The sequence below is a fragment of the uncultured Spongiibacter sp. genome, from assembly GCF_964011655.1.
GTDB classification, from domain to species: domain Bacteria; phylum Pseudomonadota; class Gammaproteobacteria; order Pseudomonadales; family Spongiibacteraceae; genus Spongiibacter; species Spongiibacter marinus.
In genome coordinates, this window is sequence record NZ_CAXGPO010000003.1 from 1 (window position 1) to 56,306 (window position 56,306).

Sequence of the window (56,306 nt, forward strand, 5' to 3'; positions counted from 1 at the left end):
CCCTACACGACGCTCTTCCGATCTCGTCTTCGACGCGTTTTACGGTCGGCGATCCCATGTCAGCGGAAAATTCTGCATCCCGGAAAACGGTGAAGCCTTCCTTCAAACTAAGCTGAAACCAATCCCGGCACGTCACGCGATTCCCGGACCAATTGTGGAAATACTCGTGGGCAACAACCCCTTCCACACGCTGAAAGCCTGCGTCGGTCGTCGTTTCCGGCTTTGCCAACACGCAGGAGGTATTGAAGATATTCAGGCTCTTGTTTTCCATCGCGCCCATATTGAAGTCATCAACGGCGACGATATTAAACAGCTCGAGATCGTACTCCCGACCATAGACCTCCTCGTCCCAACGCATCGCATTTTTCAGCGACTGCATGGCGTGATCGCACTTATCGAGGTCTTTCTCTTCTACATAAATGTGCAGGGCAACATCACGACCACTCATGGTGGTGAAACTGTCGCTGATACGCGACAGCTTTCCAGCCACCAGGGCAAATAAATAGGCGGGTTTCGGAAACGGGTCGTGCCACACACTGCGGTGAAGGCCGTTGTCGAGTGTTTCGGTAGCGGTGCAGTTGCCGTTGGACAGCAGCACCGGGTAGGCATCCGCGTCAGCAATAATTTCTACATCGAACACCGACATCACATCGGGTCGATCCAGATAATAGGTAATTTTGCGAAAGCCCTCTGCCTCGCACTGTGTGCAAAACATACCGCTGGATTTATACAGCCCCTCCAGCGAGGTATTTTTTTGGGGATATATTCGCGTTTTGCACTCCAGCTCAAAGGCCTCGGGCACACGATGGATACAAAGCAGCTCGCCCTGTTGCTCCCAGTCGCCCTCGGGTAAAACATCCCCATTAATCACCAGCGACAATAACTCCAGCTCAGCACCGTGCAACTCCAGGCTCTGCGAAGCCGTCTGCGCGGCGGGGTTGCGCCGCATTGTCAGGCGCGATGTTACCTCGGTAGAGCGCTCACCCAGGTGAAAACTGAGGGACGTTTTGTCGATCAGATAGTCGGGAACGCGATAGTCTTTCAGGTAAATCGTACTGGGCTGCGCGTCGCGCATACTGCTCTCCTCAAAGGCGGATGATCTACAGAGCCGGACTGCTCAACTCCAGCTGGTAACCGCCGTATTTACGAATATTAATCACACCGGTATCGAAGATCAGATACTGACCTTTAATTCCCATTAAGGTGCCTTCTGCAAGGGGGACTTTGTCGAGATTAAATGACTTCACCTTGGTGGGATATTCCACCACGGGATAGCGAATATGCTGAACGTCCGCATCATCGATAGTTTGGATAGCCTGCAGACCGAAGCGCTTCTGCAGTGCGTCGATCTCGTCGCCACAGACTTCCGCGAGCTGGTCGCGGCGCGCGTACAGATCCTGTTCAGGAGGCGTGCCCTTCAGCATCGCCTGCCAGCTGGTTTTATCGGCCACATGCGCCTTGTAAGCGCTTTCGACCAGGCCGGACTGCAATCGATTGCTCACCCGAAAAATCGGCAGCGCCGCCACTGCACCTTGATCGATCCAGCGCGTCGGTAGCTGAGTACCGCGGGTAATTCCCACCTTCACCCCCGACGAATTCGCCAAGTACACGATGTGGTCGATCATGCAGTGCGCCTCGCCCCACTCAGGCTCTCGGCAACTGCCTTCAAAATAGTGGCACTTTTCGGGGCTGACAATACAGCTGTCGCACTGCGCCAGGCGCTGAAAGCAGGGATAACAGTACCCCTGGCTGAAACTTTTCTTGGACAAGCGGCCGCAGTGCACACAGTGAATTTGCTGTTGGTAGGCCAGCGTCACACGACTGCCAATAAGCGGATTCATTGGCACCGACTGCTGCCCCAGCGTCAGTGTGTATTGGGCTTCGTTATCTTCCAGAGCGGTACGCATTTTCGATGCGGCCCCGGCTACATTCGATAAAGCCATCAGGAGTCGGCCCACTTTATCGGCTTTTCAGCGCCGTTATCGCCGTGTCCGTCGCAGCTATCCCCCTCGGATTTACTGCCTTTATCAATGTACCCCACCCGCTGCTCTTCGGGCTTGCGGCGGTGGTCGTAGGCGATAACCGCATCCATACAATGCGCTCGCTGCTCGTCGGTTAACACGCGGCCATCCGGCCATTTGCCAATTTCCAGCGCGCGCTTAAGCGAGGCATAAATCGCCGGATCCAAGTTATCGATGAGTTTTTCAAAATCCATAGCGCCCTCCACAGGCCGCTCGTGAAAGACGAGAATTATAACAGAGTGAGTAGTGCTGGCTTATACGCTTTTGCGCCGCAAAAACGATGCGCCAATGCCGAGCAATACGCCCATAATCAGGCCGGAAAGGTGGGCAGTGTTGGCGATCTCCCCCAGCCCGAGCAGGCGGGTAAAGCCTGCCATACACACCACAAGCCACACCAACATGACCACGGCAACGCCCTTTACCAGTGGCAGTGACTCGGCTGGCCGCAGTCGATTCCAAACAATGATATAGCCAAGCAAGCCGTAGATAACGCCCGACATACCGCCAAATAGCGACACCGACATCATCGCCTGCGCCATGTTTGAAGCCGCTGCAATAAGTATCACTATCGCCAGCAGCGTCACACTGCCCTGCCGCTGCTCAATCATCCCGCCCAATTCCCATAACCACAGGCCATTAAAGGCAATATGCAGCAGGCCGAAATGAAGAAACATCGGGGTTAACAGCCGCCACCACTGCCCAACTGGCCAGTCGGCGACAATCTTACCCGCGCCGAGATCCAAGGGGTAAAAGCTCAGCGAAGACACCGCACGAAAGCTGCTATCCACAACCGGTAACAGCGCCCCCAGAATACTGAGTAACAACAACACCGCCACCGCAGGCCGCTGGCGAAGTGAGCGCGACTGCACTGGCTGAGGCGCTGCCACTGAGTGGCGAGTAATGTGCAGCTCACCACTGCGCAACTTTTGGTAGAGCTCTGCCACAACGGCAACCTGTTCCTCATCACCGACGCGAAGAATTTGACTCCCTCCCTCTTCAGCAATGTGGTGAGCAACACCCTGTTGCCACAGCAAAGCAGAAAAGTCGGCTAAATTCTCATCGAGAGGAAGGCGTAGCGCGATATAGTACTCAGTCATCGTCATCCCCGGCAGGCAGATGCGCCCCCCAGCCCAATTTATCGCGACAACTGGCATAAAAGCTGTGATCAAGGGGGTGGATGAGCTTCATACGGTGCGGCTTTTTACGCACCGTAATCACATCGCCCGGCTGGCTGGTCATGCGCAACTGGCCGTCGCACGTCACCGGTGGCTGCGCGGTGTTGCAGTCGCACACCACCATGCTTATTTCGCTTTTGCCATCAATGACGATAGGGCGACTGCTCAGGGTGTGCGGGAACATTGGCACGATGACGATAGCATCCAAACGCGGGTGCATAATGGGGCCGCCGGCAGACAGCGAGTACGCGGTAGAACCCGTGGGTGTTGAGATAATTAAACCATCGGATCGCTGGCGGTAGACAAACTCGCCGTCGACAAATAGCTCGAACTCCATCATATGGCCGCTGGTGCCCGAGTTGAGCACCACATCGTTGAGGGCGTCGCCTTTACCTACGCGCTCACCACCGCGCATCAGTTCCACGTCCAACAGGAAGCGCTTTTCCAGGCGGTAATGGCCATCCAATACCGCGCCAACTTGGCTCTCTATTTCATCGGGTGAAATGTCGGTGAGAAACCCCAAGCGGCCGCGGTTCACGCCAAGCACCGGGGCATTGTGTCGCGCCAAGGTCCGCGCGGCGCCCAACAAGCTACCGTCGCCGCCCACCACAATGATCAAGTCGCAAATTTCACCGATCATCCGGCGACTGCAAACCCGGAGGCCATGACCAGACATTAAACCGGCGATTTGCTCGTCGAGTACGGCGCTGAGCTCTCTCTGCTGGAGATAGTCCAACAGGCGTTTAAGCGTGACGGCGACACCGTTGCCTTCTCGGCCGATGACCCCTATATTGCGGAACTGTTCCATAATTACTGCTGCCATGCGCGGGGCCGCCATTATAACCAGCCCACGTGAATACAATGCAAACCTTGTGTGCGTCTGAGCAAACCAGGATACCGATCTATCAAGCCATTAGACCTACAGCACTTCGTCTCGCCCTATACTCGCGCCCTGGCATGGGCTTGTTTTTCAGCGCCGCTGGTCAACATCGGCGACCACCCAGCGCTTGCGCTCACCCCCGAGCGAATGGCATGGCTGCAGTCGCTGGACAACGACGACCAACCACTGCGAAAACACCTACAAGAGCGCTGCAAAAGCCCACGCTTAGGGCTGGTCTTCGAGTCCTTGTGGCACTTTTTTCTCGAACAGGATCGCAGCACCGAACTGATCGCTCACAACTTACCCGTCCGAAATGCCCGCGGCCGAACCCTGGGCGAGTTCGATATCCTCTATCACGACCACACCCTGCAGCAGAGCCTCCACCTGGAGCTGGCGGTTAAGTTCTTTCTCGCCACGCGCCCGGGTGACATTCCGCTATCGGCGTGGCTGGGGCCCAATAGCGCAGATCGCCTCGACCGCAAGCTCGAGAGACTGCAAACTCACCAGCTACCGCTAGCTAACAGCCCGGAGGGGGCGTTAGCCATGTCAAATGTCGGTATCGAGCACTGCAAAGCGCAACTGAGGGTGGCTGGCGTCCTGTTTTATCCACAAGGGAAACGCGCTACAAGCGCCTGTCTCAATAACGACCACCCCAAGGGAACGTGGTTTTCGGTTCAGCAATTCACCACGCAGAAAACCGAAAAAGAGCAGGCAACATGGCGCCTATTAGAAAAGCCTCACTGGCTATCGGCAGACTACCAGCAAACCCAGGGCATCGAGAAAGCGCTCGCGCTGGCGACCAAGCGCCCGCAAATGTTGATAAATCAAAAGTTAGAGCGCTGCTTCGTTGTCCCCGAGCATTGGCCGCTAATCCCCAACACAGATTGATTAAAGAGTGCTGGGTGGCCACTTCTCCCCTGCAAGCCCCCCGAGTGAATAACCAGCACCCGGGACTCCCCCGCTAACTCACCGCGCTTATGCATCGCGTCGACGGCAAAGCAAAGCTTTGCGGTATAAACCGGATCAAGGGGCACGCGCTGCTGTGCTTCAAAGCGCAGAATAAACTCGCTCAGCTCATCACTGACACGACCAAAGCCCTTACCCGCAAAACGATGGTCCAGATGCCAGTTTTTTCGCGGCGAACCCAAGTCGTCAAGTATTTGCGCAATATCGCGCGCCATAAAAGCCTCGGCCTTGAGAACGGGTATACCCAATATACGTGTCGAGCCCGCAACCGCCGACGCCAATCCCGCAAGCGTTGCGCCTGTTCCACAGGCCGTAACAATCAATGAATAGTCAGCACCACAGTCTGGCAGCAGCGCCGCGATATCCGCGCAACCCGATGCGCCGGGCGCATTGGCACCGCCCTCGGGAATAAAATACGGACGATCAAAGCCGCGCAGGAGACTGGCGATATATTCAGGATCATGCCGTCGACGGTAGTCACTGCGGCTCAGATGAACCAGGCGCATACCCCAGCGCCGAAGGTCTGCCATGCAGGGCGTCACTTGAGCCTCATCCGCGCGAATGAATGCCGCCGTCGGCCAGCGATTGTGGTGCCCCCATGCCGCCAAGGCATGCAAATGATTGGAATACGCACCACCCAGGCTCACCAAACACCGCGCGCCCTGCTTTCGGGCTACGGCAATATTTTCGCGCAGCTTGAACCACTTATTCCCAGGGGCCAGCGCATCAAAGCGATCCAGACGCAGCATATCCACTTTGGGAGAGTGATAAGCGTCAAGCGGTTGAATAAGGGGCTCAGCCACCGCGATGATCTTTGCAGCGGTCGCTCTCCCCTTCGCGGAATAACTTGGGGCGCATTACTTTAATCAGCGGTTGCCCACAGTATTCGCCGGCGGGATTTTGGTGGCGACAAATCGGCAGCCGGTAATGCTGCAACCAACGCTGATAGCGCTCCACACTCACCTCGCAGCGGTGGGCGGCAAATGACTGCGGGTCGCGCAAATACGATGGCATTTCTTCTCGGTCGATCACCAGGTGCTCAATACCCGGGTGATAGGCAACAAACACAACGCCTTTCTCAGCCATATCTTGCAGCATTTTGCTGTCGTCATTGAGCAACAGCTCTCGATTCTGCTCTCGCAATCGGCTCAGCTCACTGCGCAGCTCCACAATCTCCGTGGAGCGCTGATATAGCTCATTTTCACGGCGATTCAAGCGCTCTTCAAATTCCACCGCCTGCTGCTGCAGTTTAAGCTTTAGTTCCTTCTCATAGCTCTTGCGCAATTTTTCTAATTCTTCGGAATAAGCACCCTGGCTGCCTGCCGACTCCAGCAACCCTTCATATTCGGTTTTTTGCTCATCGAGCAGCTGTTGCTGCTTATTTAGGCTGGCCTCCAGTTGACGCCGCTGCGCCACCTCGCCCGCCAGCATCTCCTTTAACGCCGCAAGCTCGTCATTTTTTTCCGTTAGTTGGCGACTGAACTCCTCTTCAGCGGTCTCAAAACGTGACTGATGCTTTTGCTGCACTGTTGCCAGGCGCAACTGCTCCGCGCTCTTTAAGGCCTTGAGCCGCTCACGATAGCGACGATGGAAGATGGGGGTAGCCGAGTCAGCCGCCGCGGAAACCGACGGCTCCGCATCGCCCCGCTGCGGGGGTACATGGCGGCGAAAGAAATCCGATACCGTTGTTTGCTCGGGCCCGGTGTTCAGGGCATCGCTGACAATACCCAAGCGGTTGCGCTGCACCGCGGCGACCAGAGCCGAGAAGGTCTGGTGCCCTTCCATTACTGGATCCCAGAGTTGATTGCGATACCAAGACACCGGGCAAGCGCTGTGACAAGCAACTTTCGTTACACCCCCACCCAGGTCGGGGCCGAAACTGGCATGATCAAGTAAGTGGCGAAGCGGGATATTCCAATTTCCGGTGATACGGCCGCGCTTGTCAAAGCTGATGACAAAAAAAACCGCTCCGGTAATTTTCATTTCTGTGTTGATTTGTACGAACACTGCCTGCAATTGCTGCCCAGCAAAATCTGGCACACCGACAACGTCGTCCAGCACCGCTTCGAACTCGGCGAAGAACATCTCCTTCACAACCTCGCCGTCGCGAATAAACATAATGGCTTCGGTAAGTGCCGACACAGAACTCTCCACAACAAATCTTCACTAGCAGTAATATAGCGCTAAATCGGCGACACAAAGGGCACACGACATAGAATTGTGACACAACAGATTGCGGAGTTTACAACTTGAAAAAGAAGATAGGTATAGAAGAAAGGAGGTCTTTTACATGGCGCTAAAGAGAGGCTTTAGCGTGTTAAAGTTGGCGGACCGGACGGGACTCGAACCCGCGACCTCCGGCGTGACAGGCCGGCATTCTAACCAACTGAACTACCGGTCCGCATACTCTTACACTCGATCGATTTGGTGGGTGATGACGGGATCGAACCGCCGACCCTCTGCTTGTAAGGCAGATGCTCTCCCAGCTGAGCTAATCACCCCTCTCAATCGAGTGAGGCGCATTCTACAGTAATCGCTTTTCTTGTCAAACCTCTCCGATAAGTTTTTTTAAAATTTTATGAAAAAAACGCTATCCAACTGATTTCGCTTATTTTTCGTACAAAAGGAAGCTCATTAATTGTTCATTCTGCACAGCAAATGAACAATTGGATTTAGCGGCATGCTGTACAGCTTATACACAGCTGATTACCATAGCCGCCCCACTCGTTCAGCCAGAGATTAATCTGTGGAAATTTTCAAAGAATTTACTTTTGAAGCCGCTCACCGCCTACCCAACGTTCCCGAAGGGCACAAATGTGCACGACTGCATGGGCACAGCTTTCTATTACGCATAGTGGTCGGCGGGGAACCTGATAGCCACACTGGCTGGATTATGGACTTCGGTGATATCAAAGCTGCCGTTAAGCCGATTATCGACCAATTGGATCACTACTATCTCAACGACATCCCCGGCCTAGAGAATCCGACAAGTGAAAACCTGGCGATCTGGATTTGGCAGAAGCTCAAGCCGCAATTGCCTGCGCTACTTCGGGTCGAGATGCGTGAAACCTGCACCAGCGGTTGCAGCTATGCGGGCCCTGGCGCGCGCTGAAATGCACCATCTATGAGCATTACCGTGCGCCACACTGCAACATGGTGGCGTTTGGTAACACGTTACATAAATCAACTATTGACGTAACACTTATTCACAGTTAGGGCTGCTGTAGTAAATGTGACAAGCTTAGCGCTCAAAAGTCATACAAAAAATCACAAAAACACCACAACCCATTGTTTTTATTGACTTTTGCAATAATGGCTAAATTTTGAACAATTTGTTACAAGGCCGATTCCATCGTACCTAGCGCCACAAACTGACAACTTACCCACTAACTTATCCACAGATTATGTGGAAAACTGGTAACCTCAGTGCAAAACTTCAGGCGTTACCATAGGGAATGCGTTAGACACAATCGCGCGCCCCGAATTTATTCAACAAATTTGTTATATAGGCAGCGCATGTAAGGGTAAATACGGATAAGCCGGGGCGACGGGGGCCCCGGCGATGATAGAGGGGGGATCAGGCCATTTCGAGCACGACTTTCCCGGCAATTTCACCCCGGTCAAGGCGCTGATGGATCTCAATAATGTCATCCAAGCGCGCGCGCTCGGCGATAACCGGCTGCAACTCTCCCGCGGCCAGCATGGCAAACAAGGCGCTTACATCGGCGATAAAATCATCGGGCTGTTTCTCACGCCGGGTTTGAATATTGTAGAACCGCGTTTTCTTACCATCGGGCAGCAACTTCCACAGACCCAGCAATTTGGCAAAGCCAAATATCACACTGGGCACGCTCTCCTCTCCCGTTGTCAGTTGCAGGGCACCAAAGCCCACCAGACACCCCCCCGACTTAAGGCAGCGGTATGAGCGCGACCAGTTTTTGCCGCCGATGGTGTCAAAGACCGCATCGACGCCTTCGCCACCGGTTAAACGCTTTATCTCCGCCTCAAAGTCACTGCTGCGATAATCAATATGGGTTGCCCCAAAACGCTCAATCACCTCTTTTTTAGACGCTGAGCCCGTGCCATACATTTTTAGCCCCATATGGCGCCCGAGCTCCAATAACGCCGTGCCCACGGCCCCGCCGGCAGCGTGAATAAGGCAGCTCTGCCCCTCGCGCATATTGGCCTCGCGGGTCAACATTTGGTAGGCCGTTGTATATGACAGAATCATACACACTGCCGACGCCGCATCTAAATTAGGCGGCGCGGGCACGACCTGGCTTGCGGGAACACAGAGATACTCGGTGTAGCCGCCGATCACTGGCATATCCGCCACCGCATCGCCCACCGCAAAGTCGCTAACCCCGTCACCAACGGCATCAACAACACCAAACCAGTCGTAACCAGGTGTAAAAGGCGGCTTCTCCTTCACGCCAACGTACTGCCCTTGGCGAATAATGGTGTCTGTAAAGCCGGTACCAGCAGCCAGCACTTTCACGCGTAATTCGCCAACGCCGGGCTCAGGGAGTGCCGTTTCTCTTTTGATGACCAGTTTCTCCGGGCCACCAAAGGCTGTTAATTCCACTCGCCGGTACATACCTTTTCTCCTGTCGCTGACACTCAAACTAAAAAGAGGCCATTCGGCCTCTTCATAAGGGCTTGCTAAACGACGCTACGTCAGTAAGCCAACCAACCAGGCCAAACCAGAAAAGAACCAGGCTTTAATATCGCGCCACCACTGTGGTTGCTCACGAAGTTCTTTATTGATATTCGCCTGCTCAAGAATATACGCGTGAACGGCGTAGGCCTGCTCCTCGTTGAGTACATCGCCAAAGCCGACCATCCCGAGCTTACTCATTACCCCATCAAGCACGATGGCATTGAAATTGTCATGAAATGCCCGAGGCAAGTGACGAAGATCAGGGATCGCGCCATTCGAAATAACTTCTGTGCCGTGGCACGCGCTGCAGTAGGCGTAATAGAGTTCACGGCCTTCGTTTAATACGGCCTCGTCTTCGGTCAGTCTCGGCGGCGGCTCGTGAAGCTGCTTTTCAGGATTGTCGGGCAAGGCACCCGAGGCGCCCAGCTTGAACGTAAGCACCCGGCTCGGTGGCGGCGCATGTTCTCTTTCCAGGCCGGCAATCAAGCCGAAGGCACCGCCCCATCCGACCAAAATAGTTACGTACTGCTCACCGTCTATTTGGTAGCTGACTGGGGGCGCCATAACGCCGGTTTTCGCATCGAAGGTCCACAGTTTGTCACCGGTTTTGGCATCGACGGCAATCACCTCGCCCTCGGCAGTGCCCTGAAAAACAAGGCCGCCTGCGGTCGCCAACAATCCGCCGTTCCACGTCAACTTATGAGGCAGCTCCCACGCCGCACTTTGGGTCTTCGGATCCCACGCCAGCAGCGAGCCACGCGTCATTTTCGTGGTCATCAGCTGCGCCAAAATTGGGTCCGGCAGCGGCGGCTGTTGCAGGGGAATACCGAGGTTCCACTGCCCCCAGCGATGCAAGTAGTCCTGCACGTCTTCGTACTGGAACAAGCTGCTGATCGCAGGAATATACACATAACCCGTCTCGGGGCTGTAGGCCATTGGCTGCCAGTTGTGCGCCCCCATTGATGAGGGACGAATCAATTCAGGGCCGTCTGGGTAGCGGGCAATGTCGGTTTCTACCGGCCGCCCTGTCGCCATATCGTAATGCGTTGCCCAATTCACATCGGCATAGGGCTCGGCAGAGAGTAATTGGCCATTCTCGCGATCAATCACGAAGAAGAAGCCATTTTTCGGCGCGTGCCAGATCACTTTACGCGTTGCGCCATCCACCTCCATATCGGCAAGCATGATGTGCTGAGTCGCCGTGTAGTCCCATGTTTCGGCAGGCGTCTCTTGGTAATGCCAGAGGTATTCACCACTGTCGGGGTCCAGGGCAACAATGGACGAGAGGTAGAGGTTGTCACCCCCTTCGGGGCTGCGAACGCGGTGATTCCAGGGGGAGCCGTTACCCACGCCAATGTAGAGCTGATCTAACTCATCGTCGTAGACAATGCTGTCCCACACGGTGCCACCACCGCCGTACTCCCACCACTTGCCCGTCCAGCTCTCGGCAGCTTTGCGCATTGCATCGTTTTCAAAGCCATCGGCGGGGTTGCCGGGAACGGTATAAAAGCGCCAGCGCAACTCACCGGTGTCGGCATCAAACGCACTGACAAATCCGCGCACGCCATATTCAGCCCCGCCGTTACCAATAAATACCAAGCCTTTCGCAACGCGAGGCGCTCCGGTAACGGTATAGGGGTAGGCCTTGATATCGGCGCTTTGCACCTCCCAAATCACCTCGCCGCTGGCAGCGTCCAAGGCGATCAAGCGCGCATCCAGACTGCCTACGAAGACTTTACCTTCGTAAACGGCAACACCTCGGTTGACGACATCGCAGCAGGCCATTTTTGCCCACTCGCGAGGCACTTTCGGGTCATACTTCCACAGCAGCTCGCCACTACGCGCATCGAGCGCGTAGACCACACTCCAGTTGCCTGTTACGTACATCACGCCATCAACAATGATGGGCGTTGCTTCCAAACCCCGGTTGTATTCTGTGTCAAACGACCAGGCGAGCCCGAGATCGCTGACATTGTCGCGGTTAATCTGCGCAAGTTCGCTGTAGCGTTGCTCTCGGTAGTCCTTGCCGTAGCTGAGCCAGTTTTCATCAGGATTGCTGGCGATCTCGGCGGTACCCACCTCTTTGGCGGTAAGGGCAAATGCCGAGCTACCAACTACCATACTAGCGAAGGTCAGCAGTAACGCTGCCCAGCGATATCGATCTGTCATAGTGAGCCCCAGTGACTGTCGTTTATTATTGATTTATGTCGAGAATGGGGCCGTGACGCTCGCGTCTACTGCTTTTTAAGCCCGCGCATTCCCTTATAAAAATTGGCAATTTCTGCCAAGTCAGCATCGTAATCCCCGGTAGGGAAAAATGCCGGGCCCAAGCCCATTGTTTTTGTATTGCTATCCACATACCCCAGGATCACCGGTACACCGGCGGCTTGCGCGATATGGTAAAAGCCGCCTTTCCAGCGGTTCACCGCGCTGCGTGTGCCCTCCGGGGTAATAATCAACATCATCTCGTCGCGCTGACTGAATTCTTCAGCCATCTGCTCAACCATATTGTGGTTTTTGCGACGGTCGACGGCGATACCACCAAACCACTTCATAATGGCGCCGAGGGGGCCGCGGGGAAACAGGGTGTGTTTTCCCATCCAGTGGACGTCCAGCCCCAGAACGAAGGCGATCACCATCATGGTTGGAAAGTCCCAGTTACTGGTATGCGGCACCGCGATCAGCACACATTTTTTGTGCTCTGGCTTTTCACCCAATATTTTCCACCCCAACAGACGCGTGGTGAGCTTGAAAAACGGCCGGAGGAAAAAGCGGATCAGCGCACTCTTGAAAATCGTATTTTTTTGCATTGATTATTATCACCGAGGCAGCATCTAAGGCGCTGCAGGTTACAGGTAGTTTACCAACAGAAGAAAGGGGAACAAGCTCGGTCGAGCAAAATCCCCCTTTCCTAAACGAATAGTAATCTTGGCTGACTAGTCTTTAAAATCTGGCGACTCGCCGTTTGCCGCGGAGATTGCCAGCATCGCGTCTTCTTGGCTGAGCATTCCCGCATTCCATGTGGCGACGTAGTTCAAGGCATCTTCGACACTGTGGTCGCGACTGTAACGGATCATTTCCTTGGTGCCCCGCACGGCCAGGGGTGACTTGCGAGCAATGCTTTGCGCCAGTTCTGATACCGCCTCGATCATTTCCTCGTAGGAGTTATAGGCGGTATTGACCAGCCCGATGCGCTCCGCTTCCGCCGCATCCACGTTGCGACCGCTCAGCGCCAACTCGCTAACACGGCCGGGGGAAATGAGCTTGGGAAGACGCTGCAAGGTGCCTACATCGGCAACGATGCCGATATCGATTTCCTTGATAGAGAACTGTGCATTATCAGCACAGAAGCGCATATCACAGGCGCTGACCATGTCGATACCGCCGCCGACACAGTTCCCCTGAATCGCCGCAATTACCGGCTTTCGACACAGTTCAATGGCCGTTAAATTGGCCTGTAAGGACTTGATATGGCGCCGAAACCATTCGATGCGACGACCCAACTCGGGCTGTTTCGCCATGACCTCAGCCAAACCGGCAAACATTCCCAGATCGATACCCGCACAGAAATTCTTGCCCTCGCCGCACAATACAACAGCCCGAACGCTGCTCTCACCATCACACCACTCAAAGCACGCTTGAAGCTCACTCCACATAGCCTCATTCATGGCGTTGGCTTTGTCGGGGCGGTTTAGCGCAACCCACGCCACATGCTGCTCCATACGCAGCGCCAGGGTTTCATACACGGGGGGTTCAACAATATTCATAGTCCAGTCCACTTCTCAACAAATTCGTTCGGCGCCACTGCGGGCAAGGGTTTGGCTGCGCCATCGCGACTGCCGACGTATAAAAATCCAATGACTTCTTCGTTTTCTTGCATACCCAGACCAGCCATAACCTGGGGGTCGAAGGCGTGGTCGCCGGTGCGCCAAATGGCCGCGTAGCCCAGCGCCTCAAGCGCCAACAGACTCGCATGTGCCGCGCAGCCAGCGGAAAGTAATTGCTCAATTTTTGGCACCTTTGGGTGCGCTTGCACGAGCGCCGATACCACCAGAATCATTGGTGCACGTAGGGGTTGGCGGCGAAAACGCTGCAAATCCGCTTCGCCAAGTGTCGGGTTTCGGCGTTTGGCAGCATCGGCGTAGAGCTCGCCAAGCCGTGCGCGCGCATCACCCTCTATCACTCTGAAGCGCCACGGCCGCAGGCGGGCATGGTCCGGGGCACGGGCCGCTGCGGCAAACACGTCGGCCATTTCGCTTTCACTCGGCGCCGGCTCAGCTAATTTGCTGGCAGAGTTTCGCTGTTGCAACAACTGTAACGCGTCCATCACTGCCCCTCTCCGACTGTCTGAGTATCAGCGAGGTTAACCGGCTCGTCAGCCCGGGATTCATAATAGGCTTTCATATTGAGGCTAATGGTACGGATGATTCCGCGAAAGGCGCCGGCCATCAGGCGACGATACAGGAGTCGCCCAAAACCTCCCCACCGCATATCAAACATGAGACTGGTCGTCAGCGCGGTTTGGCCATGTCCGGCGTCTTCGAGGCGATAGCGAAACTGGGCTTTTTTAAAGGGCGCGGCAGGCCCTTTATTCTCGCGGTGCAAGCGGATAACAAAGCCACTACCTTCACTCCACTCGGTAACGGTTTCATCCATCCAACGGCCCATTTTTTGGTGTACCCGACGGCTAGCACCGACGCCATGCCGCTGTTCACCATGGAGCTCACAGCGCAGCACACCGGGAACATAGTGATGGGCCAACGTCAGATCTTGCAGCAGCGCCCAGGCTCGATCTCTGGGCAGTTTAATCAGCACCCGAGAGCTCGCTTCGTGATTCATCTATTCTCGTCCTCTATTCTCGCATCCCTGACGGGACGAGTATTCAATCATGAATCCCGCGTTCTGTCTTGCTCGACACAAATGTACCGACATCTTGACGACATCTGGCGATAGGAGGTTTTTTTGGGGAAATGGCGGGGAGGACGATCTCAGCCCATGGCAAAGCGCTTATCGAAATCGGCCGCAAAACGGTCTATCCACTCCGCAGCAGCCTCTTCACCAGTGAGTGTGCGCCCTTCATTTTCGGCAACCTGTTGGCGATAGGCCTCAATCTGACAGACCTGTTCCACCATGCGAGCCCGGTACGCATCGCGACCCGAGCAGAATTCAATACCCAATTGGTATTGTTGGCCACGGCGGCGACACCACACCACGCGGCCCAAGCCGGTGTAGTCGAACGACAGCGACGGCACGCGAAACCGGATATCACAACCGGGCTTTACCGGCGTTTCCACCTGGCAACACAAGCCCGCAACACTGACATCGCATGCTTGAGCAGGACAAACGCCCGGCTCTTCGATAACTTCGACATCAACCGGAATATTACTTGGGTGGCGTAAATACTCTCGCATCATGCTCCCCCTTTATCTGCCGATTTCTACATCATCAGTTGGCCAGAAAAAAACGCACAGCAGCATCCGTAGTTGCCGGAGGGTATTTAGCCGATATCCGAGGGGTAACGATTCTTACTGCGCATCCTCACTGGCCAGCCAGGATGTGTAGGGCGATGTATTGGGCAGTTCCACGCGCTTCAGCCAGCCGGCAATGCCAATACTATCGGCCTGTATATCCAGGTCGTCAGATTCAAGCACTCCCTCGCCAAACTGGTAACGCACCGACAACTCACCGCGAAGCGCCGCCTCATCATAGGCATTCGCTTGAGCGACAGACTCTTCTCGGCGCTCGCAGTAGCCTTTCCAGGCGTGGCTGCCGTGACGCCCCCGCAATAGGCGTTCAGTGAATTGCGGCGACAACAGGCACACACTGGCGTTGTTACCACCAAAGCCTTTGGCATTAAGAATTGCCGCATCCATGCTGTCTTCTTCAAGTTCGAGGTGCGACATGGGCAAGTGCAGGTTGCTGCGCTGCACATCGTCGGCAATGTGGTCAATGGTGGTGATACCCGGCAGGATATTGTCGCGCCATATCCCCAGGCTGGAGACTAACTGATCGCCGGAGGCCGCGCCGATACTGTGACCAAGGTAGGCTTTAATAGCGGCGACAGGCCAGCGCTCAATCCCGAAGGCCTTGGCGGTTTCGTTAAGGATATGCGACTCACTCACACGGTTCTGCGGCGTGCTGGTGCCATGCGCCTGAACGAATGAGCGCGTCTTAAGCGCGTGCTCGCCAATAATCGCCCCCGCCGCTGCGGTTGCCTTGGCAACAGTGAGGTAATTCCCCACGCCCGGCGATGAAATGGACTTCTTATAGCCATCGGCATTTACAAAGACCTCGGGCACCGCGGCATGCACCTGCGCGCCCAACTCAAGGGCCAGCGCGTCGTCAAACAACACGACGAACTGACTCGCCTCAGCAATGGTAAACCCGCAGTTGCTGCTGAACGGTCGACTTGCCCTGCGGTAATCCGCTTCGCTACGCCCCGAACCGGCATCCAGCTTAAGCAAGTCAGCATCCGTGGCCAAGGCCCCCATGGTGGCGTAACCATCCATCACCCGCGGATCTATTCCCGCTTCTGCTGCCCCTACCACCGCAACGCGCACGGCACCACTGCGGATGTCTTGCACGGCCTGACGCAGGTTGTAGAAAAACGTCGCACAAGCTCCCAAGCTGGGCCCAGTGCCACCGACATTCCCCAACACGTAGGCACTGACAAAATCGGCGGGCATATCGGCTAAGCCCAGTGCCAGTTGCTTGGAGCTAACGCGGCCACCGTTGGCACGCGCGGCCAGCAGACCGCCAAAGCCCGCATCATCGAGCTGCGCCATTGCCGAGCTGGCGTACACAGATATTTGGTCAGGGTGGACACTGGCGCGCACCGTATCCCAATCGACCCCCATCGACTGCAGGGCATCGGACGCCCCGAATACTGATAATTGCAAGCCCCGCGGATGGTTGCGGGCACTGTAGTAATTGCTGGGATCAAAGCCCGTTGGCAGTTGCCCGGCACTGGAAACATCCATTTTGCGATGCGTCGGCAACAGCATATCCAGTCCACCGTCGAGGGTAACCGCCACCTTACCGCCACCGATATCACGCAGCGCCCAGCCCTCAGGCACACGCTCGGGCAATTGCTTGGCGGAGGTCACAAACTCAAACTGCCCCGCTCCCCCTTCTAGGTGCAGTCGCTTGTTCCAGGCCACCTGCTCGACATCAAACGCCGCGGACTCGATTTTGCGAATCAGGGTATGCGCCAGTATATGTTGGCGGCGTTCCGCCTCTGGCATGCGTTCATCCACGCCCATCAAGGCAGCAAGGCTTTGCAGGGTGCGCTGCTGCGCCGCCAGCGGCAGTGCATCAAGCACCAGACGGCGATAGCCGTGATGAAAAGAACTGCGCCCTGCAGGATTAACGCCGCCAAAACCAACAACCACGGGTAAATGACTCACTGACACACCACCTCAACAACACGACTCGAATTTTCAAGCCAGCAGTGTACGTAGCCAATCCCGGGCATATAGTGATAAATTGGCCATTAAATATGGCATTAACGACAACAGTGTCAACATTATGCAACGTCAACGACATATAGGCCTACTCGGCTTTAATCATGCCTTAGCCACCAGCCTCTGCCTGCCAATGGAGCTACTGCAGTCCTGCAACCACCTATTTCTCAGCCGGCGGCAGAGCGCCCCTGCCAAACTATCGACGATTAGCCTGGAACCCTCCCCTATCAGGGTTTCCGGGGGAATTCAGCTGGACGTCGATGAGGTATTGAGCAATGAGCGCCCGCTAAACGACTGGCCTCAGCCGGATATTTTGATTATTGCCAGTCGCTGGCGTCACCCGCTTCGCGGTGGCCCGCAGCGCCGGGATGTACAGCAATGGCTTCGCCAGCTGGCCTTGCGCGGCTGCGAAATTTGCGCCGTTGGTAACGCCAGCTACTTTCTCGCCGAGGCCGGTTTGCTCGACAACCGGCCGGCGACCACACACTGGCACTATTTCGACGACTTCGAGCAACGCTACCCCAATATTCAAATGCAGCGCGACCACTTAATCACCCAGGCTGGCTCGCTGTACTGCACCGGCAGCGTGAATAGCGCCGCCGACCTAATTATCCACCTCATCGATCGACACTGGGGGCCGGAAATTGCACAGCGGGCAACACAGCAATTTTCGCCAGAAAGCCGCCAGCCCTTCGCCAACCAGGCCTACCGGGGCGAACACAGCGCCCGACACGGCGACGAAGTTATCGCCCTGGCCCAAAGCTGGATGCATCGACACCTCGCCGACACGATCAACATGAAAGAACTGGCTGAGCGCAGCGGGCTAAGCCAGCGCAGTTTTCAGCGCCGCTTTCACCACGCCTGTGGTCAGTCACCTCTGCAGTACCTGCAGCGGCTTAGGCTGGATGCCGCGCGAGAATTATTAAAGAATACCAACTTGGCTATCGAGGATATCAGCCCACTATGCGGCTATAGCGACGTCAGTTACTTTGGCAAACTATTCAGGCAGTACTATTCCATGACGCCGGGGCAGTTTCGCCGCAGCGTGCGACGCAAGCTCTTTGCCATCGATAGCGGCGACTGAATACTCATCAACACAGAGCAGAACAACACTGGCGACGCCCTCTATCAAGCGTCATAATCGCGATCCATTGAACCGCCGAGGAAATACCATGCCCGCTATCGGACGCATGAACACACTCACCGTCAGCCGTATTACCAGTGCCGGCACCTATCTGGACGGCGGCCAACTCGGCGATATTTTTCTCAATGCCCGCCAAAGCCCGCAGAATTGTAGCGTTGGCGATGCATTGGAGGTTTTCGTCCTGCACGACAACGATGGCAGCTTGATCGCCTCCCTACAACACCCCGAGCTGTTGTGCAATGAAGTGGGACTGCTGCGGGTTAGCGCGATCACTACTGTGGGCGCCTTCCTCGACTGGGGGCTGAATAAGGAGCTATTGCTCCCCCACAGCGAACAGCTTGGCACCGTGCGAGAGGGTCAGGCGGTATTAGTCATGGTATACACTGACCTGCGCGGCAGACTGGTCGCCACGATGCGACTGGACAAACATATTGCCGACAGCCTGCACAACCTCCCCGATAATGCGAAGCAGCAACTGAACAGTGGCGACCGCGTTAGCATTCACGTCGCGAACAAAACCGAGTTAGGCTATAAATGTGTCGTAAACCATTGCGTCTGGGGACTGCTGTACGACAGTGAACTGAATAAGCCACTGCGTCGCGGCGACCGCTTGTCAGGATGGATACAGCGCGTCCGCCCGGACCAGCGCCTGGATTTGACGCTGAACAAGCCAGCCCGGGAGCGCGCGCCCGATATCGCCGAACTCATATTACGGCAGCTAGACGCCAATGACGGCTTCCTTGCGCTCGGAGACAAGAGCCCCCCCGAGGCGATCAAACGCATTTTCGGCGTCAGTAAAAAAGCCTTTAAACAAGGCCTGAGCCGACTATATAAAGAACGAAAAATTATTATCAGCGACCGCGGAATCACCCTTAACAAGGGTAAATGAATCGCGATTGTATAGAGGGCACCCTTCCCATGCAGGACACCAGCTTTGTCGAGACCGCCACCATCCCCCTGCGCCTGAGCGCCATCGATAGCGATGGGTTTCCGGTAGTTTGCTCACTGTGGTTTTACTATCGCAATGGCTGCTTCTACTGCGCCAGCCATCGTTCATCAAAAATTATTCGGCTGCTGGAAGCCAACCCGAACTGCGGCTTTGAAGTCGCGGTGAACTCCATTCCCTATCGCGGCGTAAGGGGCAAGGCCGTTGCCGAGCTGACCAGCGACAGCCATGGCGAAGTACTGTCGTCACTAATCGAACGCTATCTCGGCGACAGCAACCGCGACCTGGCCAATTGGCTGCTCAGCCGCAAGGCCGATGAAGTGGCGATCTGCTTGCACCCCAAAACCTTCTCCAGCTGGGATTTCAGCGCGCGCATGACAGACTAAATCGCGAAGCGTTTTTTCTTTACCACAGCGATTACTCACCGCCGCGCTTCAAGCGCTCGCCCAGGCTGGCCATCAGTACGTAAAACAACGGCACAAAAATCGTGGCCACAAAGGTGGCCATCAGCATGCCGCCGATCACACTTGTCCCCAGCGCGATACGGCTAGCGGCGCCGGCACCACTGGACAGTGCCAACGGCAAGCAGCCCAGAGTAAAGGCCAGTGAGGTCATAACAATAGGACGAAAACGCAGGCGAACCGCTTCCATTGCGGCGTCCACAATAGCCATGCCTTTGTCGCGCTGCTGCATGGCAAACTCAACAATCAAAATGGCGTTCTTACTCGCCAAGCCTATCAAACACACCATGCCGATCTGGAAGTAAATATCGTTATCCAGGCCGCGCAGCCATGCCGCAAGTACCGCCCCAAGCAAGGCAAAGGGCACCGACATTACCACCGCGGTCGGCATCAACCAGCGTTCGTACTGCGCCGCCAAAATGAGAAAGACGATCACAATCGCCAGGATGAAGGCCTTGCTGGAATTACCACTCGACGACTTCTCTTGGTAAGCGCTGCCCACCCAGCCAATGTTAAAGTCCCGACCCAGCACCTCTGCAGCAACGCGCTCTAGCGCCGCAATGGCCTCACCGGAGCTGTAACCGGGTGCAGCCGACCCCAGCACTTTGGCGGCATTAAAGCCGTTGAAACGGGTGACCGCATCGGGGCCCACTACCCGCTCTACAGTTAATAGCGAGCCCAATGGAATCAAGCTGCCTTCCTGCGAGCGCACAAAGACTTTCCCCAAATCGTCCGGGGACTGCCGAAATTCCTCTTCGGACTGCAAATTCACCTGAAAGCTGCGCCCAAATAGCGTGAAGTCATTCACGTACAAACTGCCAAAGGTCGCCTGCATCGTGCTGAACACGTCGGCAACAGGAACACCCAGACTCATGGCTTTTTCCCGGTCTAGCGTCAGCTTGTACTGCGGTGTATCCATTTGGAATGTGCTGTATACGCGGCTCAACTCCGGCTGCTGGTTCGCCGCCGCCACCAAGCGCCAAACGGCGGCGTTTAAGTCTTGCAGGCTGCCGTCGCCCCGATTTTGCAGGTAAAACTCAAAGCCCCCTGTGCTGCTCAAGCCGATAATGGGCGGCGGGTTGAACGCCATCATTCGCCCGTCGAGCAGGTCCGCACCCAAAGCAGGTATAGCGCGGGCTTGCGAAATAGAGTCCATGCCCGGTTGCTCGCGCTCGGACCAGTCATCAAACATTATGAAAGACGCTGCAGCATTCGTCTTCAGCGTGGAGGCGAGAATATCAAAGCCGGAGAAGGTCATGATGGACTTGACCCCCGGCTGATCCAGAACGCGCGTAGCCATCGCGTCTGCAACCGCACTGGTGCGAGACAGGGAAGCCGCCGGAGGCGTGCTGTAGGCCATCATCACATAGCCTTGATCTTCTGCAGGCACCAAGCCCGCTGGCATACGCGAGAAGACCAACAATGTGACCGCCACAAGCAGGACAAACAGGCCAGACGCCCGCCAGCGATGACGCAGAAAACTGGCGGTAATACGAATATATAGCTCACGCAGCCAGTCAAAGGCGCGCTCAAACCCGGCAAGGAAGCCGTGGCGCGACTCCTCGCTGTGGGCGTGTTGCTTTAACATTAGCGCGCAAAGTGCCGGGGTCAGGGTGAGCGCCACGATCCCGGAGAGCACCACCGATACCGTGATCGCCACAGCAAACTGCCGGTACATTTCCCCTGTTAAACCGTCGACAAAAATCACCGGCAGGAACACCGCGGATAGCACTAACACGATAGCCACCAGGGGGCCGCTAACCTCTTCCATCGCCTGGCGCACGGCGTCCATGGCCGAGCATTTTTGCTCCGCCATAATACGCTCGACGTTTTCAATCACGATAATCGCGTCGTCAACAACAATACCGATGGCCAGGATCAAGCCGAACAGCGTTAGCAAGTTGATCGAGTAGCCGAGAATATACAGCCCGGCAAAGGTTCCCACGATCGATACGGGGATCGCCAACAGCGGAATAAACGTGGCGCGCACATTTTGCAGGAACAAAAACATCACCAGGATCACCAGCAGCAATGCCTCGAAAAACGTGGCAACCACCTCCTTGATCGAATGCTCTACAAATACCGTCGCGTCAAAAGCGAGCTCTATATCCACGCCATCTGGTGCGTTTTCTTTAACCTTGGCCATGACCTGTTGAGCGGCCTTGGCGGTTTCCAGGGCATTGGCACCGGGGCGAAGATACATCGCCACGGGGACCGCCGGTTCGCCGTTAAAACTGCCGCGAAAGGAGTAATCTTTCGCGCCCAGCTCAACCCTGGCAATGTCCCCCAAATGCAGGCTGGCAGAATTTGGCTCGGCGCGAATAATGATGTTTTCAAACTCTTCTACCGTCGCCAGCCGTCCTTGCGTGCTCACGGCATAGGTAAAGGGTTGATCGCTGGATACCGGCTCGGCGCCAAAACTGCCCGCCGCAAAATTGGCATTTTGCTCGCGAATGGCTCTGGCGACGTCTGCCGGTGTCAGACCCAACTCAGCCAGTCGGTCAGGCTGAAGCCAAATACGCATGGAATAGTCACGCGCGCCCATCAACCGCGCGCTGCCAATACCCGGCAGGCGGCGCAGCTCATCGATAACATTGAGCAGCGCATAGTTGCTTAAATAGATGGCATCGTACTGGGGCAATTCTGACGACAGCGAAAATATCATCAGGATATCGGTCGAACGTTTATCTACCGTGATACCCAAACGCTTTACGGCCTCGGGAAGGCGGTTTTCGGCAACCGCAACACGATTACTCACATCAATAGCAGCCTGGTCTGGGTCGGTACCAGTCGCGAAGGTGATATTGATACTGACCCGACCCGCCGCAGAGGCCTGGGTATTCATGTATAACATCCCCTCCACTCCATTCAGCTCCTGCTCCAACGGAGCGGCAACGGTCTCAGCCAGGGTTTCAGCATTCGCGCCGGGATAGGCGGCGGTAACAACGATCTGTGGCGGCAGGATTTGCGGGTATAGCGAGATCGGCAACTGACCGACCGCCGTGGCACCGGCGATCAAAATTAGCAGTGACAGAACAATCGATAATACCGGCCGTTCGATGAAAAAACGCGCGCTCATTGCACGACCTCACTGGCTGGCTGAGACAGTGCCCCCACTTTCAATCGGGCGGGTTGGTCTGCAAAGTTGGGCTTGGGGCCGTAGTTGTGGGCTAATTCTATTCGCTGAGGCGCCAGTAACGATGACGGTCGCACGCGCACCAAGCCCTCTACCACCACTTCTTCACCCGCCTTTAAGCCGGCATCGACAATGCGCCCGCCGTCCACTTCCAATCCGAGTCGCACCTGTCTTACCTCGGCGCGTTGCTGCGCATTCACTACATAAACGAAGCTACCCTTCGCGTTTTGCAGCACGGCCCGTTCGGGCAACACCAGGGCATTGCGGCTGTACAACCCCTGCAATCGCACCCGTACAAATTGCCCAGGCAGCAAGCTGCCGTCTGGGTTAGCCACGGTCGCGCGAAACTGCACGGTACCCGTACGTCGATCAATGGTGCTGTCGCTAAAATCGATATGCCCCAGGTGTGGGTGCTGCTGGTTACCGGCCGTCTCTATCAGCACGGCGCGCTGGCTCTCGTCGTAACTCAACTCACCATCCTTGAGCATACGCCGCAGTAGCAGCACCATTTCATCTGGCAGGGAAATGTTTACCCACAGCGGGTCTAACTGGGTAATGGTTGTGAGCAGACTGTTATTCGGCCCGACCAGCGAGCCCTCGGAAACCCGCTCACGACTGGTCATGCCTGATATTGGCGCCCTCACTTTGCAATAATCTACATTGATCTGCGCAGCGCGCACTTCGGCCTCTGCCAGCTGCACTGCTGCCCGGGCCTGCTCCAGCCCGGACTCGGCATCGTCCCGGTCGCGCTGGCTAATGGCGTTGCTTTGAATCAGCTCGCTGGCACGTCGCCAACGGCGCTCCGCCGACGACAAACTGGCTCGCGCGTTCGCCAGCTGAGCACGGCTACGGCTCAGCGCAACTTCAAAAGGCGCCGCATCGATCTCGTACAGTAATTGGCCTGCCTCGACCCGCGCGCCCTCGGTATAGCGCCGATGCAATAAGATGCCCTCTACCCGCGCGCGAACCTGAACCTCTTTCGAGCTTTCCATGCTGCCCGGGTACTGCCCTCCAACGGGAACATCTTCAGCTTTCAGAACGACCGTTTTCACTGGCTGCGCGCGCTCCTCTGGCGCTGGCGGCGGCGTTTGATCGCACGCAGCAACAAGCAACAGCGTTGTTACGGCAACCAGCACGTGGCGAAAATGGCGTGAATTTCCGATGCTGAGCAGCGGCGCATAAGCGTTCATAGGGGGGACTTCCGAGCCAATCAATCAGGCCGGGTACTTTACATACATGCGTGCACGTATGTAAAGTACCCGGCAATTACAAAACGGTTATTTTCAACGGCAAGCACACCCTATGAGACGTTCGAAAGAAGACGCGGAAGCCACCCGAGAAAGCCTGTTAGGCGCCGCCGAACAGATGTTTGCGGAACAGGGTATTCACAACACCCGGCTCAGCGATGTGGCAAAGGCAGTTGGCGTGACACGAGGGGCCATTTACTGGCACTTTAAAAATAAGGATGAATTGATCAGCGCAATCATTGATCGCCTGAGCACGCCACTGGAAACGGCGATGCAGGCACTGCTCAAGGAGGCGGCCTCGGGCACAATGACCCTGGACGCGCTGGCAGAGACCCTAGTGTTTTCTTACCAACGCTTACTGGAAGTGCCGGCGGCAGAAAAAATCACCCGTTTCGCCATGCGCTACAGCCTCTGCAATGAATCGCCGGTTGTCAGCGCCCAGCTCACTCGAAATCGGGACCAAAATATCGCCCGGCTAACGCAGATTATCGGTTACGCGCAGCAGCACGAGCTTGTGCGCAAGGATCGCAGCGCCCGCCAATTGGCACTTTATATTCGCGCGCACATTATGGGCATCTATCATCAACACCTGTCCTCATCGGAGCTTTACCCCAATGGACTCGAGGATATTCGCTTGTCGATCAACCTGCTGTTCGAGGGCCTGAAAGCCGACGCGTAATGTGTCGCGCCGGGGCTTGTTATGCCTTCTCAGGGGGCGCCGTAGCCTCCAGGCTCAATGGCAAACGGATAGTGAAAATACTGCCCTCGCCCGGGGTTGAAGAAACGGCAATTTCACCGTCGAGTTGTTGGCGAACGATACTGTAAACCAAATGCAAGCCGAGTCCAGCGCTCGCCGCATTGGAGCCGCGACGGGTAGTAAAAAACGGCTCAAAGATACGCTCGCGCACCGCATCCGCCATCCCCCGACCATCATCACTGAAGCGCAAGACAACGGCTTGCTCCGCGCGCTCCACCGACAGGGTAATTCTCCCCTGCTGCCCCGCAACAAACGCGTGACTCAGCGCATTGTTCATCAAGTTGACGATAACCTGAGTCAATCCACCCGGGACCGTTTCAATATAGATGTCGCGGGGGCACTCGAACTTCACTTCGTGTCCTGCGCGACGATAACTCGGAGACAGATGCAGCAACACATCGTGAAGGTAGTCATGCAGGTTAATTTGCCGGCGATCCTCGGAGGACTGATCCACAGACACTTGCTTAAAACTACCTATCAAATTTCCAGCGCGCTGTAGGTTATCCAGTACCATGGTTGCCGCTTCATTCATACGCAGCAAAATGGCATTGCGGCGCTGCTTGTCCGCTTCGTCAGGCACCAACTCTGTAAAGGCCTCAAGTCGCTCCAGGTCGGCCTTAAATGTGGACTGCGCGGTGATGGCAATACCGATGGGGGTATTCAATTCATGAGCAAAACCGGCAACCATGCCGCCCAGCGCCGCCAGTTTTTCTGCCTCGACCAGCTGCCCTTGCGCATCGCGCAACTGTTTGACGGTTTCCGCCAGCTCGCGCCCGGATTCATCAGAGTGATACTTGGCCCCGGTCAACACCAGCAGCGACATCCCCAACAATCCAACAAACAATAACCCGGTGGCCAACACCCCCCAGGGCATCACCGAACGGCTGTCGACCAAGAATTGCTGATTGCCACTGATCTCGAGACGCCAGGTTTGATCGGCGAAGCCCAGCTCCCACACACGCCGAAATATCTCGCCTTTGCCATCACTCTCGCGGCCATCTGCGGCAAAAAGCAGCTGGGGCTTGCTTTCAGCACTCAATAGCCGCAGGGAAATACCCTGCAAACTCTCGCCCTGTAGGGCCGCGGACATCAAATCCCCCAGGCGAAACACGCCGGCAACATAGCCTTCCAACGCCCCATTTTTTATCACCGGGAAATAGACAACCTCGCCCAGCTGTTGCCCCCGCTCTTGTATCAAGCGTATCGGCGCTGTCGCCGAGGGCTCACCACTGGTGGCGGCCTTCATTAAGGCATTGCGGGCAATCGGATTAGAGCTGATATCGTAGCCATAGGCACGGCGGTTGTTGCTTAGCGGTTGTATATAGCGAATCACCACATAACTTTCGCGGCGCGACGCCCGCATCCGCGTGCCATTGCGATCGACCTCCGTAAACACCACGGGCTCGCCAAGCTCCTGGCTCATTAGGCGCTCGAGCTCACCCCTTTCTGAATGAGCTATCACCCGATTCCAGGCAATACCCTGGAAGCCAGGGTTGCGCTGCAAGGCCCCCTGAACAAAACGCCTGAAGTCCTCCGGCGTCACCTCAGATGACGACACAAAGAACGCCTGCGCCGCGTACAAGCTCTCAAAATAACTGTTCAACACCGCATCGCTACGCTGATACAGCTGCCCTGCGTGTCGCTCAAAGGCCGTTTCCTGACGAGCCAGCTCCCAACGGCTGGCAAATACATATAAAAGAACAATGACAACAGATGCCAATAACTGCACCCAAGGGAGCACACGGTTTCGACTTCGCCAAATTCCTCTGGGCTGGGCTCGGTAGACAAATATCAACGGGGCCACCAGCATCACCCCGAGGCCGTCCCCCACCCACCAGGTAAACCAGTTGTAGGGAATGTTTCCTGCCGCTAGCGCGCCAGCCTGCCACAGTGCCGCAGTCCCCACACTGGCGTTGAGCATGCTGCCACCGCCGCACACCAACACAATAAACTTCAGCACATCGCTACTGGTATCCAGGGTGATGGGGTAACCAATGAAGCGGCGCAACAAATACACCGACACCACCGCCTGCACGGCGGCACCCAGCGCAATAATAAAAGGCAGCTGGGCGGACGCTGCCCACGCCGCTACGCCTTCCCCCCACACCAGAGCCCCGTAGCTATTTACCGCGAACGAGCCCAGCGCGACAGCAGGCCAAAATCGGTAGCCGTGCAGGAGTATCACCACCAGCGCAATACCCGCCGAGGGCCAAATCGCCGTGGCATACCCAGGCGGGATCGCCAGCAACAATGCCAAGCGCCCAGCTAGAAAATAGCCGAGCGCCGTGAGCACGAAGACCTGCAGCGACGCTTTAGATATCTGCATTAGATGTCTGCACGTTGAGCGCTCAGACGCATGATTGACCTTCCTCCTACCGCGCACGCGGCAATGCCGCTGGCGCCGAGCTTTCGCCCACCACAAACCGTTAATACAACCGTAGTCTAGAGAAAAGCCCCCAGCGAACTAATAGGTAAATTCGCTTAAAACACCCTCGGGGGTATCGACATCGAGGATCGACGCCATCAGCCAAATGAATTAGGCCATAATGAAAATTTATAACAAATTGAAGCAATTAGCTTAAATTAGCGCACCGCGGTTTTATCGCTTCTTGGCGCTCAATGTAATATGCTATGCCGCTTTTACAAAACGCAACACCAAACCAAAATCAACAATGGATCTTTAAAGATGCTCTTAGGAATTCCAAAAGAACTCGCCTCTGGGGAGAATCGAGTTGCGATCATTCCGAGCGACGCCAAGAAATTGGTCCGCGCGGGAGCCGCAGTTCAGATTGAAGCGGGGCTCGGCTTGGGCAGCGGTTTTAGCGATCAGGAATACGTCGATGCCGGCGCAACCGTTGTCGCAGACCGCAATGCGGTACTCTCTTCAGCAGACGTTGTCTTGCGCATTAGCAAGCCCTCTATTGAAGAAATCAAGCAACTCAAAGCCGGCTGCATTCACGTCAGCTATCTGGACCCTTTCAACGAGCACGAGCTGATTAAGGCCTTCCGCGACCAGCAAGTGACGGCGATCAGCATGGAAATGATTCCACGCAGCACGCGCTCACAAAAAATGGACGCGCTCAGCTCGCAGGCCAGCCTGGCTGGTTATGTGATGGTGCTGCTGGCAACCACTAAACTGCCACGTATCCTGCCAATGATGATGACGCCAGCCGGTACATTGAAGCCCGCTACCGTATTCATCATCGGTGCCGGTGTTGCCGGTCTGCAAGCCATTGCCACCGCAAAACGCCTGGGCGCCAAAGTCGTTGCCTTTGATACCCGCGACGTCGTTGCCGAGCAAGTTCGCTCGCTGGGCGGCAAGTTCCTCGAAATCGACCTCGGTGAAACCGGGCAAACCAAAGATGGTTATGCCGTCGAGCTCACTGAAGAGCAGCGTCAATTGCAGCTCGAAGGTCAGAAGAAACAGATTGCCGAGTCCGACATCGTTATCACCACTGCCCAGGTATTCGGGCGCAAGCCGCCTGTACTGGTCACCAAAGACATGGTTGCTGGCATGAAGCCCGGCAGCGTGATTGTCGATATGGCCGCGGAAACCGGCGGTAACGTCGAGGGCTCTGTAGCCGGCGAAACCGTTGAAGTGGACGGCGTAACAATCATTGGTAACGGCAACTGGGCTAACTACGTTAGCCGCGACGCCAGCCAAATGTACTCATCCAACCTTTTCAACTTGGTTGACGAAGGCTGGGATAAAGAAAAACAAGCGATGGTTATCGACTTCGAAAACGACATTCTGCAGGGCTGTGTGATTACTCACAGCGGCGAAATCGTTAACGACACCATCAAAAACCTGATTAAGTAGGAGACAAAGATGGAAATTGTATTTCTTGCTTTCATCTTGATGCTGTCGATATTTCTCGGCTTCGAGCTGATCAACAAAGTACCCGCAACGCTGCACACTCCGCTGATGTCGGGCTCAAACGCTATTTCTGGGATCACCTTGGTCGGTGCACTGACCTCGGCAGGTGCCGAACACACCCAGCTGGCAACCATTCTTGGTACTGCCGCTGTCGCGTTTGCCACCATCAACGTTATCGGCGGCTATATGGTTACCGACCGTATGCTGGCCATGTTTAAGAAAAAAGAGGACGCATAAACCATGGGTACTGAATTGCTGGTCAATCTGTCCTATGTGGCAGCGGCCGTACTGTTTATTTTTGGCCTTAAAATGCTGGGCTCACCCGCCACAGCACGTAAAGGTAACCTTGTATCAGCGGTAGGTATGTTTATCGCTGTGGTCGTCACCTTGCTCGACCAAAGCATTATCGATTACAAGTGGATTGCAGTTGGTGTCGCCGTTGGCGGTATTATCGGCGCCGTTGTTGCGCGCTCGGTCGCCATGACGTCAATGCCTGAGATGGTTGCTCTGTTTAACGGCTTTGGCGGTATCGCCAGTTTGCTGGTTGGCTGGGCCGCTCTGTACGGTATGGACGCTAGCACCTTCCAAATGATTACGATCGTTCTGTCGATCCTGATCGGTGGCATCACTTTCACTGGCTCTTTGATTGCCTACGGCAAGCTGAGCGAGAGAATGCCTGGGCGCCCTCTGGTATTTGCTGGCCAGCGCTTTTTCAACATCGCGCTGATTATTGCCATCATTGCTTGCTCAGTATTGTTTGCTATGAATCCCGACGTAAGCCTTTACCTCTACTTGGTAATCGGCCTGTCGTGTTTGCTGGGTATCATGCTGGTAATCCCCATCGGCGGTGCCGATATGCCAGTGGTTATCTCCCTGCTTAACAGCTACTCGGGCCTTGCGGCCTGTGCCGCGGGTTTCGCGATCAACAACATCATCCTGATCGTTGCTGGTTCGCTGGTTGGCGCAAGCGGTATCATCCTGACTCAAATCATGTGTAAAGCCATGAACCGTTCACTGAGCAATGTATTGTTCAGCGGCTTCAGTGCGGTTGCAGGTGGTGGTGCCGCTGCCAAAATTGAAGGCGAAGCCAAGGCCATGTCAGCAGACGATGCCTACTACGTTCTCGAAGCCGCTTCTAGCGTGGTGATTGTTCCCGGTTACGGTATGGCCGTTGCGCAAGCACAACACGTGGTAAAAGAGCTTCAAGAGATCCTGGAAAAGAACGGCGCGGAAGTGGTTTACGCCATTCACCCTGTTGCAGGTCGTATGCCTGGCCACATGAACGTGCTGCTGGCCGAGGCGGATGTCTCTTACGACTTGCTTCTTGAAATGGACGCCGTTAACCCACGTATGGAAACCTTCGATGTTGCCATCGTTATCGGTGCGAACGACGTGGTTAACCCCGCTGCTCGCGAGATGGAAGGTAGCCCGATCTACGGCATGCCTGTTATCAACGTCGACATGGCGCGCAACGTATTTGTTATGAAGCGTTCTATGGCTTCCGGTTTTGCCGGCATCGACAACCCACTGTTCTTCAAAGAGAACACGCGGATGTTGTTCGGCGACGCCAAAGAAATGCTGAGCAATATCATCAAAGCGTTCAGCTAAGTTCTGAAGCAATGAAAAAAAGGGCGACTGCTTAGCAGTCGCCCTTTTTTTATACCCTCATTACCACCCTCGCAATAGTTGCGAACTAGGGCCTGTTAACACTAACTGCCCTCTAGCGTTTGCTTTAGGTCAGGCAGAACCTCATTGAGCATTTCGCGCAGCGCAACTAACTTCTCTAGCGATACCCCTGACGACTGCAACAGCTCCCACGGCACACAGGCGCAGCGGTCTCGCAATGCCCGTCCCGCCAGGGTGAGGTGCACCATCACCTGCCGCTCGTCCTGACCATCGCGCTGACGGCTAATATACCCCTGCTGCTCCAAACGCTTAAGTAATGGCGTCAAGGTATTGGTATTGAGTATTGCCCGGCGACTAATCGTTTTGACAGGGCACGGCGCCTCCTCCCACAGGATCATCAATACGATGTACTGGGGGTAAGTAATACCCAGCGGCTCCAGGCGGTCTTTGTACAAACGCGTCACTAAACGCGAAGCCGCATACAGCGGGAAGCACAACTGATTGTCGAGCTTTAGCTCCTCGGGCATGCTTTCCTGAAAGCCGGCGTCGTCGGACATCTTCTACCTCGTTAGGCCTGTAGCGCAGCTTCAATATCGGCCTCTAGCTGCTCGGGCTTTGTTGTTGGGGAATAACGCTTAATGGGCCGCCCATCTTTACCCACTAAGAACTTAGTAAAGTTCCATTTTACTGCATTCGTCAAAGTGCCAGGAGCCGCCTTTTTCAAATAAGCGAATAATGGGTGCGCGCCCTTACCATTGACCTCGATTTTCTCGGTAATGGGAAAACTCACACCGTAATTGATGAGGCAGTTGCCCTGAATTGCCTCAGAATCCCCCGGCTCCTGGTTGGCAAATTGGTTACACGGCGAACCAATAATCACCAAGCCCTTATCTGCATATTTATCATAGAGCGCCTGCAAGCCTTCATATTGCGGGGTTAAACCGCACTTACTGGCGGTATTCACCACCAGGACAACCTTGCCCGCGTAATCGGCCAGGTTCATTTCTTTGCCCTGCAGGCTATTAATTTTGAAATCGTAAAGACTACTCATAATCTTACCTTCCTCGCATAAGGGGCTACGCTTATACATAGCCTAAAAATCAAACAACAACTCGATTATATCGCGCGCGATATAATTTACCAGTAAAATTAAAGTTTCGCGATTACGCGCCGTTATCATGACTGGCGACTGCCGATAATCCCTTAACGCAACCAGGCCACGGTATGGTGATCATTAATCCTACCCACAACACTCAGCCCGCCGCCCTTCTGCGGCCTGCAGGCCCTGCCCCGGTGCTCGCGCCGGACCGAGTGATGAATGCGGTAGTGCTGGGCGAGCGCGCTCAGCACCTATACGAGCTTGCGTCGGGCAGTTTGCGGATGATGGCCGAAAGTCAGACGCCGCTGAGAAAAGGCGAGCAACTCCAGCTTCAGGTCGTCGGCCGAGATGCGCAACAGCGCCCGGAGCTGCGAATTATGCAGCGCGGCGACGTGAATATCGCGCCTATTCTTCGCGACCGCCTGCCGCAGCAACAGGGCTTGAACCAGTTAATGGCCACCCTCAGTCAGCTCAGCCAACAGCTGTCCCCGTCAGTGCAAAAGTTATTGGCGCCCGTACTGGCCAGCATTCCCCATCGCAAACAACTCAGCGACGGTGAGCGCGTTAAAACAGCGTTGCAAAATAGCGGCCAGTTTTTTGAGGCCAAGCTGCTAAAAAATGCACCGAGAAACCTCGATTTCAAAGCCGCACTATTGAAGCTCGCCGCGCAGCTCGACCAGCAGGCTGCCGCGCCGCCGAAAGCGCCACTTGCCAAGAACTACCCGCTGCCAACAGCTACTGTTGCAGGCAAAGCAACTGGCGACACTGCAAGCCCCCAGCCCGGAGCAAACATCGCCCCCAAGGCAGCCCCCCTTTCAACGCCAAGCGCACCCATACCGCGCAATGAGGGCAACCGTGCCTACCAGGGCACGCTGAGCGCGAGCAAAACGGCCGACCTGCCCGGGCAACTTTCCCCCCAGCCACGAACCCCACCCAGCGCCGCTAACCAGCACGAAGTCACGCAGCAGGGGCTGCTTCGCGACGTTCGCGGCGCTCTGGCCCGGCTGGATGTGCAGCAACTGGTGCAACTGCAAACCGGCCGAGAGGCCACGGGAGTGGTGGAACTGCCGATCAAGGATCACGACGGCATCGATATCTGGCAGTTTCAGTTTCAGCCCCCCAGGCAGCGAGACGCAGGCGAAACGTCCCAGCACCCGCATGCCCCCGGAGATGACAATCAACAACGCGGTTGGGCCCTGAATTTGTGCTTTGACCTTCCCGGCCTCGGGGCGATGAAAGTGGCGCTCGCAGAAGTAAACCAACAACTCGAGATACGTTTCACCGCCAGCAATGCCGAAACTCTGGCGCTGTTAAACCGGCATCAGCATGTACTCCGGGAACAATTACAAAACCAGGAAGTGCCCATTGCCGATATTGTTTGCCAGTGCGGAAATCCCAGCGCCTCAGGCAGCCGTTCGTTCGTGTCATCTCTACTGGATGACCACGCATGAGCACACAGGGTAATCACGGCAGTATCGCCGTTTCCCTGCATTACGACGGCAGCAATGCCCCCACTGTCAGCGCCAAAGGCGAAGGCAGCGTCGCGGCGAAGATTCTTGCGTTAGCAGAGGAAAATGATGTTCCCATCTACCAAGATACACAGCTCTTGCAGCTGCTTAGCAGAGTGGATTTAGATAGCGAAGTGCCGCCATTTATGTACGTGGCCGTGGCGGAAATCATCGCCTTTGCCTACCGCCTGAAAGGACAAGTACCGAAGGATTACTACTACCGTCACGACAGCGGGACGGTCTATCAGGCAGAGGATGACAGCGAACGCGAGCCTTAGCGCGTACTGCGCATGGCCGCAATTAACTCGGCTTCCGAGCGGCTCACACCACAGCGCTCGATCAATGCCTGAACATCGAGCCCTTGGTCGGCCATGCGAATCGCCTGTTGGTAAAAGCGCGGATCGCGCTTTTCGCTTTCGATCTGCTGCTGGCGGTGCCCCACTAACTCTAAATATTCTTCCAGCGCCAATACCCGCTCACCGAGAACCGACAGTGCACTGGCCTGGTCATCGATTTTACGCTGCAGGCCGCCGATCTCCTCACGTAAAGCCAGCTCAATATGTTCGGCCTTGGAGCGCCGCCCCTGCCACAGGTAAAGCAGAATGGCCGCACCGGCCACGCTCATTAAAATGCCTAACACCGTCAGGTCATCCAGCTGACTAAACCAGGCGACCAACATTGCTTGTGGGGCTTCTTGCATTGCGACCTCCGCGTCCTATGCTGCCAGCCAGTCGCCGAGGCGGCTTTTTAATCGCACGACTGCCTGACTATGAATTTGGCAGACACGCGACTCGCTCACTTCCAGGACCTCACCAATTTCCTTCAAGTTCAGGCCCTTGTCGTAATACAGCGCCATGACCAGCTTCTCTCGCTCTGGCAGCGCGTCAATTTGAGACGCCAAGGCGCGCTGCAAGCCTTCATCTTCAAGGTCGCGCAACGGGTTTTCATCCAGCTCGGCATCGGCGCTGAATTCCTGGCCGCCCTCCCCGGCTTGCTCCAGGCTAAACAAGCGCACGCCAGACGTATCGCGCAGCAGCTCATGGTATTCGTTAATATCAATGCCCATCTCTGCGGCAATATCGGCGGCCTGGGCTTCGCGCCCCAATTTGGCTTCGGCACGCGTCACCGCCGCTGACAGTTCGCGCAGTTGGCGGCTTACCGAGCGCGGCGCCCAGGCGCCCTGGCGCATTTGATCGATCATGGCACCGCGAATGCGAATACTCGCGTAGGTTTCGAAACTCGCCCCCTGCCCAGCTTGAAAATGACTGGCGGCTTCGAGCAAGCCAATCATCCCCGCCTGGATCAGGTCATCGACCTCCACACTGGCTGGCAGGCGGCTGACAAGGTGGTAGGCGATGCGCTTTACCAACGGCGCATGACGCGTCACTAACTCGTCGCGATTGCCCACCTGCACATCGAGGTAAGCAGCGTGACCACTCACACGGCAACTCCTCTCAGAGCTTCGGGCTGCATCATTCTATCAACGAAGAATTCCAGGTTGCCACTGGGGCCGTTTGGCATGGGCCATTTGTCGACGGTTTCCGCAAGTTTGCGAAAGGCCAGTGAGGCATCGGCACCCGGATAGAGCTCACTCACTGCCTGCTGCTTGGCATCCGCCTTCACCAGAAAACGGTCTCGGGGGATAAAGCCCGCGTATTCAAGTGTGACATCCAGAAAGCGTTGCGCCACTTCGTTGAGGCGCTCGAAGCCGTCGCGTGCCTGATCGTGGCTATCCACCATGTTACGCAGCACTTTGAAGCGCTTGATGCCCGCGTCGCGGCTCATCACTTTAATCAACGCATACGCATCAGCCATCGACGTGAGTTCGTCAGTCACCACAACCAACACATACTGGCTGGCCTGGCTAAAGGTAATCACACTGTCGGAAATACCCGCCGCGGTATCGACAACCAATACGTCGTAGTCATCGTTCAAGCCGCTGAGCGCTCGGACAATGGCACCGTGCTGGTCGCTGCCCAGCTCAGCCATTTTCTTAATGCCCGAGGCCGCAGGAATAATGGATATGCCGCTGGGTCCCGGCATCAAAATATCCTGAATATCACACTGGCCTTCCAGCACATGGGAAAGATTCCACTTGGGCCGCAAGCCGAGCATGATGTCTACATTCGCCAAGCCCAGGTCGGCATCCATCAGTAACACGCGGCGGTTGCGCCGTGCCAGTTGGCAAGCCAGGTTAACGGAAACATTGGTTTTTCCCACACCGCCCTTTCCGCTACTTACTGCAATTACTTTTACTGGGTTCATGTTTTATCCTTGTTGTGTCACTGAGACCTGGGCAGCACTGAGGCAATGTCCAAAGCCTGCCCTAGCAACTATAGCTTGAACATCGGTATTTACCCGAGTCATGCCTGCACACCAATATGCTGAGCGCGACCGCTATCTGCGGCCTGGCGGCGCGCTGGCGGGGTAAAGCTCATCGCCATTTTCATGGCCATATTCACTAACTTGCCCGCGTCGGCAACACAGAGGTTTTGCGGCACTTTCGGCCCGTTGGTACACCACACCGCCGGCAGGCGGTGCTGAATCAGGTTCGACAGTAATCCGCCCAGTCGCATTGCCTCATCGATACGGCTAATCACCACTCCCGCTAAATTGAAGCGACTGTAGGCATCGATAATTTCACTTTGAACATAGGCTTCGACATCGGCAGGCAGCGTCAGGTAACAATGGGCGCCACCGAGTCCTGCAAGTAATTTTTCGAGTTCGTCCAGGCCCTCGTGGTCGCGGAAGGACAGCCCAGCGGTATCAATCAATACCAGCGACTTCTTCTGCAACACCCGAAATGTTCGCGCCGCTTCTTGCGGGCTGTCTGCACTGTGAACCGGAATTTGTAAAATTCGACCGTAGGCGCGCAGCTGCTCCTGAGCGCCTACGCGACCACTGTCGGTGGTTAAAATAGCGATACCATCACGGCCGTGCTGCATCACGTGCTGAGCCGCCAACTTCGCAATCGTGGTGGTCTTGCCCGCGCCCTGGGGGCCCAATAGGCAAATGGCGCCGGTGCGCGGCGGCTCGCTAATAGGCAGCTGGCGCACCAGCAGCATTTTTAGCATTTCTCGCTGCACCGCCTCGCTTTCATCGCTGGGTAATTCACGCTGCAGGCTTTCAGCAATGCTGGGGTCGATATCCATGGCCGACAGCATTTGGTGGCTCGACTTCTGGGCCGGCTGCTTGGCGGTTAGCTGCTGCCAATTGTTGTCCTTGAGCTGGCTCATCAGCATCGACTTCATGGCGGCCAGCTCTTGTTTCAAGTCGTGCAACTCATCGTTTTGCGACCACGCCAATTGCGGCCCGGAAGCGCCGCTCACTGCCTCCTGGCGAGCGGCGGGTGCGGGGCTCTCGGCCTGTTCGCGACGTGAGCGCAATGCATCTAACGCGGTTCGTTCTTTGTCGGCGTCAGTCGCGGTCGGCAGCGACGGTTCACCTTCCCAGCTCACCACCAGCTCCACACCGCCGGCCACAGACTGGCAGTCGAGGATTACCGCATCGGGGCCATGTGCCGCGCGAATCATCCGCATGGCCTGTTCACTGTCTGCCGCCCGATATTTTTTAACGTTCATCTACCGCTCCCGCTGAGCTAACACCTTTTAGGTCAGTCGCGCCTGCTGTCCGATCGTCGATAGCAGGTGAACCTCTTTACTGTCTGGCACCTCGTTGTACGACAGCACGTGAAGTGCCGGTACACTGCGTCGCGTAAAGCGCGACAACCATGCCCGAATCGAGGGTGATACCAATACCACCGAGGGCTGACCGGCCAGTTCCTGACGATTGCTGAATTCCGCCAACTCGCGTTGAATCCGCTCGGCAATGCCGGGTTCCAAACCAATGGCGCCAGCGCCACCTCTCACCATATCCTGCAACATCTGTTCCAGATCTGCGTCCAGCGCCACAACGGGCAATTCTTCCTCTAAGCCATTGATTTCCTGGACAATCATCCGCCCAAGCGAGACCCGAACCCCCTCCAATAATTCGTCAGGATTTTTGCTACGCGGCGCTTGCTCCGCCAAAGATTCGGCGATCAGGCGAATACTGCGAATCGATACGTTCTCTTTCAGGAGGTTTTGCAACACCTTCACAACCACGCTGAGTGGCAGTTGCTGGGGAACCAGCGATTCAACCAATTTAGGATCGCTGCTCGCCAGGCGATCAAGCAGTTGCTGAACTTCCTCGTGCCCCAGTAGCTCGTGAGCGTGTTGCTTCACCACCTGGCTGAGGTGGGTCGCCACCACGGTGCAGGGGTCGACAACGGTGTAGCCGAGAGTCTGCGCCTGATCGCGCTGGCTGGGGTCAATCCATATTGCATCCATACCGAAGGCGGGGTCTTTGGTTGGCATGCCGGTTAATCCGGGCTGAGCACCACCGGGGTTTATTGCCAATTCCTTGCCCACTTGTATTTCGCCCTGGGCAACACTGTCACCGAGCAATTGCACGCGGTAGCTGCCCGGTGAAAGCTCCAGGTTGTCGCGAATGTGAACCGGCTGAACCAAGAAACCCAGGTCCTTGGATAGCTTTTTGCGCACCCCGGTAATGCGGGTGATCAGCTCACCGCCTTGGTTTCGGTCAACCAGAGGAATAAGGCGATAGCCCACTTCCAGGCTCACCACATCCATCTGCGTGACCTCATCCCAGTTTAGCTCGCTGGGCTCCTGTGCCTCAGGCGCAGGTTCAGTATCGGGAAGCTCCTCCACCACCGCCGGTTTTTTGGCGCGCTGGGCAATTAACCAGCCTGCGCCGCCGCAGGTACCGGCCAGCAGCAAAAACACCACATTAGGCATGCCGGGAATGATGCCGATCATGCCCAGCACCGCCGCAGACAGGTAGAGCACTTCGGGCTTGGCCGCCATTTGCCCGACGACTTGCTCACCCATATTTTGCGGCCGGGAAATACGCGTCACGATGATCGCAACAGCGGTCGACAGCAGCAGCGAGGGCAACTGCGCGACGAGGCCGTCACCGATGGTCAGCAGGGTGTAGTTATGCATCGCCTGGGAGAAGCTCAGGTCGTGCTGGCCAACGCCCACCCCCAAACCGCCGATCACGTTAATAAATAGAATCAGGATCCCGGCGACCGCATCGCCGCGAACGAACTTACTGGCACCGTCCATGGAGCCGTAGAAGTCAGCTTCCGTTCGCACTTCCTCGCGGCGAATGCTGGCCTCTTCTTGACTGAGAATACCGGCATTCAAATCGGAATCGATGGCCATTTGTTTTCCCGGCATGGCATCAAGGGTAAAGCGCGCCGTCACTTCAGACACCCGGCCGGCACCCTTGGTCACGACGACGAAGTTGATCACCACCAGAATGATAAATACCACCATCCCGACCACGTAATTGCCGCCGATAACGAACTCGCCAAAGGACTCAATCACTTTGCCAGCGGCCCCGGGTCCAGTGTGCCCCTCGAGCAATACCACACGGGTAGATGCCACATTGAGGGCCAGTCTCAGCAGCGTTGCCAACAGCAACACCGTTGGGAAAACCGAGAAATCAATCGGCCGCTCGATGTAAATGACCGCCAGAATAATCACCAGAGACAAGGCGATATTGAAGGTAAACAGCAAGTCCAGCAGGAACGGCGGCATAGGGATGACCAACATGGCCAAGCAGGCCATCATCAGTGCCAACACGCCGATTCCGCTACTTGCGATGCCCTGTGCCCAGTTGGGCATGGTCAGTTGTTGAGTCGCCATCACATACTCTCGATTATCGGTTGATCACTGCCCTAGAGCAGATCCTTTAAATACACATCATCTATTTCAGGCTCGGGCGCCACAGGGTATTCACCACCCATGGTCTGCCAGCTGCGCAGTTGATAGACGTAGGTCAATATTTGCGCGACCGCCAAGTACAGCCCGGCAGGAATTTCTGCATCCAGCTCTGTACTGGCGAATACCGCCCGGGCTAATCGCGGTGATTCCACGATGGTTACCGCATTGTCCTTGGCCAGTTCGCGAATTCGCGCGGCGACCTGATCGGCGCCTTTGGCCACCAACACTGGCGCAGACGAGCGGGCTTCGTCATAGCGCAGCGCCACAGCGAAGTGGGTTGGGTTGGTAATGACCACGTCGGCCGTTGGCACCTTCTCCATCATGCGCTGACGCGCGGCGGCCTGCTGCATCTCCCGCAGCTTGGCTTTCACTTCCGGGCGGCCATCTGACTCTTTGTGCTCATCGCGAACTTCCTGGCGCGTCATGCGCAGTTCCTTCTTGTAATTCCATAGCTGCCAGGGCACATCGATCGCGGCGATAACCACCAGGGGCAAACTGACAATAAGAAAGAACCAGTCCAGCAAGGCCGCACTGTTAGCAATACTCTGCCGAGGGTCTTGCAAACCCAGGCCGAGAATATCCTCGGCCATGAATTGCAGCACTAAGAAGGCGGCCAGACCGATAAAGGCCATTTTGGCAATGGACTTCACCAACTCGCCCAGGCTGCGCACGGAAAACAGCTTGCCCAGCCCCTTGATCGGGTCGAGGCGATCGAACTTGAAACTCAGGTTAAAGGTCCAGCCGCCCAGCACCACATTGGCGATAATGGCCGCCAACAGGGTCACCAACATCAACGGCCAGATCGACAGCAGCCCATGCACCAACAACCCGTACAGTTGGCTGGGAAGGCTTTCCGTGGGGCTGAGCAAAAACGACGGTGAGAAGCTACCTCGCATAATGCCCTGCATGGACTGCGCCAGTTGCCCACCTGTGGCAATCAGCATGAGCGCACCGGCCATGGTGACCATCATCGTGGCTAATTCCTTGGAGCGGGCAACCTGGCCTTTTTTGCGGGCATCGGCCAGTTTCTTGGCGGAGGCCTCTTCTGTGCGTTCTTGTCCGTCCTGATTCTCTGCCATGTCAGCCCCCTATAAACAGTGACAGCTGGGCCAGCGCGCGATCGAGCAACTGGCTGAGAACCGGAAGTAAATTCGGGATTAATTGATCGACAATCAGATAGCCCATGAGCATGGCCAACGGGAAACCCACGGCAAACAAGTTGAGGGTCGGCGCTGCACGGCTGATCACGCCGACGGCAACCTGGACAACCAGCAGGGCAATAACCGCAGGGATAGACACGCGCACCGCCGCCGAAAACAACTCGCTGCCCCACTGGTAGACAACGCTTAGCGACTCCGGCGAGACCAGGCGACCGCCTGCGGGCCAGATTTCAAAGCTGCGTGCCAACAAGCTGATCAGGTCCAAGTGACCTTCCAGCGCAACAAACAGCAGCATGCAGATAATCAGCAAATACTGGGAGAGCACCGGCACCTGGATTCCGCGTTGCGGGTCGACCATCATCGCAAAACCCAGGCCCATGCCGTTGGCGATCAATTGCCCGGCCAAAATAATGCCGTCGAAAACCAACTGCACAATAAAGCCAATGCACAGGCCAATCAGCAACTCGTTGCTCAGTATCAGCATGCCTTCAATACTGAGAATATTAATCGCTGGCATCGGCGGTAATACCGGCAGCAGCAACATGCATAGCACCACGCAGAACAGTGCCTTGGCGCGATTGGGGATGTAGGAAGCGCTAAACAGCGGCGCGGTGAGCATAACGCCACTCACCCGCGCGAATGGCAGCCACAGGCTGGCCATCCACGAAAGTATTTGCGCCTCATTGACCGCAATCATCACGCGTTCATCCCACTAAGACCGGGATCATTTCAAACAGCTGGCGGGTGTAATCGAGCAAGTGCCGCAGCATCCACGGGCCGGTTATCCCCAACACCGCCACCAGCACCACCAGCTTCGGGATAAAACTCAGGGTCATATCCTGAATTTGTGTCGCCGCCTGAAACATACCGATCAACAGGCCGGCCGCCAGGGCTGCCAGCAACAATGGCGCCGCCAACAGCACGGTGATATTCATGCTCTGGCGACCCAATTCAATAACCGTATCGGGATTCATAGGCACCTCACCGGAAGAAACTGGCTGCGAGCGAACCCATAATCAGGCTCCAACCATCGACCAGGACAAACAACATGATTTTGAAAGGCAGCGAAATCATCATCGGCGACAACATCATCATCCCCATCGACATCAGCACGCTGGCGACAACTAAGTCGATAACAACGAAGGGAATGAACACCAGGAAGCCAATTTGAAACGCCGTTTTTAGCTCGCTGGTTAAAAACGCCGCCATCAACACCGTGAAGGGCACGTCCTCGGGCTGTTGATACGCCTCGTGGCCGGCAATCGCTGCAAAGCGTGCGATGTCATCTTCGCGAGTCTGGCTTAGCATGAATTCGCGAAATGGCGCAAAGCCCTTTGTGACCGCTTCCTGAAACGGCATTTCTTCGGCGATGTAGGGGCCGATCGCCTGGGTATAGGCAACTTCGCCCACCGGATACATGATGAACAGGGTAAGAAACAGCGCGAGACTTAACAGCACTTGATTAGACGGCGTTTGCCCGGTGCCCAGCGCCTGACGCAAAATCGACAACACGATCATGATGCGAGTAAAGGCCGTCATTCCCAGCAATAGCGCCGGCAGCATGGTCAGCGCCGTCATTATCGCCAGCAACTGCAGCGACACGCTGTACTCCTGCCCGCCTGCCGCATTGGGCGTGCTATTCACCGCCGACAGAGACAGGGGGTCTGACGCCAAGGCCAGCGAGGGGATTGTCAGAGCAAGGAGGAGTAACAGGGGCTTAAGGCGCATGGCTGAAACCCTCGCGAAGATGGCCCGCTTTTTCTTTGAGCAGCGCGGCGAAGTCCTTGCTTTTCTCCGCTTCCGGCAGCTCCGCCGTCGGCCAGCTGTGTAAGGTTTGCATTGACGAGGGCGTACACCCCACCAGCAAACTCTGATCGCCCACCTGCACAACCAACAGCTTTTCCTTTACGCCAAGGGGGATTTGCGACACCACAGCAATACCACTTAACTTGGGCGCCTGTGCGGCGCGCAAACGGCGCAAAAACCACATCCCCGCTATTAGCAGGGCCGCCATCAGCATCAGGCTGCCCAGCAACCCAATCACATCTTCACCGCCGGCGATGGGCAAATTTACCGCGGCAGGCGCCTGGGTCTCCTCAGCCCAAACCGGCGTTGCGAGCGCGACGGGAAGCAGGAGGGCGCGGATCATGACGCAGCCTCCTCCTCATCATCCTGCCCGAGCACCTCAGTCAGCATGATGCCAAATTTCTCTTTGACGACGACGATCTCACCACGCGCCACCAAGGTGCCATTTACCAGCACGTCCAAGGGGGTGCCGGCAGCCCGATCCAGTTCGATAATCGCGCCTTGATTGAGCGCTTTGATATCCCGAATGCTCATGCGCGTCCGGCCGACTTCCACCGATACATCCACATTGACGTCGAGGATTTTGTCCAAATTCAAATCGTTTGCCATAGTCCTTTCCTACCCTTCCTGCATCGGTTTCTTGGCGCTGGCAGAACCTGTGATCTGCACGGCCAGTTGACCTTGGTGACTGCCAAAATGCCCTTTCAATAGCGCCTGCCCGGCCACGCAGAGCAGCACATCCTCGGCACTGACCAGCGGGATCACATCGCCTTTCTTAAGGTTTGCAACACGCTGGAGGCTCAACTGCGTTTTGGGAAGCTGGGCAACCAGCTCAACCGGCGCTTCCTCCACCCGCTGCGAAAGACGGCTGCGCCACTCTTCACTGGCGGGCTTCTTGCCTGTGGATGCGCCGCTGTCTGCCAGGCTGTCGCGTACGGCATCAATGGCGCTCCAGGGCACTACCGACCACAGCCCGCCGGTAAATTCGCCAATGGAAACCTCGAATCGTGTCGCGACCAGTGAGTCCGCTTCGTTAAAGCCTTCGAGTAAGCGCGGGTCGGTACACTGGCTGGACACAGCGGGGGCAGACTTCATCACCGACTTCCACGCCACCGCGATATCCGGTAGCAATGCGCCGACCAGAATTTCCATAAAGCTGATTTCGGATGTGGAAAACTGCTCCCGCGCGGCATCGGCTTCGCCGCCATGACCGCCGAAATAGCGATCCACCAGGTTAAAGACCAGCTCCGATTCAAAGGCAATCAACAAGTCGCTGCTCAGCGGCATACCCGAGATCAAGGAAATGCTGCAGGGCGCGGGTAGCGTGTTTTGCAGCTCGTCGAATTTCATCACCGTAATGCGATCGGTGCGAATGCTCTCAACGCTGCTAACAAACTCTCGCACACGCTCAACCGCCGCGTTGCCAAATTGGGATTGAATGAGCGACAAGGTGGGGATCAGACGCTGAACGGCGTAATCCTGTCGCGCGAGGTTGTATTTGCCGTCGTCGTTCGCCTTTGGCTCTTCATCCATCAGCGCTTCGAGTTCTTCGGGGTCCAGTACACCGCTCATGGCAGCGCCCTCACTGCATCACAAATTTGGTGAAATACACATCTTCAATGCCGCCCTTGCCGGTTTCCGCTTCGAGCACACTGTTGATGGTCGCCACTGTCATGGCCTGTATTTCCTTGCGGCCTTCGAGGCTGTTAATCATTTCCTTCGTCAAACTGCTGAACATCATGATGAGTTCGTGGCGAATGCGAACTTCGTAGTCTTCAAGTTTTGAGATCACTTCTTCATCGCGGCTCATAACCTCAACGTCTACCTGCAAGAAGCGCGTAGACCGCTCATTAAAGAGATTGACCACAAATGAAGGTGACAGGCTGTGAATGATCGGCGCCTTCACGGCCGGTACGGCAGCTTCTGCCTCTGCAGCAGGTTCATTACTGCCGCGCATCACAAACCACGTTCCCCCTGCGGTTGCCGCCAGCAGCACAACGACCAAGCCAATCAATACGAATTTGTTTTTAAACATTGCGTTTTGCCCTTCTCTCTCACCGGTGAGGTGCCAAAAAACCAACGAATACATGTCGCGTAGAGAGAAAATTGCAAAGGCTATGCCAGATATTTTTTTGCTTTTATTTCATAAGGTTAAGCTAACTTCAGGCCCTCGCGCCAAGAATTTGGCAGGCCAGCGGCCGCCCATTGGCGGCAAGTGAAGAGAAGACGTTCAAACAGATCGGCGCCTGTCTAAACCTCAGTGGTGGCGACAGGCGCGAGAAGATTTGCCAGCGCTAGCATTCACTACGCCGGGGTGAGCTAAGTCGGAATTAACTATACCGGGGTTAGCTATACCGGTATTAGCTATGCTGGGGTTAGTTATGCATAGTCATCTACCGCCGAATCCCCTCTTGAAGACCCTTTAGGCGCGCTGTCTTCTCGGCTGGCCTCTGGCTCACTAGCGGGCTCCGCATCACCGGAGAAATGCACCACGCCGCGCTGAGCGCGGTCAGAAAACTGCTGACTTTGCTGCTGTTGCTGTGCGTCGGCCCAGGCGGATTGGTGACTCACCTTGACCTCTTCCAGGCGCATGCCCTGTTGCTCCATTGCCTGGCTTAACCGCGGCATCAAACGTTCGATCAACTCGCTGGTTTCGCTGTGCTGGGCTTGGAACTGCACCGACGCCTTGTCGCCCTGCATACTCAACTGTACGTGGATGCCTCCCAGCTCTTCCGGGTTCAGCTGCAGTTGTGCGGTTTGCGTTCCGGTACTGCCCATCCACTGTATGCGCGATGCCACCGCTTGGCTCCACGCGGGGTCGTCAATGGGGTTTTGACTAATGGTGAACTGAACAGCTGCCCGATCAGCTGGCGGCGCTGGTCGGATAGTTAACTGCCGTGTCAGATCCGCAAACTCCAGGCTGTCGGCACCCGCATCGACACTCGCTACCTCAATGGCCGGTGGCGCGCTGGCGATGCGCGGCGTCACTGGCGCATTCACTATGGGCGCCGACGCCATTGACGCTGCAGCATGTTGAGCAGCCGGGTCCGCAGCTATGGCAACACTGTGTATTTGCGGCTTGGTCTGCAATGCACCGGGCGATGGACTAACCGGCGTACTGGGCGAGATACTTGCTGCATCGACCACTTGCGCCTCTATGTTCTGCGCAACAGGACGCTGGCTGCGAATTGCTTCAGCCACCGCGCCAAAAGAGGATAACTGCGGCGGCAGCACAGTACTGCTTTGCGGCAATGGTTGACCGATTAGCGGCAAGGGCTGGCCGCCCTCGCCACCATCGGCCTTCAGTAAATCAGACGACTGAACTAATTCATCCTGAGGGCTCGGCAGCTCGGCCTCGTCACCCGCCAATCGCGCCAGCGCCTGAGCGGACAAATGGTCGAAACTAATCCCCTCAACCGGCGCGTCAGGCGTTTGTTGCGCGGCTAGTAAATCGCTGAAAGCCGCTAGCGGCGAGGCGTCGCCGTCGCTCAGAGGCAGGCCCTCCAGGTCCGGCGATGTTCCCGCAGCAGATGGGGTAAGTGATGCAAAAATGGCCTGTACAGTATTCATATTTTCATCCCATTTTGTCCGATAGCCCTGCGCGGAAACGTCCCGCATGGCGTCGACACAGCGATAATGGCGGCTGCCAAGTTATCGTCACTGAGTGGATTACAGCAATTGATGTGCCAATGCGGACTTTCGGCATACCGCGCACAATGGCTCCGCAAAGTGATTGGCTCGCGTGAGTATCAAAGCCCGAGCAAGGGGTAGGATAGAGGGGAATAATAGTAAGGCTGACTGGCCCGTTCAGATTAGGCGTGACGCTGGCGCCACACGAAGCGTTGCGATGACAGCTCATCACTCTCTCGCTGCTCGCGGGCATCCTGTTCTCGACGCTCGACGCGCTTATAACGCTCCAGCAGCTGCTCCATGCTCATACTATGTTGGCGCGCGGTCATCCACTGTTGGCGTATGTCGTCGAGCTGTGCGGCGCAGCGCGCCACTGTATCGCTCTGCTGACGAATAGCCTGCGCCAGGCGGGAGAGAAACAAGCGGCTTTCCTGGAGATGCTTAAGGTCACAGTGACGACTCTCCGTCGCGCGACGGTAATCATCGTAATACTGCTGCAGCTCGGTCAATTTATCTCGCTGTTGCTGATGTTGCTGTTGAACCGCGGCATAGCGCTGCGCCACTTCTTGCTCTTCGCGCTCGGCAAATTCCTGCACGGGCTTGAGGCGTTGTGACTTCTTTGCATGACTCATAGCGAACGTCCCCGGTTACCGGCGCAGAGCACTACTGAATGATAGTGTCCTGCAAATTGCTGTCATCATTGAAGGTGACAATTTCAGCGAGTTTGTCGAGGGATTGGTCAAAGCCCTCCGACTCATCAAAATCCTGCTGCAAAAACGCCTGTATGCGTGGCCACAGTGCTATTGCTTGATCGACTCGACTGTCGGTACCACGCTGGTAGGCACCAATGCTAATCAGGTCGCGATTTTGCTGGTAAAGCGAAATCAGCTGTCGCAGCTGACGCACCATCGACTGATGAGCCTTGTCGGTGATGTCGTTCATTGCGCGACTAACGGAACGCTCTACGTCAATCGCGGGAAAATGCCCCGCATCCGCCAGACTTCGAGACAGCACAATGTGTCCATCCAAAATCGCCCTGGCGGAGTCGACAATGGGGTCGTTTTGATCATCCCCTTCTGCCAACACGGTATAAAACGCCGTAATCGAACCACCACCTTCCCGACCATTGCCGGCCCGTTCCACCAGGGCAGGTAAGCGAGCAAACACCGACGGTGGGTAGCCCTTTGTTGCCGGCGGCTCTCCGGTCGCCAGCGCAATTTCCCTCTGAGCTTGCGCGAAGCGCGTTAGCGAATCCATCAGTAATAACACCTGCTTACCCTGGTCGCGAAAGTGCTCGGCCACCGCACTGGCCAGCCAGGCTGCCCGTAAACGCATCAGTGGCGGGTGGTCGGCAGGTGTCGCGATCACCACCGCTTTGCGCATTTCATCGCCGCCGAGAATATTGTCGATAAAATCCTTCACTTCGCGCCCACGCTCACCGATCAAGGCAACCACCACTACATCGGCATTGGTATAACGCGTCATCATTCCCAGCAGCACACTCTTACCCACACCACTGCCGGCAAACAGACCCAGTCGCTGCCCCTGCCCCACGGTAAGCATGGCGTTTATCGCTCGCACACCGACATCCAGGGGCTGGTGTATGGGGCGCCTGACCAGTGGATTGATCGGGGGAGAGTTTAGCGGGCGCTGCTGTTCGCAGCGCAGCGGGCCGCGACCGTCCAGCGGTTCGCCAGCGCCGTCGATCACCCTGCCCAACAGGCCATCACCGACGGCTATGTTGGAGCTTTTACGAATCGGCCTCACCCGGGCATGGGGCATCACCCCGCGGAGTTCGCCGGTGGGCATTAGCAACAGATGATCGCTGGCAAAGCCAACCACTTCGGTTTCCAGCCACTGGCCGTCGAGGGTCTCCACCTCGCAATAGGCACCGATAGCGGCCTTGCAGCCTTCAGCCTCTAGCAAAGTGCCAACAATACGCCGCAACTGCCCCTCAGCCGCGGGTTCGGTGTTTTCAATGTGATGTAAGCGCTCACGCAAGCCACGCAGTTGCGAGACCAGAGCGTGCTGTGTTTCGGCTTTAGTTTTGACCAGATTCATCAATGAGTACCTGTTCAAGCAAGGCCCGCAAGCGCTTGTCGGTGCGCTGATCCACCTGCGAGGTTCGGCTTTTGATCACGCAGCCGCCGCGGCGAATATCAGCATCTTCGCTAATGTCCCAAGCAGCTGCGAGTGGCTCGGCAACGGCCGCATGGTCCCTGAGCAGCTGCGCATCCGCGGGGTGCAGTTGCAGCTGAATATGCCCCTCTGCCGAGGGCAGCATGGCAACGGCGCGCTCTACCGCCAGGGTTACAATCTCGGGATCAGCGTCGATCTCTTTCACAATCAGCGCCTGTGCCAACTCCTGGGCCAGCAATATGACCTCTTTCTGCACCTCGCCCTCTAGCCAGGCCTGCGCCTCGCGCAGCGCCGCCATTGCCAACTGCAGTTGTTGGCTCTGTTCAGCGAGCAGCGTACGCGCCTCGGCTTCACCCTTGGCAAAGCCTTCCTGTCGCGCTTGCTCACGCAGCGTGGCCAGCTCGTCAACGACCTCATCGGCGAGCTCCGCTGGCGCGTCAGTCGCTGGGGCCGGCCGACTACGATTGCTGGCGCCACCGCGCATTTCAGGTAGCTGCCAACTGTTGGCTGGTCGCGTCGCCTGGTCGACTGCCGGCTCTGCCACCGGCGTCTCGACGTCTCTGGGAATAAATTGCTGGAAGCCCGCTGTCACCGTTCCACCTCAGCCTGTCGCTGATTAAATGTAGTCATCACCGCCGCGACCCAAATCAATTTGGCCGCTATCGGCCAGGCTACGTGCAATCGTGAGGATCTCTTTTTGCGCCTGCTCAACCTCGCTGATTTTTATTGGCCCACGCGCTTCCATATCGTCGACTAACATCTCTCGTGCGCGCTTGGACATATTGCGCAGAATTTTTTCGCGCACCTCTTCTGAGGCGCCTTTTAAGGCAATTGGCAGCAGGTCAGAAGACACTTCACGAAGTAACTGCTGCATGCCCTTGTCACTGATGTTAATCAGGTTGCTAAAGACAAACATCAGGTCTTGAATCTTGGTCGACAGCTCCTGATTATTTTTTGCAACACTATCGAGAATGCGTGTCTCGGCGTCGCTGTCCAAGCCGTTGATAATGCCCGCCGCTGCCGCCGCGCCGTCGATATCCCGGCTCTTTAATTTGGCCGTTACTGACAGTTTTTTCTTCAATACATTTTGCAGCTGGGTCATCGCCGCATCGGGAATCGTTTTCATATTCGCGACGCGATACACCACATCGTTTTGCACCGCCTCGGGAAACTGCGCCAGTACTTTTCCTGCTTGCTCCTGCTCCAGATGAGCGAGGGTAATGGCGATCATTTGCGGGTGCTCGTCTTTGAGCATTTGCATCAGTGCTTCAGGCTCAACCCAGCGCAGTTCATCCATTTCACTGCCAGCCTCGTCGCCGAGTACGCGCTTGGCCAAACTGCCGCCTTTTTGCTCACCCAAGGCATTGGTGAACATCTTGCGGACATAGGACTGAACGCCAACCGCGAGCGAATTTTCAGACGCTGCACTCTCGTGAAAGTCCTTAACAACCTCCACCGCTCGCTGGTTATCAACACGTTTGATATTTGCCATTGCCGAACCGATACGCTCGACATCGTCGGGCGAGATATGTTGCAGCACCTTGGCCGCGTAGTTCTCGCCCATCATTAGCAATAACAACGCAGCCTTTTCACAGCCGGGAATTGCTGGCGCTGCCGTCGCGCCACTGGCGTTTGCATTAGCCATTGTCTTCAGTCACCCATCTGTTAACGACCTGCGCCACGCGGCGCGGATCTTCTTCAACCATTCCACGAACATCGCCTAACTGCTGCTCAAAGCTAATGCCTTGAGGGTAGCCCCCCGCGTTCGGCGCCCCAAGAGCGGCCACTGGCTGCTGTTGCAGCTCGCCGCTTATTCCCGGCTCGTCCGCACTCGCCACCGGCGCAGGCGCCTTGTGTTGCAGCAAGGTTTTCACGCTGGGCCGCAGCACCGCAAACACGATGAATAGCAAGGCAACGCCAACCAACACCTGCCGCACCAAATTCGCAAACCAGGGCTGCTCCCAGATCGCAGGACCCGTCGCCTCTTCGTCGAAGGTTACGGTTTCGCGAAAATCTGCCGCCATCACCGTCACCCGATCGCCGCGCTGTTCTTCGAAGCCCACTGCGTCTTTCACCAACAATGTCATGCGCTCAAGCTCTGGGTTGGTCATGGGCTCCACGACGACTTCCCCTGCCTCGTTCACGCGGCGGTGATTGTCCACCAGTACCGCGACCGAGAGTTTCTTCAAGCTGCCGCTGGGGTTACTGCTATGCGCCAGCACCCGCTCGATTTCGTAGTTGCGAATAACCGAGCGATTACCGGCGTCAGCATTCGCCTGCTCACCACCCTCGCCGTCAACACCCGCTGGCGGTGGTTGATTCGACAGGGCACCCGGCACACCGCGCCCCTGGGCGGCGCCGCCATTGAGCTGTTCGTTAATCTGTTCACTGCGCACCACCTGTCGGTCGGGGTTCCAGCTTTCCCGGCTTTCCTGCTCACTGCTGAAATCCACATCCGCGGCCACCGTTACCCTAACGCGGCCGGAGCCGGCGATGGGCCGGATCAAATCGGCGATCCGCTCTTCGTACGCCTGCTCAATGCGGCGGCGATAGGTGAACTGCCTATCACTCAGTTCCAGTTGATCACCATCACTGCGGCTTTCATTGAGCTGCTGCCCCAGCTGGTCCACCACGGTGACATCCTCGGCATTCAAACCACCGATGCTGCTCGCCACCAGATTGATAATGGCCGAGACATTGCGCTTAGAGACTTCGCTGCCGGGGTACACATCCAACATAATCGATGCGCTCGGCGCTTTGCGGTCACGCACAAATACCGATTGCTTGGGGATCGCCAAATGCACCCTTGCCCTGCGTACCTGCTGCAGGCTTTCTATGGTGCTGGCGAGTTCCTGCTCCAGCGCGTAGTGGTATTTTTTTGACTGCATAAATTCGCTAACGCCAAAGCCCTGCTCCTTTTCCAGCATGGCCATACCGCTGCCGTCTTTACCAAGGCCTTGTCCGGCAAGACGGATTCTCGCATCATAAATTTGCTCCGCTGGAACCATTATTGCGCCGGTTGAATCCTGAATACGATAAGGAATTCCCGCCACATTCAGCGCATCAACAACTGACGATGCGCGCTCCGGCGGTAGTGAGGAGTACAACGCACGATAGTCACCACTTTGCGACCACAACACTGCAGCAACACCCAGCGCAACACTGGCGGCGATACCGACCAGAATCAGCAGCTGGCGCAGCACGTCGTTTTTGGCGGCGCTTTGCAACACACTGTTAACAGAAATGCTTTGCGAATCAGCCATGACTCAAACCCTTTCTTACACGCAGCACGCTCGTTGTCACATTGACATCCTCATCACTTCTTTATAGGCGTCAACGACCTTATTTCGCACTTCCACCGCGGCCTTAAACGAGACTTGGGCCTTTTGCATATTCACCATCACCTCGGTGATGCTGACATTCGGGTCGCCGCGCTCAAACGCCGTTGCCAACTGGCTGGCGTTCGCCTGAGTTTGGTTAATCCCCTGAAGCGACTGCTGCAACATCTGCGAAAAATCGACCTTCGGTGCCGCATCAATGCGCCCCGGGTCCCGCACATCGGCGGCACCTGGCATCGCGCTTTGCTCGCGCAGCGCACGTATCTGGTTGAGGATAGAGTCAACTTTCATTCCGTCTGACATGACAACTCTCCATTAACCTTGCAGGCATTGCTGCTCGCGCAGCCTGGCTAATTTGTAGCGCAAGGTGCGCGGGCTAATACCGAGAATTTCGGCCGCTTCTTTCTTTGAGCGGCCCTGGCGCAGGGCGTCGCTAATTCTCTGGCGTTCCTGATCTCGCATAAAACCATCCAACGGCGCGCTGGCGCTGCCAGTTGTCGCCGTGGAAAACAGCTGCATACCCTGCTCAAACTGGATATCTCTTTCGCTAATACGGTGGTCTTGGCGCAAAATCAACGCGCGCTGAATAACGTTGTCGAGCTCGCGAACATTGCCCGGCCACACGTAGCTAAGTAGTTTTTCGCGGGCATCGTGAGTGAGCACCGACTGCGCACTGTCGATAGACTCATCGCGCTCGAGAAAGTGTTCGGCCAGCGGCAAGATATCTTCCCGGCGCTCACACAGGGCGGGCAGGCAAAGGGGAAAAACATTCAAGCGGTAAAAGAGGTCCTCGCGAAACTCGCCGGCCAATACGGCCTCACGCAGATCCCTGTTAGTGGTCGCGATGACGCGCACGTCCAGGTTCATACTGCGTCGGCTACCAAGACGCTCAATTTCCTTTTCCTGCAGCACACGTAATAACTTGGCCTGCAAGCCAATATCCATTTCAGAGATTTCATCCAGCAGCAGCGTTCCGCCCTGGGCTTGCTCAAACTTGCCCGCGTGGCTGCTTATCGCCCCGGTGAACGCGCCCTTCTCATAACCAAACAGCATGGCCTCGAGCATGTTTTCCGGAATCGCGGCGCAGTTCACCGCAACAAAGGGGCCGTCAGCACGGCGCGATTGCGCATGTATGTAGCGGGCATAAACTTCCTTGCCGACGCCGCTCTGCCCACAAATCAATACCGTGGCATCCGTCCTGGCAACGCGCGTAGCAAGATCGCGAACAGCAATTGATGCGGGGTCTTTGGCGATTAACTGTTTCATTTCGCTTCCCCCCCATCGATGCGACGATGCAGAGCACCAACAACACCGGGCAAGGTCGCATGGCAATGCTCCAGGAATACACGCGTTGACGCGAACTCGCGCATGCAGGCCTCTATCGCGAGGGACTCTGTCGCAGGAGACGCCGAGGAACCGAATGTGAGTATTTCTGCCATGTTACTGCCCTATCGTTTAACTCAGGGGGGATAGTGCAATAGCCATACCAACAAATTTTAATTATATTTTTCAATAACTTAGGTAATCAAAACACTGAATTGACAATATTTTGGCAGGCGAAAAACAGGCCTAGCGACAAGCTTGTGGCAGGTAAAATAAATGCGCCTACCCCATGGCGTTAGAAAATTCTTTCGATACCGCTATCCGCAGCATTGACGTAAAGAAGGGGCGATAAGAAATTAATGGCGGGAGTTATCAAGCGACAAGCGTGACTGTGGCAAGCGACTACCTGTCATTGAGGAAACATTGGCACTCTGTCGAAAAAATAGCCTACTGGCTAATACCCATTTTCTTCATTTTTTCTGCCAGCGTGGTGCGCTGCAATCCTAACAACTGCGCAGCACGGGTAATCACGCCTTGCTCACGCTCAAGAGCTTGGTTAATGAAGGCCTGCTCCAATTCCTGAAGATGATGCTTCAGGTCAATACCTTCCTCAGGAAGCGTTGCGCCAGCATTAGCGGTGAGCGGATCGTCGTCTTCGCGCTGAAGCAATAGCTCCATCAGCACGTCTTGATCTTCGCGCTCGTTGACTGGCTGATCGTCGTCGACCAGCTCAAAGCGGTACTTGGCAGGCAGGTCATTAACGCCTAAACGCTTCCCGCCGTGAGTGATGGCCAAGCGCTCCACTAGGTTCTCTAATTCGCGCACATTGCCAGGCCAGTTATAACGCTGCAAGGCTCGCAATGCACTGGCTGAAAAACTGGGCGGTTTCATGCCGCGCTCAGTCAAGCGCTCAGCGAAGTTTCTGGTCAGCATTTCAATGTCTTCCGGATGCTGACGCAAAGAGGGAACTTCTATGGGAAAAACATCGAGCCGGAAGAACAAGTCTTGACGGAAGGTGCCCTCGTCGACCATCGACTCCAAATTGCGGTGGGTTGCAGCGAGAATGCGTACATTGCACTTGCGCGTTTCATTGCTGCCAACACGTTCGTAACAGCGCTCCTGCAAAACGCGAAGCAGCTTCACCTGCATGGGCAAGCTCATATCGCCAATTTCATCAAGGAATAAGGTGCCACCCTCAGCCATTTCAAAACGGCCCTGGCGACTCGCTACCGCGCCGGTAAAAGCCCCCTTTTCATGGCCGAAAAGTTCGCTTTCGAGCAGGTCAGCGGGGATGGCGCCGCAGTTCACGGGAATAAATGCTTTACCGGCACGATCTGAACACTCGTGGATCTTACGTGCAACCACTTCCTTACCGCTGCCAGATTCACCGCGAATCAACACTAAGGTGTCGAACTCGGCGACCTGTTTAATCAGAATATCCAGCGCCCGCATAATGCGAGACGGTGCTGGCCCGCTACCCCCGAATTGTTCTGCTTGTGATGCCATAAGCGTCTTCACTAGAACTCGTTATTGTGGATGTAGCCGGAGGGTCTCCGAAAACGCTACTTATGGTGGCGGATTGAGCACGAACGTAAGGTCGATTTGCCACCCGCGTGGTCACTATAATGCGAGAGACCAGCGGAGCTGTTAATACGTAATAGCTCTAGGTTAGTAGAAATACGGAGTCGCTGAGCGTGCCACTTGTGAAAGTGGCCAGAGGAGCGCTCTCGGCACTGGCCGCTAACGGCCGCCGAGAGACGCGTTGTGAGAGGGCACTAACAATTGGACAGGTAGCGCCCCACATTCTGGGCCTTCCGTCGGTGCTCGAGCTGTTTATGGCTCAGCGTATTGCGTTTATTGGCAAGCGCGGTGGAAACGCGGTCATCAATCGTCAAAATATGCTGTATCACCTGCGCAACCAGCTCGGACTCCTCAGCGCTGCAGGCCTGCGCAAAAAAAGCCTCCATCGCCAGCCGCCGGTCGCGCTGGCGAGACAGGGCCTCGTTCCACTCTCCCTGCTCCGCCAGAGAACCAATCTCTTCGGTCATAAGCAGTAGCTCGCGAAGCTGCTGTTGACGAGGGCTTAACAGCTCCGCAGCGCGGAGGGCGCCAATGTCTGCCGGCACTGCCATTTATACGACCGCCTCGCCCGCTGAGTACGCTGTGCTTTCGCGGCTAGGATCAGGAATCGCATCCCAGGCCTCTTTTAACTCGCGGAGCAAACCGGAGACTTCATCTAAAGCCTCTGTATCATTTTTGACGTTGGCTAACAGCAGGCGACGATTCATGTAGTCGTACAGCCCCTCGAGGTTTTCGCTCAATGAACTGTCTACGCTGTGATCGAGACTTAAACGCAAGCCGTCGATAATCGACATGGTTCGGCTAATGCTGTTTGCCTTAAGCGAAATTTCTCCCCGCTGTATTTGCCCCCGTGCCAGCGCAAGTCTGTCTAACGCGCCGTCCATCAATAACTGAATAAGCCGATGAGGGCTGGCCGCCTCAACCTGGCTGTGTGTGCCAACACTGGCATAAGCTTGACTAACCCGACCTGCTGAATAGCTCATTTTTTATCCTCTTGCCTTGCTTGCCGATGATCTACCCAGGTTATCGGCATATCAGGACGGCGCTTTAGGGTGTTTTGCTAAAAGCCGCCCTCGGAATCTACCTATGCTAGCTTTCCTTTCTCACGCTGCCCGGCAAGTTCGCTAACTGCTGGTTTAAAAAGTCTCCGGTGCTGGTCAATTGCCCCAGCAGGCTATCCAGCGCCGTAAACTGTTTGAAGTAGCGCTCCTCCACCGAGGCAATACGGCGATCAAGCGCTTCTCGCTGATCGTTAATTCGTTCAATTTGGCCACTCAGGCCCTCAGTGCGAACATCCAAGATACCGCCGCCCTGGGTGTAACGCTCGAGAGTGTCATCTAAGCGATTTGCATAACCGTCGTCGTTGGCAAAAAGATTTTGAATAGCCGAAAAATTGCTACTGATGACGTCGCCGAGCTCATCACTGTCAATCTCCAACAGCGAGTTATCACCCGTGGTAATACCAATTTGCGCTAGAGAGTTGATATCGCCGCTGATACTGCCAACGTTTAAGCCGATTTCACTGCGCAGCCGCGTGGCGATCTCCCGCGTGGTCGAATCACCTTGCAAAAGACCGGCGGTATTCGCCTCCGGGTCGTAGGCGGTGAGGTCGTTCAGTGTGGTGTTTAAATTGTTATACGCTTGAACGAAGCCCTCTACCGCACGTTTGACCGCGTTGGTGTCGAGGCTGACATCTACAGTAATTTTTTCGCCGGGGCGCGCTTCGCTGAGGTTGAAAGTAACCCCTTCAATCATGCCCGCAACGGTGAGGTCTGAACTGGTTTGCGTAAACCCGTCGACCTCGATGATGGAATCCAGCGCGGCAACCTTTTCAATCATTGGGTTGCTACCAGCATTGGGGTCGTAGCTCAACTGGCTGAGGTCACCGGTATCAGCAAGATCGGTGGTCACGCTTACCGCAATGGCATTTTCCACGCCACTGTTGTCACTGGTTAACACCAACTGTGCGCCATTTTCATCATTTACAATACTTGCCGATACGCCAACATTGTCCTCGGCATCATTAATCGCCGCGCGAATGGCTTCTAGCGAGTCACTGCCGCTTTCAACATCGACACTGAAGCTTTCGCCGTTAACGGTGATGCTGAGCGTGCCAGTACCGACACTAGTCTGGGCGTCGGCATAAGCGGCGGAGGCAATCTTATTTCTGGTGGCAAGTTGCTCGACACTTACCTCATAGCTGCCGGCCGCAGCGGTATCGTCCACGGAAACGCTAAAGGGGCTATCCGAGGGGAGTGAGGAGGAACGCTGATTATAGGTGTCGACATTCTGCAGCTTAGTCAGGCTGCTTTGAAATGCTTCCAGGGAGGATTTCAGTGTGCCAAAGGCGGACAGTTGCGCCTGAATACGCGCTTCCTTTGACGCCAGGCGATTCGCTTGCGGCGCGCGCTCTGCCTCTACCAATTGCGAGACAATGCTGTTGATATCTAAACCGGAGCCTGCCCCGGATACGGTGAGCGACGCCATGTCACCTCCTGCCTTGCGGCCCCGGTGGTTTGCACCGACGCTGCGCTGTTTGTTATGCCCTTGGCGGCGCCAATACCCCACACCACC

General features: G+C 56.0%; 56 protein-coding genes, 2 tRNA genes and 1 pseudogene. 11 read left to right on the plus strand and 48 right to left on the minus strand.

Features of this window, described 5'->3' with window-relative positions:
* The 5 genes from ABNS66_RS02405 to ABNS66_RS02425 all read right to left on the minus strand — a co-directional run.
* The coding region (locus ABNS66_RS02405; protein WP_348655197.1) for a M1 family aminopeptidase at nucleotides 1-1,075 on the minus strand (1,075 nt) is incomplete at its 3' end.
* Nucleotides 1,076-1,100: 25 nt separating this feature from the next.
* On the minus strand, nucleotides 1,101-1,943 hold the full coding sequence (locus ABNS66_RS02410; RefSeq protein WP_286837849.1) for a DUF2797 domain-containing protein: 843 nt from the start codon (nucleotides 1,941-1,943) through the stop codon (nucleotides 1,101-1,103).
* Complete coding sequence (locus tag ABNS66_RS02415) at nucleotides 1,943-2,215, minus strand: YeaC family protein (protein ID WP_027872841.1); 273 nt, start codon at nucleotides 2,213-2,215, stop codon at nucleotides 1,943-1,945. Before ABNS66_RS02415 ends, ABNS66_RS02410 begins: the two co-directional genes overlap by 1 nt.
* Nucleotides 2,216-2,275: 60 nt before the next feature.
* Entirely contained in the window at nucleotides 2,276-3,118 is an 843-nt protein-coding gene (locus ABNS66_RS02420; RefSeq protein WP_204997011.1) for a rhomboid family intramembrane serine protease, read from the minus strand.
* Complete coding sequence (locus tag ABNS66_RS02425; protein WP_027872843.1) at nucleotides 3,111-4,004, minus strand: NAD(+) kinase; 894 nt, start codon at nucleotides 4,002-4,004, stop codon at nucleotides 3,111-3,113. The genes ABNS66_RS02420 and ABNS66_RS02425 overlap by 8 nt, the downstream gene beginning before the upstream one ends.
* 66 nt (nucleotides 4,005-4,070) lie before the next feature.
* On the opposite strand from ABNS66_RS02425, the gene ABNS66_RS02430 reads away from it, so the two are divergent.
* Entirely contained in the window at nucleotides 4,071-4,964 is an 894-nt protein-coding gene (locus tag ABNS66_RS02430) for a DUF1853 family protein (RefSeq protein ID WP_286837847.1), read from the plus strand.
* Here ABNS66_RS02430 and ABNS66_RS02435 read toward each other — a convergent pair.
* From ABNS66_RS02435 to ABNS66_RS02450, 4 genes are all read right to left on the minus strand, one after another.
* Nucleotides 4,901-5,845: a pyridoxal-phosphate dependent enzyme gene (locus tag ABNS66_RS02435; protein WP_286837846.1), complete on the minus strand. Its 945-nt coding sequence runs from the start codon at nucleotides 5,843-5,845 to the stop codon at nucleotides 4,901-4,903. The two genes, ABNS66_RS02430 and ABNS66_RS02435, sit on opposite strands and share 64 nt — an antisense overlap.
* Nucleotides 5,838-7,184: a hypothetical protein gene (locus ABNS66_RS02440; protein WP_286837844.1), complete on the minus strand. Its 1,347-nt coding sequence runs from the start codon at nucleotides 7,182-7,184 to the stop codon at nucleotides 5,838-5,840. The genes ABNS66_RS02435 and ABNS66_RS02440 overlap by 8 nt, the downstream gene beginning before the upstream one ends.
* A gap of 182 nt (nucleotides 7,185-7,366) precedes the next feature.
* Nucleotides 7,367-7,443 (minus strand) — tRNA-Asp (locus ABNS66_RS02445).
* A gap of 24 nt (nucleotides 7,444-7,467) precedes the next feature.
* A tRNA-Val gene (locus ABNS66_RS02450) sits at nucleotides 7,468-7,543 on the minus strand.
* Between the two features lie 245 nt (nucleotides 7,544-7,788).
* Here ABNS66_RS02450 and queD point away from each other — a divergent pair.
* Nucleotides 7,789-8,154 carry a 6-carboxytetrahydropterin synthase QueD gene (gene queD / locus ABNS66_RS02455; RefSeq protein WP_286694850.1) on the plus strand — a complete coding sequence of 122 codons (366 nt, stop codon included), beginning with the start codon at nucleotides 7,789-7,791 and terminating at the stop codon, nucleotides 8,152-8,154.
* Nucleotides 8,155-8,619: 465 nt separating this feature from the next.
* Here queD and ABNS66_RS02460 read toward each other — a convergent pair whose 3' ends face one another.
* The 8 genes from ABNS66_RS02460 to ABNS66_RS02495 form a co-directional block, all read right to left on the minus strand.
* On the minus strand, nucleotides 8,620-9,639 hold the full coding sequence (locus tag ABNS66_RS02460; RefSeq protein ID WP_286694849.1) for a medium chain dehydrogenase/reductase family protein: 1,020 nt from the start codon (nucleotides 9,637-9,639) through the stop codon (nucleotides 8,620-8,622).
* A gap of 75 nt (nucleotides 9,640-9,714) precedes the next feature.
* Nucleotides 9,715-11,871 (minus strand): PQQ-dependent dehydrogenase, methanol/ethanol family, encoded by a 2,157-nt coding sequence (locus tag ABNS66_RS02465; protein WP_286837738.1) that lies wholly within the window; start codon nucleotides 11,869-11,871, stop codon nucleotides 9,715-9,717.
* A gap of 65 nt (nucleotides 11,872-11,936) precedes the next feature.
* Nucleotides 11,937-12,512 (minus strand): lysophospholipid acyltransferase family protein, encoded by a 576-nt coding sequence (locus tag ABNS66_RS02470; protein ID WP_204997004.1) that lies wholly within the window; start codon nucleotides 12,510-12,512, stop codon nucleotides 11,937-11,939.
* 126 nt (nucleotides 12,513-12,638) lie between these two features.
* On the minus strand, nucleotides 12,639-13,469 hold the full coding sequence (locus ABNS66_RS02475; protein WP_286837737.1) for a crotonase/enoyl-CoA hydratase family protein: 831 nt from the start codon (nucleotides 13,467-13,469) through the stop codon (nucleotides 12,639-12,641).
* Complete coding sequence (locus tag ABNS66_RS02480) at nucleotides 13,466-14,029, minus strand: nitroreductase (RefSeq protein ID WP_286837744.1); 564 nt, start codon at nucleotides 14,027-14,029, stop codon at nucleotides 13,466-13,468. Before ABNS66_RS02480 ends, ABNS66_RS02475 begins: the two co-directional genes overlap by 4 nt.
* Complete coding sequence (locus ABNS66_RS02485; RefSeq protein WP_286694845.1) at nucleotides 14,029-14,541, minus strand: SRPBCC family protein; 513 nt, start codon at nucleotides 14,539-14,541, stop codon at nucleotides 14,029-14,031. Before ABNS66_RS02485 ends, ABNS66_RS02480 begins: the two co-directional genes overlap by 1 nt.
* A gap of 149 nt (nucleotides 14,542-14,690) precedes the next feature.
* On the minus strand, nucleotides 14,691-15,113 hold the full coding sequence (locus ABNS66_RS02490; RefSeq protein WP_286694844.1) for a PilZ domain-containing protein: 423 nt from the start codon (nucleotides 15,111-15,113) through the stop codon (nucleotides 14,691-14,693).
* 114 nt (nucleotides 15,114-15,227) lie between these two features.
* Nucleotides 15,228-17,108 (minus strand): beta-ketoacyl synthase, encoded by a 1,881-nt coding sequence (locus ABNS66_RS02495; protein WP_286837734.1) that lies wholly within the window; start codon nucleotides 17,106-17,108, stop codon nucleotides 15,228-15,230.
* Between the two features lie 121 nt (nucleotides 17,109-17,229).
* Between ABNS66_RS02495 and ABNS66_RS02500 the strand changes: the two genes are divergently transcribed.
* The 3 genes from ABNS66_RS02500 to ABNS66_RS02510 all read left to right on the plus strand — a co-directional run bounded on the left by ABNS66_RS02500 (nucleotide 17,230) and on the right by ABNS66_RS02510 (nucleotide 19,641).
* The gene (locus tag ABNS66_RS02500) at nucleotides 17,230-18,249 is read left to right on the plus strand and encodes a helix-turn-helix domain-containing protein (protein WP_288363428.1); all 1,020 of its coding nucleotides are present in this window, start codon (nucleotides 17,230-17,232) and stop codon (nucleotides 18,247-18,249) included.
* A gap of 88 nt (nucleotides 18,250-18,337) precedes the next feature.
* Nucleotides 18,338-19,198: a S1-like domain-containing RNA-binding protein gene (locus tag ABNS66_RS02505; protein WP_286837730.1), complete on the plus strand. Its 861-nt coding sequence runs from the start codon at nucleotides 18,338-18,340 to the stop codon at nucleotides 19,196-19,198.
* On the plus strand, nucleotides 19,195-19,641 hold the full coding sequence (locus tag ABNS66_RS02510) for a pyridoxamine 5'-phosphate oxidase family protein (protein WP_286837728.1): 447 nt from the start codon (nucleotides 19,195-19,197) through the stop codon (nucleotides 19,639-19,641). Before ABNS66_RS02505 ends, ABNS66_RS02510 begins: the two co-directional genes overlap by 4 nt.
* Nucleotides 19,642-19,672: 31 nt before the next feature.
* On the opposite strand, the gene ABNS66_RS02515 is transcribed toward ABNS66_RS02510, so the two are convergent.
* Together ABNS66_RS02515 and ABNS66_RS02520 are read right to left on the minus strand one after the other, a co-directional pair.
* On the minus strand, nucleotides 19,673-22,795 hold the full coding sequence (locus ABNS66_RS02515; protein ID WP_286837726.1) for a multidrug efflux RND transporter permease subunit: 3,123 nt from the start codon (nucleotides 22,793-22,795) through the stop codon (nucleotides 19,673-19,675).
* Nucleotides 22,792-24,042, minus strand: coding sequence for an efflux RND transporter periplasmic adaptor subunit (locus ABNS66_RS02520; RefSeq protein WP_286837724.1), 1,251 nt, complete (start codon nucleotides 24,040-24,042; stop codon nucleotides 22,792-22,794). The genes ABNS66_RS02515 and ABNS66_RS02520 overlap by 4 nt, the downstream gene beginning before the upstream one ends.
* A 112-nt stretch (nucleotides 24,043-24,154) precedes the next feature.
* On the opposite strand from ABNS66_RS02520, the gene ABNS66_RS02525 reads away from it, so the two are divergent.
* The gene (locus tag ABNS66_RS02525; RefSeq protein WP_286837722.1) at nucleotides 24,155-24,778 is read left to right on the plus strand and encodes a TetR family transcriptional regulator; all 624 of its coding nucleotides are present in this window, start codon (nucleotides 24,155-24,157) and stop codon (nucleotides 24,776-24,778) included.
* A 19-nt stretch (nucleotides 24,779-24,797) separates the two neighbouring features.
* Here the strand turns inward: ABNS66_RS02525 and ABNS66_RS02530 are convergent, their stop codons facing one another.
* Nucleotides 24,798-27,182: a CHASE domain-containing protein gene (locus ABNS66_RS02530; RefSeq protein ID WP_286837721.1), complete on the minus strand. Its 2,385-nt coding sequence runs from the start codon at nucleotides 27,180-27,182 to the stop codon at nucleotides 24,798-24,800.
* A 360-nt stretch (nucleotides 27,183-27,542) separates the two neighbouring features.
* On the opposite strand from ABNS66_RS02530, the gene ABNS66_RS02535 reads away from it, so the two are divergent.
* The 3 genes from ABNS66_RS02535 to ABNS66_RS02545 are packed head-to-tail and all read left to right on the plus strand — an operon-like array spanning nucleotide 27,543 to nucleotide 30,341.
* Nucleotides 27,543-28,676: an NAD(P) transhydrogenase subunit alpha gene (locus ABNS66_RS02535; RefSeq protein ID WP_027872857.1), complete on the plus strand. Its 1,134-nt coding sequence runs from the start codon at nucleotides 27,543-27,545 to the stop codon at nucleotides 28,674-28,676.
* A 9-nt stretch (nucleotides 28,677-28,685) separates the two neighbouring features.
* Entirely contained in the window at nucleotides 28,686-28,970 is a 285-nt protein-coding gene (locus tag ABNS66_RS02540; RefSeq protein WP_204996991.1) for an NAD(P) transhydrogenase subunit alpha, read from the plus strand.
* Nucleotides 28,971-28,973: 3 nt separating this feature from the next.
* On the plus strand, nucleotides 28,974-30,341 hold the full coding sequence (locus ABNS66_RS02545; RefSeq protein ID WP_286837720.1) for an NAD(P)(+) transhydrogenase (Re/Si-specific) subunit beta: 1,368 nt from the start codon (nucleotides 28,974-28,976) through the stop codon (nucleotides 30,339-30,341).
* A 101-nt stretch (nucleotides 30,342-30,442) separates the two neighbouring features.
* On the opposite strand, the gene ABNS66_RS02550 is transcribed toward ABNS66_RS02545, so the two are convergent.
* Both ABNS66_RS02550 and ABNS66_RS02555 read right to left on the minus strand, forming a co-directional pair.
* A complete protein-coding gene (locus ABNS66_RS02550; RefSeq protein ID WP_286837718.1) occupies nucleotides 30,443-30,916 on the minus strand; it encodes a MarR family transcriptional regulator in 474 nt (157 codons plus the stop codon).
* 11 nt (nucleotides 30,917-30,927) lie between these two features.
* Nucleotides 30,928-31,410, minus strand: a complete 483-nt coding sequence (locus tag ABNS66_RS02555) for a glutathione peroxidase (RefSeq protein WP_286837717.1) — start codon at nucleotides 31,408-31,410, stop codon at nucleotides 30,928-30,930.
* Nucleotides 31,411-31,583: 173 nt separating this feature from the next.
* Here ABNS66_RS02555 and ABNS66_RS02560 point away from each other — a divergent pair, with 173 nt between their 5' ends.
* Nucleotides 31,584-32,909, plus strand: coding sequence for a flagellar hook-length control protein FliK (locus ABNS66_RS02560; RefSeq protein WP_286837714.1), 1,326 nt, complete (start codon nucleotides 31,584-31,586; stop codon nucleotides 32,907-32,909).
* On the plus strand, nucleotides 32,906-33,244 hold the full coding sequence (locus ABNS66_RS02565; RefSeq protein ID WP_286837712.1) for an EscU/YscU/HrcU family type III secretion system export apparatus switch protein: 339 nt from the start codon (nucleotides 32,906-32,908) through the stop codon (nucleotides 33,242-33,244). Before ABNS66_RS02560 ends, ABNS66_RS02565 begins: the two co-directional genes overlap by 4 nt.
* Here ABNS66_RS02565 and ABNS66_RS02570 read toward each other — a convergent pair.
* The 26 genes and pseudogenes from ABNS66_RS02570 to fliD all read right to left on the minus strand — a co-directional run bounded on the left by ABNS66_RS02570 (nucleotide 33,241) and on the right by fliD (nucleotide 56,219).
* Nucleotides 33,241-33,666, minus strand: a complete 426-nt coding sequence (locus ABNS66_RS02570; RefSeq protein WP_286694831.1) for a DUF2802 domain-containing protein — start codon at nucleotides 33,664-33,666, stop codon at nucleotides 33,241-33,243. The genes ABNS66_RS02565 and ABNS66_RS02570 overlap by 4 nt on opposite strands.
* Nucleotides 33,667-33,681: 15 nt before the next feature.
* Entirely contained in the window at nucleotides 33,682-34,407 is a 726-nt protein-coding gene (locus ABNS66_RS02575) for an RNA polymerase sigma factor FliA (RefSeq protein ID WP_204996985.1), read from the minus strand.
* Nucleotides 34,404-35,231, minus strand: a complete 828-nt coding sequence (locus ABNS66_RS02580; RefSeq protein ID WP_286694829.1) for a MinD/ParA family protein — start codon at nucleotides 35,229-35,231, stop codon at nucleotides 34,404-34,406. Before ABNS66_RS02580 ends, ABNS66_RS02575 begins: the two co-directional genes overlap by 4 nt.
* Before the next feature lie 98 nt (nucleotides 35,232-35,329).
* Nucleotides 35,330-36,547, minus strand: a complete 1,218-nt coding sequence (flhF, locus tag ABNS66_RS02585; RefSeq protein ID WP_286837711.1) for a flagellar biosynthesis protein FlhF — start codon at nucleotides 36,545-36,547, stop codon at nucleotides 35,330-35,332.
* A 27-nt stretch (nucleotides 36,548-36,574) separates the two neighbouring features.
* A complete protein-coding gene (flhA, locus tag ABNS66_RS02590) occupies nucleotides 36,575-38,677 on the minus strand; it encodes a flagellar biosynthesis protein FlhA (protein WP_204996982.1) in 2,103 nt (700 codons plus the stop codon).
* Between the two features lie 32 nt (nucleotides 38,678-38,709).
* Complete coding sequence (gene flhB / locus ABNS66_RS02595) at nucleotides 38,710-39,834, minus strand: flagellar biosynthesis protein FlhB (protein WP_286837709.1); 1,125 nt, start codon at nucleotides 39,832-39,834, stop codon at nucleotides 38,710-38,712.
* Nucleotide 39,835: 1 nt separating this feature from the next.
* Nucleotides 39,836-40,612 (minus strand): flagellar biosynthetic protein FliR, encoded by a 777-nt coding sequence (fliR, locus tag ABNS66_RS02600; protein ID WP_286837742.1) that lies wholly within the window; start codon nucleotides 40,610-40,612, stop codon nucleotides 39,836-39,838.
* A gap of 7 nt (nucleotides 40,613-40,619) precedes the next feature.
* Entirely contained in the window at nucleotides 40,620-40,889 is a 270-nt protein-coding gene (fliQ, locus tag ABNS66_RS02605) for a flagellar biosynthesis protein FliQ (protein ID WP_027872870.1), read from the minus strand.
* A gap of 7 nt (nucleotides 40,890-40,896) precedes the next feature.
* Nucleotides 40,897-41,643 carry a flagellar type III secretion system pore protein FliP gene (gene fliP / locus ABNS66_RS02610; RefSeq protein ID WP_286837707.1) on the minus strand — a complete coding sequence of 249 codons (747 nt, stop codon included), beginning with the start codon at nucleotides 41,641-41,643 and terminating at the stop codon, nucleotides 40,897-40,899.
* Nucleotides 41,633-42,064 (minus strand): flagellar biosynthetic protein FliO, encoded by a 432-nt coding sequence (fliO, locus tag ABNS66_RS02615; protein WP_286837706.1) that lies wholly within the window; start codon nucleotides 42,062-42,064, stop codon nucleotides 41,633-41,635. Before fliO ends, fliP begins: the two co-directional genes overlap by 11 nt.
* Nucleotides 42,061-42,324: pseudogene (fliN, locus tag ABNS66_RS02620) on the minus strand (flagellar motor switch protein FliN); the annotation flags it as partial. The pseudogene fliN and the gene fliO, both read right to left, overlap by 4 nt.
* A gap of 15 nt (nucleotides 42,325-42,339) precedes the next feature.
* A complete protein-coding gene (locus ABNS66_RS02625) occupies nucleotides 42,340-43,293 on the minus strand; it encodes a FliM/FliN family flagellar motor switch protein (RefSeq protein ID WP_286837705.1) in 954 nt (317 codons plus the stop codon).
* A gap of 10 nt (nucleotides 43,294-43,303) precedes the next feature.
* On the minus strand, nucleotides 43,304-43,756 hold the full coding sequence (locus tag ABNS66_RS02630; RefSeq protein ID WP_286837704.1) for a flagellar basal body-associated FliL family protein: 453 nt from the start codon (nucleotides 43,754-43,756) through the stop codon (nucleotides 43,304-43,306).
* Nucleotides 43,757-44,100: 344 nt separating this feature from the next.
* Entirely contained in the window at nucleotides 44,101-45,291 is a 1,191-nt protein-coding gene (locus ABNS66_RS02635) for a flagellar hook-length control protein FliK (RefSeq protein ID WP_286837702.1), read from the minus strand.
* Between the two features lie 242 nt (nucleotides 45,292-45,533).
* On the minus strand, nucleotides 45,534-45,983 hold the full coding sequence (gene fliJ, locus ABNS66_RS02640; RefSeq protein ID WP_286837700.1) for a flagellar export protein FliJ: 450 nt from the start codon (nucleotides 45,981-45,983) through the stop codon (nucleotides 45,534-45,536).
* Nucleotides 45,984-46,014: 31 nt separating this feature from the next.
* The gene (gene fliI, locus ABNS66_RS02645; protein WP_286837697.1) at nucleotides 46,015-47,412 is read right to left on the minus strand and encodes a flagellar protein export ATPase FliI; all 1,398 of its coding nucleotides are present in this window, start codon (nucleotides 47,410-47,412) and stop codon (nucleotides 46,015-46,017) included.
* Entirely contained in the window at nucleotides 47,393-48,082 is a 690-nt protein-coding gene (locus ABNS66_RS02650) for a FliH/SctL family protein (protein ID WP_286837696.1), read from the minus strand. The genes fliI and ABNS66_RS02650 overlap by 20 nt, the downstream gene beginning before the upstream one ends.
* Nucleotides 48,083-48,106: 24 nt before the next feature.
* Nucleotides 48,107-49,135, minus strand: a complete 1,029-nt coding sequence (fliG, locus tag ABNS66_RS02655) for a flagellar motor switch protein FliG (protein WP_286837694.1) — start codon at nucleotides 49,133-49,135, stop codon at nucleotides 48,107-48,109.
* Nucleotides 49,128-50,753 carry a flagellar basal-body MS-ring/collar protein FliF gene (fliF, locus tag ABNS66_RS02660; RefSeq protein ID WP_286837692.1) on the minus strand — a complete coding sequence of 542 codons (1,626 nt, stop codon included), beginning with the start codon at nucleotides 50,751-50,753 and terminating at the stop codon, nucleotides 49,128-49,130. The genes fliG and fliF overlap by 8 nt, the downstream gene beginning before the upstream one ends.
* A 36-nt stretch (nucleotides 50,754-50,789) precedes the next feature.
* On the minus strand, nucleotides 50,790-51,131 hold the full coding sequence (gene fliE, locus ABNS66_RS02665) for a flagellar hook-basal body complex protein FliE (RefSeq protein ID WP_027872879.1): 342 nt from the start codon (nucleotides 51,129-51,131) through the stop codon (nucleotides 50,790-50,792).
* A gap of 12 nt (nucleotides 51,132-51,143) precedes the next feature.
* Complete coding sequence (locus ABNS66_RS02670; protein ID WP_348655198.1) at nucleotides 51,144-52,094, minus strand: sigma-54 dependent transcriptional regulator; 951 nt, start codon at nucleotides 52,092-52,094, stop codon at nucleotides 51,144-51,146.
* Complete coding sequence (locus ABNS66_RS02675) at nucleotides 52,091-52,267, minus strand: hypothetical protein (RefSeq protein WP_204996968.1); 177 nt, start codon at nucleotides 52,265-52,267, stop codon at nucleotides 52,091-52,093. The genes ABNS66_RS02670 and ABNS66_RS02675 overlap by 4 nt, the downstream gene beginning before the upstream one ends.
* A gap of 331 nt (nucleotides 52,268-52,598) precedes the next feature.
* Nucleotides 52,599-53,657, minus strand: coding sequence for a sigma-54 dependent transcriptional regulator (locus tag ABNS66_RS02680; protein WP_286694817.1), 1,059 nt, complete (start codon nucleotides 53,655-53,657; stop codon nucleotides 52,599-52,601).
* Nucleotides 53,658-53,926: 269 nt separating this feature from the next.
* On the minus strand, nucleotides 53,927-54,283 hold the full coding sequence (fliT, locus tag ABNS66_RS02685) for a flagellar protein FliT (RefSeq protein WP_286837689.1): 357 nt from the start codon (nucleotides 54,281-54,283) through the stop codon (nucleotides 53,927-53,929).
* Nucleotides 54,284-54,715 (minus strand): flagellar export chaperone FliS, encoded by a 432-nt coding sequence (gene fliS, locus ABNS66_RS02690; protein ID WP_286694815.1) that lies wholly within the window; start codon nucleotides 54,713-54,715, stop codon nucleotides 54,284-54,286. It abuts the gene before it with no gap.
* 106 nt (nucleotides 54,716-54,821) lie between these two features.
* Nucleotides 54,822-56,219, minus strand: coding sequence for a flagellar filament capping protein FliD (fliD, locus tag ABNS66_RS02695; RefSeq protein ID WP_286837687.1), 1,398 nt, complete (start codon nucleotides 56,217-56,219; stop codon nucleotides 54,822-54,824).
* Between the last annotated feature and the right edge of the window lie 87 nt (nucleotides 56,220-56,306).

Excerpts from the sequence above, each read along its gene's own strand:
- ABNS66_RS02410 (WP_286837849.1), bottom strand. The coding sequence starts at position 1,943 with ATGGCTTTATCGAATGTAGCCGGGGCCGCATCGAAAATGCGTACCGCT.
- ABNS66_RS02415 (WP_027872841.1), bottom strand. The coding sequence starts at position 2,215 with ATGGATTTTGAAAAACTCATCGATAACTTGGATCCGGCGATTTATGCC.
- ABNS66_RS02420 (WP_204997011.1), bottom strand. The coding sequence starts at position 3,118 with ATGACTGAGTACTATATCGCGCTACGCCTTCCTCTCGATGAGAATTTA.
- ABNS66_RS02425 (WP_027872843.1), bottom strand. The coding sequence starts at position 4,004 with ATGGAACAGTTCCGCAATATAGGGGTCATCGGCCGAGAAGGCAACGGT.
- ABNS66_RS02460 (WP_286694849.1), bottom strand. The coding sequence starts at position 9,639 with ATGTACCGGCGAGTGGAATTAACAGCCTTTGGTGGCCCGGAGAAACTG.
- ABNS66_RS02465 (WP_286837738.1), bottom strand. The coding sequence starts at position 11,871 with ATGACAGATCGATATCGCTGGGCAGCGTTACTGCTGACCTTCGCTAGT.
- ABNS66_RS02470 (WP_204997004.1), bottom strand. The coding sequence starts at position 12,512 with ATGCAAAAAAATACGATTTTCAAGAGTGCGCTGATCCGCTTTTTCCTC.
- ABNS66_RS02475 (WP_286837737.1), bottom strand. The coding sequence starts at position 13,469 with ATGAATATTGTTGAACCCCCCGTGTATGAAACCCTGGCGCTGCGTATG.
- ABNS66_RS02480 (WP_286837744.1), bottom strand. The coding sequence starts at position 14,029 with ATGGACGCGTTACAGTTGTTGCAACAGCGAAACTCTGCCAGCAAATTA.
- ABNS66_RS02485 (WP_286694845.1), bottom strand. The coding sequence starts at position 14,541 with ATGAATCACGAAGCGAGCTCTCGGGTGCTGATTAAACTGCCCAGAGAT.
- ABNS66_RS02490 (WP_286694844.1), bottom strand. The coding sequence starts at position 15,113 with ATGCGAGAGTATTTACGCCACCCAAGTAATATTCCGGTTGATGTCGAA.
- ABNS66_RS02500 (WP_288363428.1), top strand. The coding sequence starts at position 17,230 with ATGCAACGTCAACGACATATAGGCCTACTCGGCTTTAATCATGCCTTA.
- ABNS66_RS02505 (WP_286837730.1), top strand. The coding sequence starts at position 18,338 with ATGCCCGCTATCGGACGCATGAACACACTCACCGTCAGCCGTATTACC.
- ABNS66_RS02510 (WP_286837728.1), top strand. The coding sequence starts at position 19,195 with ATGAATCGCGATTGTATAGAGGGCACCCTTCCCATGCAGGACACCAGC.
- ABNS66_RS02515 (WP_286837726.1), bottom strand. The coding sequence starts at position 22,795 with ATGAGCGCGCGTTTTTTCATCGAACGGCCGGTATTATCGATTGTTCTG.
- ABNS66_RS02520 (WP_286837724.1), bottom strand. The coding sequence starts at position 24,042 with ATGAACGCTTATGCGCCGCTGCTCAGCATCGGAAATTCACGCCATTTT.
- ABNS66_RS02525 (WP_286837722.1), top strand. The coding sequence starts at position 24,155 with ATGAGACGTTCGAAAGAAGACGCGGAAGCCACCCGAGAAAGCCTGTTA.
- ABNS66_RS02530 (WP_286837721.1), bottom strand. The coding sequence starts at position 27,182 with ATGCAGATATCTAAAGCGTCGCTGCAGGTCTTCGTGCTCACGGCGCTC.
- ABNS66_RS02535 (WP_027872857.1), top strand. The coding sequence starts at position 27,543 with ATGCTCTTAGGAATTCCAAAAGAACTCGCCTCTGGGGAGAATCGAGTT.
- ABNS66_RS02540 (WP_204996991.1), top strand. The coding sequence starts at position 28,686 with ATGGAAATTGTATTTCTTGCTTTCATCTTGATGCTGTCGATATTTCTC.
- ABNS66_RS02545 (WP_286837720.1), top strand. The coding sequence starts at position 28,974 with ATGGGTACTGAATTGCTGGTCAATCTGTCCTATGTGGCAGCGGCCGTA.
- ABNS66_RS02550 (WP_286837718.1), bottom strand. The coding sequence starts at position 30,916 with ATGTCCGACGACGCCGGCTTTCAGGAAAGCATGCCCGAGGAGCTAAAG.
- ABNS66_RS02555 (WP_286837717.1), bottom strand. The coding sequence starts at position 31,410 with ATGAGTAGTCTTTACGATTTCAAAATTAATAGCCTGCAGGGCAAAGAA.
- ABNS66_RS02560 (WP_286837714.1), top strand. The coding sequence starts at position 31,584 with ATGGTGATCATTAATCCTACCCACAACACTCAGCCCGCCGCCCTTCTG.
- ABNS66_RS02565 (WP_286837712.1), top strand. The coding sequence starts at position 32,906 with ATGAGCACACAGGGTAATCACGGCAGTATCGCCGTTTCCCTGCATTAC.
- ABNS66_RS02570 (WP_286694831.1), bottom strand. The coding sequence starts at position 33,666 with ATGCAAGAAGCCCCACAAGCAATGTTGGTCGCCTGGTTTAGTCAGCTG.
- ABNS66_RS02580 (WP_286694829.1), bottom strand. The coding sequence starts at position 35,231 with ATGAACCCAGTAAAAGTAATTGCAGTAAGTAGCGGAAAGGGCGGTGTG.
- flhF (WP_286837711.1), bottom strand. The coding sequence starts at position 36,547 with ATGAACGTTAAAAAATATCGGGCGGCAGACAGTGAACAGGCCATGCGG.
- flhA (WP_204996982.1), bottom strand. The coding sequence starts at position 38,677 with ATGGCGACTCAACAACTGACCATGCCCAACTGGGCACAGGGCATCGCA.
- flhB (WP_286837709.1), bottom strand. The coding sequence starts at position 39,834 with ATGGCAGAGAATCAGGACGGACAAGAACGCACAGAAGAGGCCTCCGCC.
- fliR (WP_286837742.1), bottom strand. The coding sequence starts at position 40,612 with ATGATTGCGGTCAATGAGGCGCAAATACTTTCGTGGATGGCCAGCCTG.
- fliQ (WP_027872870.1), bottom strand. The coding sequence starts at position 40,889 with ATGAATCCCGATACGGTTATTGAATTGGGTCGCCAGAGCATGAATATC.
- fliP (WP_286837707.1), bottom strand. The coding sequence starts at position 41,643 with ATGCGCCTTAAGCCCCTGTTACTCCTCCTTGCTCTGACAATCCCCTCG.
- fliO (WP_286837706.1), bottom strand. The coding sequence starts at position 42,064 with ATGATCCGCGCCCTCCTGCTTCCCGTCGCGCTCGCAACGCCGGTTTGG.
- ABNS66_RS02625 (WP_286837705.1), bottom strand. The coding sequence starts at position 43,293 with ATGAGCGGTGTACTGGACCCCGAAGAACTCGAAGCGCTGATGGATGAA.
- ABNS66_RS02630 (WP_286837704.1), bottom strand. The coding sequence starts at position 43,756 with ATGTTTAAAAACAAATTCGTATTGATTGGCTTGGTCGTTGTGCTGCTG.
- ABNS66_RS02635 (WP_286837702.1), bottom strand. The coding sequence starts at position 45,291 with ATGAATACTGTACAGGCCATTTTTGCATCACTTACCCCATCTGCTGCG.
- fliJ (WP_286837700.1), bottom strand. The coding sequence starts at position 45,983 with ATGAGTCATGCAAAGAAGTCACAACGCCTCAAGCCCGTGCAGGAATTT.
- fliI (WP_286837697.1), bottom strand. The coding sequence starts at position 47,412 with ATGAATCTGGTCAAAACTAAAGCCGAAACACAGCACGCTCTGGTCTCG.
- fliG (WP_286837694.1), bottom strand. The coding sequence starts at position 49,135 with ATGGCTAATGCAAACGCCAGTGGCGCGACGGCAGCGCCAGCAATTCCC.
- fliF (WP_286837692.1), bottom strand. The coding sequence starts at position 50,753 with ATGGCTGATTCGCAAAGCATTTCTGTTAACAGTGTGTTGCAAAGCGCC.
- fliE (WP_027872879.1), bottom strand. The coding sequence starts at position 51,131 with ATGTCAGACGGAATGAAAGTTGACTCTATCCTCAACCAGATACGTGCG.
- ABNS66_RS02670 (WP_348655198.1), bottom strand. The coding sequence starts at position 52,094 with ATGAAACAGTTAATCGCCAAAGACCCCGCATCAATTGCTGTTCGCGAT.
- ABNS66_RS02675 (WP_204996968.1), bottom strand. The coding sequence starts at position 52,267 with ATGGCAGAAATACTCACATTCGGTTCCTCGGCGTCTCCTGCGACAGAG.
- ABNS66_RS02680 (WP_286694817.1), bottom strand. The coding sequence starts at position 53,657 with ATGGCATCACAAGCAGAACAATTCGGGGGTAGCGGGCCAGCACCGTCT.
- fliT (WP_286837689.1), bottom strand. The coding sequence starts at position 54,283 with ATGGCAGTGCCGGCAGACATTGGCGCCCTCCGCGCTGCGGAGCTGTTA.
- fliS (WP_286694815.1), bottom strand. The coding sequence starts at position 54,715 with ATGAGCTATTCAGCAGGTCGGGTTAGTCAAGCTTATGCCAGTGTTGGC.
- fliD (WP_286837687.1), bottom strand. The coding sequence starts at position 56,219 with ATGGCGTCGCTCACCGTATCCGGGGCAGGCTCCGGTTTAGATATCAAC.